The sequence below is a fragment of the Variovorax sp. YR216 genome (genome assembly GCF_900107745.1).
Classification (GTDB): Bacteria; Pseudomonadota; Gammaproteobacteria; order Burkholderiales; family Burkholderiaceae_C; genus Variovorax.
This window is the reverse complement of the sequence record NZ_FNRO01000015.1, coordinates 110,260-166,308: the sequence shown is the minus strand read 5'-3', so window position 1 is coordinate 166,308 and position 56,049 is coordinate 110,260. Positions and strand designations below refer to the sequence as shown.

Genomic DNA, 56,049 nt, shown 5'->3' with positions numbered 1-56,049 from the left:
CCGCGATCGCGTCGAGTTCGTACGACGCACCAAGCTGCAAGCCGTTGGCCGCATAGAGCCGCGCCGAAGCCATCACGCCGCCAAGGCCCGAGAGCAGACCCGAGGTGCAGTAGACGAAGAGCAGCACCGCCCAGACCTTGATGCCCGCGAGGCGCGCGGCTTCGGGGTTGCCGCCGACCGAGTAGATGTTGAGGCCGAGCACCGTGCGCCGCAGGATGAACCACGACAGCGCGATCACCGCGAAGGCGATGATCACCAGCCACGGCACGCCCAGCACGTCGCCATTGCCGATGAAGGCGAACGGCAGTTGCGGGTTGAAGATGGTGGCATCGTTGCCGATCAGTCGCGCGATGCCGCGCACCGCGGTGAGCGCGCCGAGCGTCACGATGAAGGGCGGCAGCTTCACGAAGGCCACGAGCACGCCGTTGATCAGCCCGAACAGCAGCCCGCAGCCCAGACCCGCAGCGATGCCGAGCATGCCCAGGCCGGGAACGTTCGACATCAGCATGGCCACCACGGCCGAGGCCGCGAGGATCGAGCCCACCGACAGGTCGATGCCGCCGGTGAGGATCACGAAGGTCATGCCCGCGGCGAGCACGATATTGATCGACGCCTGCTGGGTGATGATGGAGAAGTTCTGCCAGCTCGCGAAGTTCTCGCTCGACACCGCGAAGCCGATGCACAGCAGGATCAGCACCGGCAGCATGCCGATGGCGCGCAGGAGGTCCTTGCCGCGCGATGTCGGCGCTGCGGGCTTCACGTGCTCCATGGCGGAAGCGGCGGGTGTGCTGCTGCCGTCGGCGATCGGGGCGGCAGCCGGGAAGGGATCGGGCAGGGCTGGATCGGTCTGGTGCGAGGCGTTCATGGTGTTTGTCTCCGGGGCGTAGGGGTGAGGGTCAGTGCACGGTCGGGACGGTGCCGGTGGTGGCGCCGGTGGCCAGGGCCACGATGTTTTCCTGGGTGATTGCGGTGCCGGTGTCGCCGCCGACTTCGCCGACGAGCTGGCCTTCGCGCATCACGATCACGCGGTCGCAGACGCCGACCACTTCGGCCAGCTCGCTCGAGATCACGAGCACGGCGACGCCGCTGCGCGCGAGTTCGTCGATGAGGCGATAGATCTCGCTCTTGGCGCCGATGTCCACGCCGCGCGTCGGCTCGTCCAGGATCAAGACCTTGGGCTTGAGCTCCAGCAGGCGCGCCAGGAGCACCTTCTGCTGGTTGCCGCCCGACAGCGAGCCGACGTTGACGCGCGGCGAGGCGACGCGGATCGACAGCTGCTTGATGGCGTCGCGCGCCCGTTCGAAGGCGCGCCGGCCGTCCATCACGCCGCCGCCCCTGGCATCCAGCGGGCACACCATCACGTTGATGTTGTCGCGCACGCTCAGGTCGAGGAACAAGCCCTCGCCCTTGCGGTCTTCCGTCAGGTAGAGGATGCCCGCGCGGATGGCGTCGAGCGGCTGCTCGATCTTGAGGGTGTTGTCGCCCATCTGCACGTCGCCGCTGGTGCGGGCATCGGCGCCGAAGATCAGTCGCGCCAGTTCCGTGCGGCCGGCGCCGACCAGGCCCGCCAGGCCCAGCACCTCGCCCGCGAACAGCTCCAGGCTGCAGCCGCGCACGCGTCGGCCGTCGGCCATGTTCCTGACCGCCAGCGTGCGCGCACCGGTGTGCTGGCCCTGGTGCTCCTTGCGGTAGAAGCCCGAGAGATCGCGGCCCACCATCATCTTCACCAGCTTGTCGCGCGAGAGTTCGGCGCGTTCGAGCGTGCCGACGTAAGTGCCGTCGCGCAGCACCGTCACCTCGTCGGCCAGCTCGTCGATCTCGTCCATGCGATGGCTGATGTAGAGGATCGCCATGCCCTCGCTGCGCAGGCGCTTGATGAGCGCGAAGAGGCGATCGGTCTCGTGGGTGGACAGCGGCGTGGTCGGCTCGTCCATCACGAGGATGCGGCAGTCGAAGTGCACCGCGCGGGCGATTTCCACCAGCTGGCGCTGTGCGATGGAAAGGCTCTCGACGATGGTGGTGGGCCCGAAGTCCGCACCCAGGCGCTTCAGCGTGGCAGTGCACGATTCGGCCATGCCGGCACGGTCGACCAGCGCGCCCTTGACCATCGGGCGGCCCATGTAGATGTTCTCCGCCACCGTGAGGTTGGGCGCGAGGCTCAGCTCCTGGTAGATCACCGATACGCCGAGCGCCTTGGCCGCCAGCGGGCCGTCGATGTTCACCTGCTTGCCGTCGATGCGGATCTCGGCGCCGGCGTCGGGCATGTAGGCGCCCGAGAGGATCTTCATCAGCGTCGACTTGCCGGCGCCGTTCTCGCCCATCAGGGCATGGACCAGGCCCTTGTTGGCGTGCAGTTGCACGTTCTGCAGGGCCTTCACGCCGGGGAAGGTCTTGGAGATGTTGCGCAGTTCGAGCAGGTGAGGTGTGCCTTCAGGCATGGGAGGTCTCCTTGGCGGTGTGGGAGAAAGCGGAGGCGGGCTGGCCGCGCAGCACGTCGGCGCGCGGGGAGAAACTGAAGAACATCGGCAGGCTCGCTGCGCCGACGGCGCCGGCATTGGCGCGGAAGCTGCCGCGCAGCAGCCGCGGCGTCTGGCGCGCTTCGGGGGCGATCTGCCTGAGGCCCGCATCGACGCGGCGGATGAGTTCGTCGATCAGGCCGCTGTCGATGTCGCAATCGATCACCACCGCGGGAAGGTCGAGCACGGCCAGCGCGGCGCGCAGCGACGGCACCAGCGCGTCCACGCAGTCGTCCATCCATTCGCTCACCTCGCGCCTGCCGGACTCGACGCAGGCCTCGAGGTCATCGTGGTTGCGTACCTGGACGCCGTTGTGGCGAAGATGGCGCGTCAGCGAATTGAGCGAGGCGCGCGAAAGCAGGATGTCCCAGCGCCGCTCCGACGGCGGGGCCGACGCGAGGCTGCTGGGCGGGACCGGCATCAGGCCGAGGTCGGCCGCGTTGCCGGTACTGCCGCGCAGGCTCTCGCCGTCGATGACGGCGCCCGCGCCGAGCGCCGCGCCGATGAAGACATAGAGGAAGTCGTTTTCCTCGCGGCCGACGCCGAAGAAGAGCTCGGCGATCGCGGCCGCGTTGCCGTCGTTTTCCTTGAACACGGGCTGCTGCACCGCCTGCGCGAGCATGGCGCCGAAGTCGACGTCGTCCCAGATGCGGAAGTCGGCCTTCAGGTCGAGTTCGCGCAGCCAGCTGCCGAGGTTGTAGGGCTGGGCGAGGCCCACTCCCATGAGGCGGCGGCGCTGCGCGCCGTCGAGCACGCCGAGCATGCGGGCGATGCTCTTGCGCACGAGCGCGAGGGCCTCGTCGGGGTGGGGCAGCAGCTGGTCGTGCGCTTCGCGGGCGAGGATGCGGCCGCCGAGGTCGATCAGCACCGTCTCGATGCTGGTGCGGTCCAGGCGCACGCCGATGCCGTAGGCGCCCTCCGGATTGATGCGGTAGAGGCCCGCGGGCTGCCCGCGCTGGCCTTCCTGGCGGCGGCCGGCGGGCTCGATCAGCCGCGATTCCTCCAGCGACTGCACGATGCTGCCGACGGCGGTGTTGGTGAGCTGGGCCCAGCGCGAGAGATCCGCCTTCGAAGCCTCTCCTGCGCGGCGCAGGCGCTGCAGCAGGGTCCGCTCGTTGTAGAGGCGGAGGTTGATCGAATTCGTCCCCCGTCCGGGTCCGCTTTGTCTCACCACATGTCTCCTTGGGTGCCGATCCGGCATTCGTGTCGTCTCGGGCTATTAATTAATTCAAGTTGAAGAAAGTTTAGTTCGCGGATCGCAGTCCGTGATCAGGGATTTCCCGATGTTTCGTTTCCGGGGGTTCGGATCAGGACGCATGCGGCACCGGAAGGGTCAGACACAAGGAAGGCGGGCAATGGCAGGCACGAGGTTGCAGAGGTCGGGCTGGCCGGCCTTCTCATCCATCACGGATAGGGGAGAACACTAACTAAATGCAATTGATTTATTAATATGAAGTGCCGATAATTCCCTTGTCGCAAGCGCGACAGATCAAGGAAACGCAGTCGGTCCACCGACCGCCCGCACGTGGAGACAAGCTTGCTGAAGAACATCGATCCGCTCCTGAGCCCCGAACTGCTCAAGGTGCTGTGCGAAATGGGGCATGGCGACGAAATCGTCCTGGCCGATGCCAATTTCACGGCCTCTTCGCTCGGCCGCGGCAAGCCCGTCCTGCGCCTGCCCGGCGTGGGGATGCGCGAGGCCTGCGCCGCCGTCCTGTCCGTCTTCCCGCTCGACGCGGCCGTGGTCCAGCCGGTCGCGTTCATGCAGGTGAGCGACACGCCCGAGGGCCATCGCTCGGCCCTGCAGCGCGAGGTCATCGGCCAGTTGGTTTCGCGCGGCGATGCGTCGGACGCCCAGTGCGAGCCGGTGGAGCGCTTCGCGTTCTACGAGCGCGTGCGCGGCGCCTACGCCATCGTGCAGACGGGCGAGTTGCAGCCCTACGCCAACTTCCTGTTCAGGAAGGGCGTGATCGCGAAGGAGCTCGTGCCATGAATGACGCCAAGGCTGCCGACGGGTTGCGCCCGCGCGGTTCCAACCAGGTGGGCATGCGCCAGTTCAACGAGCGGGTGGTGCTGCAGGCCATCCGGCTGCACGGGCCGCTCCCGAAGGCGGAGATCGCGCGCCTGACGAATCTCACGGCGCAGACGGTGCAGATCATCATCTCGCGCCTGGAGGCCGACGCACTGGTGGTCAAGCGCGCGCCGGTGCGAGGCAAGATCGGACAGCCATCGGTGCCGATGGCGCTGAATCCCGAAGGCGCGTATTCGATCGGAATCAAGATCGGCCGCCGCAGCCTCGACGTGCTGCTGGTCGACTTCACCGCGCAGGTGCGCGAGCGGCTCACGCTGGCCTACGAGTTCCCCGATCCCGACACCCTGTTCGACGAGATCCGCGTGCGCCTGAAGACCTTGCGCCAGTCGCTCGGCCCCGACCGCGCAGAGTTGCTGTACGGCATCGGCATCGCGGCGCCGCTGTCGCTCGGCGGCTGGCAGTCGCTGCTCGGCGTGGGGCCGGAGCAGGCCGCCAAGTGGAACGACATCGATATCCAGGCGCGGGTGGCCGCCATGACGACGCTGCCGGTCGAGCTCGTCAAGGACACCGCAGCCGCCTGCGTGGCCGAACTGGTGGCCGGGCGCGGACGCAGCGTCCGCACCTTCCTGTACGTCTTCATCGACACCTTCATCGGCGGGGGGCTCGTGATCGACAGCCACCTGCGCCCCGGAGCCACCGGCAACGCCGGCGCCCTGGGGTCGATGTCGCTCGGGCTCGGCGGCGCCGATGGCGCACCGCCTCGCCAGCTGCTGAGCGTGGCATCCCTCGTCACGCTCGAGAAGATGTATGCACAGGCGGGGCTCGACGCGCGCGCCGTCGCCGACACGCGCGCGGTCGAGGCGCCATGGATGCCCGTCACGCGCGAATGGATGCAGCAGGCCAGCCCGGCGATCGCCATGGCCATCCACAGCGCGACGGCGCTGCTGGAGCTCGACGGCGTGATCGTCGACGGGTCGTTCAGCCGCGAGATGCTCGCGGCGGTGCTCGCGCAGATCGACGGCGCGCTGGACCGTTTCAGCTGGGAAGGCATCGCCCGTCCCGTACTGCTTGCCGGCGCCATCGGCGCCGATGCACGCGCGATCGGCGGCGCCATGTTGCCGCTGTACGCGAACTTCGCCCCCGATCGCGACCTGTTCCTCAAGCTCGATCGCTGATCCCCCACCCCACGGAGACCCCATGACCACCGACCGCAGCACCCAACTCGCACAGCACTTTCCCACTCTGGAGAACATCCCGGCCGAGTACCGGCTGGCCGAACAGGTCCACCAGCGTCACGCCCTGGTTGCGGGCCGGTTGATCGAATGGCACGGCCCGAGCAAGACCGTGCTGTCGCCGGTGTGCACGCGCGATCCGGCCACCGGCGAAGTGCGCCAGGTCGAGATCGGCAGCTACCCGGTGATGGGCGAGGCCGAGAGCGATGCCGCGCTCGACGCCGCGGTGGCGGCCTATGCCAACGGCCGCGGCGAATGGCCGACGATGCCGGTGGCCAGGCGCATCGCCTGCATGCAGGAGTTCGTGCGCCGCATGGCGCAGCAGCGCGAACCGATCGTGAACCTGATCATGTGGGAGATCGGCAAGAGCCTGGCCGATTCGCGCAAGGAGTTCGATCGCACCGTCGAGTACATCCAGGCCACCATCCAGGCGCTGAAGGACCTCGACAACGCCAGCTCGCGCTTCGAGATCGCCGAGGGCACCATCGGGCAGATCCGGCGAACGCCGCTCGGCGTGGTGCTGTGCATGGGCCCGTACAACTACCCGCTGAACGAGACCTTCGCGACGCTGATCCCGGCGCTGCTGATGGGCAACACCGTGGTGTTCAAGCCGCCGCAGTACGGCACGCTGCTGTTCCACCCGCTGCTGGACGCTTTCCGCTCGGCTTTTCCCGCGGGCGTGATCAACACCATCTACGCGCCCGGTGCCGTGGTGGTGCCGCGCCTGCTGGCCTCGGGCAAGGTCAACGTGCTGGCGCTGATCGGCTCGAGCAAGGTGGCCGATCACCTGAAGAAGCAGCATCCGAAGTCGCACCGCCTGCGGGCGATCCTCGGGCTCGACGCGAAGAACGCCGCGATCATCCTGCCCGACGCCGACATCGAGCTCACGGTCAAGGAATGCCTGCTCGGCGCGCTGTCGTTCAACGGCCAGCGCTGCACGGCGCTCAAGATGCTGATCGTGCACCGCTCGATCGCCGATCGCTTCGTGAAGCGCTTCGTCGAAGAACTCGACAAGCTCAAGATCGGCATGCCCTGGGAGAGCGGCGTGAGCATCACGCCGCTGCCCGGCCTGCATCGCACGGCCTATATGACCGAGGCGCTGGAAGACGCCAAGGCGAAGGGCGCGCGCATCGTCAACGAGGGCGGCGGCGAGTTCTGCCAGACGCTGTTCCACCCGGCCGTGGTGTATCCGGTCGCCGAGGGCATGAAGCTCTACCGCGAGGAGCAGTTCGGCCCGCTGGTGCCGGTGATGCCCTTCGACGACGTCGAGACCGCGCTCGACTACGTCATCACCTCGGACCACGGCCAGCAGGTCAGCATCTTCGGCGCCGATCCCGGCCAGATCGGCGCGCTGGTCGACCCACTGGTCAACCAGGTGTGCCGCGTCAACATCAACTGCCAGTGCCAGCGCGGCCCCGATGTGTTTCCCTTTGCCGGTCGCAAGGATTCGGCCGAGGGCACGCTGTCGGTGGCCGATGCGCTGCGCGCCTTCTCGATCCGCTCGATGGTGGCCGCGAAGCAGACCGAGCCGAGCAAACAGTTGCTCAACGCCATCGTGCAGGACCACAAGTCCAGCTTCATCAACACCGGCTTCATTCTTTGAGGGAGCGAACCATGCATCGCCAACGCCACGCCAAGATCGTCGCCACCCTCGGGCCGGCCAGTTCCGACGCAGAGACCATCCGGGCGCTCTTCGATGCCGGCGCGGACGTGTTCCGCTTCAACTTCAGCCACGGCAGCCATGAACAGCACCGCGCGCGCCACGAGATCGTGCGGCGCATCGAGCAGGAGACCGGGCGGCCCATCGCCATCCTGCTCGACCTGCAGGGGCCCAAGCTGCGGGTCGGCCGCTTCGCCAACGGGCCGGTCACGCTGATCGCCGGCAACGCGTTCCGCCTCGATCTCGATGACGCGCCGGGTACTTCGCGACGCGCACCGCTGCCCCATCCCGAGATCTTCGCGGCACTCGAGGCCGGCACCGACCTGCTGCTCGACGACGGCAAGATCCGCCTGCGCGTGCAGGCCTGCGGCCCGGACTTCGCGGAGACCACCGTCATCGCCGGCGGCATCCTCTCGGAGCGCAAGGGCGTCAACGTACCGGGGGTGCTTCTGCCGATCTCGGCCCTCACGGCGAAGGATCGCGCCGACCTCGACTTCGGCCTGGCGCTCGGTGTCGATTGGGTGGCGCTGTCCTTCGTGCAGCGGCCCGAGGACATGCAGGAGCTGCGCGAGATCGTGCAGGGGCGCGCGGGCGTGCTCGCCAAGCTGGAGAAGCCCGCGGCGATCGAGCGGCTCGATGCCATCGTCGCGCTGTCCGATGCGGTGATGGTGGCGCGCGGCGACCTCGGCGTGGAGATGCCGGCCGAGCAGGTGCCGCGCATCCAGAAGCGCATCGTGCGGTCCTGCCGCGATGCCGGCAAGCCGGTGATCGTCGCGACGCAGATGCTCGAGTCGATGATCAGCGCGCCGGTGCCGACACGGGCCGAGGCCTCGGATGTCGCGACGGCCATCTACGACGGCGCCGACGCGGTGATGCTGTCGGCCGAATCGGCCTCCGGCCAGTACCCGCGGGAAGCGGTCGCGATGATGGACCGCATCATTGCCGAGGTGGAGCGCGATCCGCACTACCGCACGGTGATCGACGCATCGCACAGCACGCCCCAGGCGACGGTGGCCGATGCGATCTGCTCGTCGCTGCGCCAGACCGCGAGCCTGGTGCCGGTCGCGGCCATGGTCACCTACACCCGGTCCGGCTCCACGAGCCTGCGCGCGGCGCGGGAGCGCCCCGTGGTGCCGGTCCTCAGCATCACGCCCGAAATGCCCGTCGCTCGCCGGCTCGCGCTGGCCTGGGGCGTGCACTCGGTGCATGTGGAACACGACGTCCACGACGTGCCGGGGATGGTCGAGACGGCCTGCGCCGTGGCGCGCAACGAAGGCTACGCCGAGCCCGGCGACATCGTCGTGATCGCTGCCGGCATGCCCTTCGGCAAGGCCGGAACCACCAACCTGCTGCACATCGCGCGCGCCTGAAGGCCCGCATCCACCTCTTCGTTCGAGACGACCAACATGAACCTCCATCCAGTGCTTGACGCGGTCACCGACCGCATCCGCAGCCGCAGTGCGGCATCGCGCACCACCTACCTCGCGAGGCTCGACCGTGCCCGGGCCAAGGGCCCGATCCGGCAGGCCCTTGGCTGCACGAACCTGGCCCATGCCTATGCCGCGGCGCCCGCCGGCGACAAGATCATGCTGCGCGAGATGCGACGGCCCAACGTGGCGATCGTTTCCTCGTACAACGACATGCTGTCGGCGCACCAGCCCTTCGAGCGCTTTCCGGAAATCATCAAGCGGGCAGCGCGCGAGGCCGGCGCGACGGCGCAGTTCGCGGGCGGCGTGCCCGCGATGTGCGACGGCGTCACGCAGGGCGAGCCCGGCATGGAGCTGTCGCTCTTCAGCCGCGACGTGATCGCCATGGCCACGGCCGTGGCGCTGTCGCACAACATGTTCGATGCCGCGCTGTGCCTGGGCATCTGCGACAAGATCGTCCCGGGCCTGCTGATCGGCGCGCTGCAGTTCAGCCACCTGCCGGCGATCTTCGTGCCCGGTGGGCCGATGCCCTCGGGCATCTCGAACGACGAGAAGGCGCGCGTGCGCCAGCGCTTTGCGAAGGGTGAAGTGGGCCGCGATGCGCTGCTCGAATCCGAGGAGAAGTCCTACCACGCCGCGGGCACCTGCACCTTCTACGGCACCGCCAACAGCAACCAGATGCTGATGGAGGTGATGGGGCTGCACCTGCCGGGCGCGGCCTTCGTCAACCCGAACACACCGCTGCGCGACGCGCTGACCGCAGCGGCGGCAAAGCGCGCCGCGGAGATCGGTGCCGAGGGTGCCGAGTACACGCCGATCGGCCACGTGGTCGACGAGCGTGCGATCGCCAACGCCATCGTCGGCCTGCTGGCGACGGGCGGCTCGACCAACCACACGATCCACCTCGTCGCGATCGCGCGCGCCGCCGGCATCGTCATCAACTGGGACGACTTCCGCGACCTCTCGGAAGTGGTGCCGCTCCTGGCCCGCGTCTACCCGAACGGCAAGGCCGACGTCAACCAGTTCCATGCGGCAGGCGGCATGGGCTACGTGATCGGCGAACTGCTCGATGCCGGACTGCTGCACGGCGACACGCTGACGGTGGCCGGTGCCGGCGGCCTGGCGCGCTATCGCCAGCAGCCGTACCTGGACGACAGCGGCCGGCTGGCCTGGCGCGACGCGTCACGGGCGAGCGCGGATCCCGCCATCCTCGCACCGGCGTCGGCGCCATTCAGCGCCGATGGCGGCTTGAAGCTGCTCACCGGCAACCTCGGACGCGCCGTCATCAAGACCTCGGCCGTGAAGCCGGAACACCGCATCGTGCAGGCGCCGGCGATCGTGTTCGACACGCAGGAGGCGGTGATCGCCGCCTTCGATCGCGGCGAACTGCAGCGTGATTTCGTCGCGGTGGTGCGCTTCCAGGGGCCGCGTGCCAACGGCATGCCCGAGCTGCACAAGCTCACGCCCATCCTCGGCGTGCTGCAGGACCAGGGCTTCCGCGTCGCGCTGGTCACCGACGGCCGCATGTCCGGCGCTTCCGGCAAGGTGCCGGCGGCGATCCACCTGACGCCGGAGTGCCTCGCCGGAGGGCCGCTCGCACGGGTACGCGATGGCGACCTCATCGTGCTGGACGGCGAACGCGGTGTGCTCGAGGTCCGCGTCGTCGCCGCCGAGTGGCGGGCCCGAAAGCCTGCCGAGGCGGATCTCGGCGACTCGCACCACGGCATGGGCCGCGAACTGTTCGCCGCGTTCCGTGCCAACGCCCTGGGTGCCGAGGAGGGCGCCGTCACTTTCCACGCGGCCGAGTCCGGCGCGTCCACCACCGGGGCGCACGCAGCGCCCGTTCACGACCATTTCGCATTCGCACAAGGAGCCACGGCATGAACGTCCTCACCATCATGCGCACCGGACCGGTGATCCCGGTCATCGTCATCGACCGGCTGGAAGACGCGGTGCCCTTGGCGCGCGCGCTGGTGGCGGGCGGCATCCGCGTGCTCGAAGTGACCCTGCGCACGCCGGTGGCGCTGAAAGCCATCGAGGCCATCGCGAACGAAGTCGAGGGCGCGATCACCGGCGTGGGCACCATCACGCAGCCGAAGGATTTCGACGCGGCGCTCAAGGCCGGCGCGCTGTTCGGCGTGAGCCCCGGGTTGACGCCGGAGCTGGTCGCCGCGGCCAGGGACAGCGCGCTGCCCTTGCTGCCCGGCGTGATGACGCCTTCCGACGTGATCGCGGCGCGCGCAGCGGGCTTCACCGAGCTCAAGCTCTTCCCGGCGCAACAGGCCGGTGGCATCGGCATGCTGAAGGCCCTCGGCGGCCCGTTCCCCGATGTGACCTTCTGCCCGACGGGTGGGATCGGCGCCGCCACGGCGCCGGACTTTCTCGCGTTGCCCAACGTGGCCTGTGTCGGCGGCTCGTGGCTGACGCCGGCCAGCGCCGTCGCCGATCGGGACTGGGGCCGCATCACGACGCTCGCACGCGAGACCGCGCACCTGCAGCCGGCCGCGAGCTGACGGACGCCCTCCAACCAAGGACCCATCATGAAGAAACTCGTTCTCCTTCGCCACGGCGAATCGACATGGAACCAGGAAAACCGCTTCACCGGCTGGACCGATGTGGGCCTGACCGACAAGGGCTTGACGGAAGCACGCGCGGCGGGCCGGCTGCTGAAGCAGGAGGGCTACGACTTCGACGTGGCCTACACCTCGGTGCTCAAGCGGGCCATCAAGACGCTGTGGACCGTGCTCGAGGAGATGGACCGCATGTGGATTCCGGTGCATCACTCCTGGCGCCTCAACGAGCGTCACTACGGCGCGTTGCAGGGTCTGAACAAGTCGGAGACCGCCGCGCAGTACGGTGAGGCGCAGGTCAAGATCTGGCGCCGCGCCTACGACGTCGCGCCGCCCCCCCTCGCGGACGGCGACCCCCGGATCGAGGCGTCCGATCCCCGCTATGTCGAGTTGGGTGCCGGCGGATTTCCCCGGACCGAATGCCTCAAGGACACAGTGGCGCGCTTCCTGCCCCACTGGCACTCGACCATCGCACCCGCCGTGCAGTCGGGCCAGCGCGTGATCATCGCGGCCCATGGCAACAGCCTGCGGGCGCTGATCAAGTACCTCGACAACGTGTCCGACGCCGACATCGTCGAACTGAACATCCCCACCGGCCAGCCTCTGGTGTACGAGCTCGACGACGACCTCAAGCCCTTGCGGCACTACTACCTCGGCGACGAGGAGGCGATCAAGGCGTCGCTGCAGGCGGTGGCCAATCAAGGAAAGTCGGGCGCCTGAGGACATGGCCACCACTACGAACAGTGCGAGTTCCGGCGGATCGGATTCCGCCTTGCACCGCATCGTCATCGTCGGCGGCGGGGCGGGCGGGCTCGAGCTGGCCACCCGCCTGGGCAACACGCTCGGTCGGCGCAAGCAGGCCGCGATCACGCTGATCGAGAAGACGCGCACCCACGTCTGGAAGCCCAAGCTGCACGAGATCGCAGCCGGCAGCATGGACATGAGCTCGCACGAGGTCGCCTACCTTGCACAGTCGCACTGGCACCACTTCCGCTACCGCGTCGGCGAGATGATCGGACTGGACCGAGAGCGGCGCGAAGTCCTGGTCGCGCCCTACGTGGACGACGAGGGACAGGAGGTCACGCCGCAGCGTGTCTTCGGCTATGACACCCTGGTCATCGCCGTCGGAAGCCAGAGCAACGATTTCGGCACACCCGGCGTGCGCGAGCATGCGATGCGGCTCGAATCGGCCGCCGACGCGCTGCGCTTCCGTTCGCGCATGGTCAATGCGTGCATCCGCGGGCACGCCCAGAGCGCCGCGCTGCGTCCGGAGCAGTTGCAGGTGGCCATCATCGGCGCCGGCGCGACCGGCGTCGAGCTGGCGGCGGAACTGCACCGCACCACGCGCGAGGTGGTGGCCTACGGGCTGGACCGTGTCGATGCCGACAAGGACATCCGCGTCATGCTCATCGAGGCCGCGCCGCGCGTGCTGCCGGCGCTGCCGCCGCGGCTTTCCCAGGCGACGGAGGACCTCCTCGCCAAGCTCGGTGTCAAGGTCTACACCGATGCCAAGGTGGCCGGCGTCGAGGCCACGGGCGTGCGCCTGGCGGATGGAAGCATGCTGCCGGCCGAGCTGATCGTCTGGGCGGCCGGCGTGAAGGCGCCGGATTTCCTGAAGGACATCGCGGGCCTCGAGACCAACCGGATCAACCAGCTCGTGGTGAAGCCGACGCTGCAGACCACCCGCGACGACGACATCTTCGTCATCGGCGATTGCGCGGCCTGCGCGTGGCCCGAAGCCAATCAAGGCAAGGGCGGCTTCGTTCCGCCGCGCGCCCAGGCGGCGCACCAGCAGGCCTCGCACATGTTCAAGCAGATCCGCCGACGCAGGGCTGGACAGCCGCTGCGCGACTACCGCTACCGCGACTTCGGATCGCTGGTCTCGCTGGGCGAGTACAGCACGGTGGGCAACATGATGGGCGGCCTGATCGGCGGCAGCGTGATGATCGAAGGGCTCTTCGCCCGCCTGATGTACGTGTCGCTCTACAAGATGCACGAGCTCGCGCTGCACGGCTTCCCCAAGGTCGCGCTCGAAACGCTGGCGCGGACGATCACGCGCCGCACCGAACCCCACGTCAAGTTGCATTGAGCGCCCGAAGCGACCCTCGTGCGCACCTCTCAAGCAAGAAGGAACCCAAACATGCCTAAAGTCAATTCATTCGATCTGCTCCTGTTCGGTGGCACCGGCGACCTTGCCATGCGCAAGCTGCTCCCCGCCCTGTACTTCCGTCACCGCGAGGGCGACCTGCCGCCGCATGGCCGCATCCTGGGCCTCGCGCGCGAGACCCTGAGCCGGGCCGAGTTCATCGCCAAGGTGGAAGCGAGCTTCGACAAGTTCGTGCCCGCCGCCGACATCGACAAGGCGACCTTCGCCACATTCGCCGAGCGGCTGGACTACGCCAAGGTGGAGGCGAACACGCCGCAGGACTTCGGCGCGGTGGCCGAGACGTTGAAAGGCTCGCCGGCCGAGGTGCGGGTCTTCTTCCTGTCCACCGCGCCGGACTTCTTCGCGCCCATCTGCAAGAACCTCGCGGCCGCCGGGCTGGTCGACGCGAACTCGCGCGTCGTGCTGGAGAAGCCCCTCGGGCGGGACGTGGCCTCCGCGCGGAAGATCAACGAGGACGTGGGCAGCGTCTTCACCGAGCCGCAGATCTTCCGCATCGACCACTACCTGGGCAAGGAGCCCGTCCAGAACCTGCTGGCGCTGCGGTTCGCCAACGCACTGCTGGAGCCGCTGTGGAACCGCACCTGGGTGCGCAACGTGCAGATCACCATCGCCGAGCAGGTCGGCGTCGAGACCCGGGGCGACTTCTACGACCGCACCGGCGCGCTGCGCGACATGGTGCAGAACCACCTGCTGCAGTTGCTGTGCATCGTCGCGATGGAACCGCCGACCTCCATCGACCCGGATGCGGTTCGCGACGAAAAGCTGAAAGTCCTGCGCGCGCTCGCGCCCATCACGCGCGCCAACGTGGGCGCGTGCACCGTGCGCGGCCAGTACCGCGCGGGAACAGTCAACGGCACCGCCGTGCCGGGGTATCTCGAGGAAGCCGGCATTCCGCCCGACACCGCGACGGAAACCTACGTGGCCATCCGCGCCGAACTCGAGAGCTGGCGCTGGTCGGGCGTTCCGTTCTACCTGCGCACCGGCAAGCGCATGGCCGAGCGCGTGGCCGAGATCGTCGTCAACTTCCGCAGCGTGCCGCATTCGATCTTTCCTTCGGCGGGCAAGGAGACGCTCGGCAACCAGCTGGTGATCCAGCTCCAGCCGGAAGAGGGACTCAAGCTCTTCATGATGGCCAAGGTGCCGGGCGACACGATGAACCTCCGGCCCGTCGGCCTGAACCTGGACTTCGCCGAGCAGTTCAAGCAGCGGCCGATGGAGGCCTACGAGCGCCTGCTGCTGGACGCCATCCGCGGGAACCTGACGCTCTTCATGCGCAGGGACGAGCTGGACGCCGCGTGGCAATGGTGCGAGCCGATCCTCGACGGCTGGCAGTCGTCCGGTGAGATGCCCCGGCCGTACGGCGCGGGCTCATGGGGGCCTGCCGCCTCCAGCGCACTCGTCGGGCGCGACGGCGCGGCCTGGCGCGAGGAATCCTGAGTTCCGCAACCCCGATCGGAGACACACCATGAACACCCTTCGCTGCGATCAGACCCAGGCCTGGCGCGCCCTTGGCGACCACTATGACTCGCAAGGCCGCAGCTTCGATCTGCGTGACGCCTTTGCCCGCCACCCTGGCCGCTTCCAGGCGCTCTCCTTCGAGGCGCCGGGCATCTTCGCCGACCTGTCGAAAAATCTCGTCGATGCCCAGACGCTGCGTCTGCTCTTCGAGCTGGCACGCGGGTGCGAACTCGAACAGCGGCGCGACGCGATGCTCGCCGGCGCCGCGATCAACACCACGGAGGACCGCGCCGTGCTGCACACCGCGTTGCGTGCGCCGCGAGGGGAGGGCCCTTTCAGCGACGAGGTGCATGCCGTACTCGATGCGATGCTCGCGTATGCCGAGTCGGTGCGCGACACCCGGGCCAGCGGCATCCGCCACATCGTGAACATCGGCATCGGCGGCAGCGACCTCGGGCCGCAGATGGTGGTGCCGGCGCTCGAGGCCTTCGTGCACCCGGAGCTGCGCTTTCACTTCGTCTCCAACGTCGACGGCCACGACATCACCTCGGTGCTGCGCCACCTGCATCCGGCCGAGACGCTGTTCGTCATCGCGAGCAAGACCTTCACGACGCAGGAGACCATGGCCAATGCCCATGCGGCCAAGGCCTGGTTCGTGGCCAACGGCGGCACCGACACGGCGAAGCACTTCGTGGCGACGACCACCAACGTCGAGGCGGCGGCGGCCTTCGGCATCGACACCACCTTCGGCTTCTGGGACTGGGTGGGCGGGCGCTACTCGCTGTGGTCGGCCATCGGCCTGCCGATTGCCCTGGCCATCGGCGCGGACAACTTCCGCGCGCTGCTGGCCGGCGCCCACGAGATGGACAGGCACTTCGCCACCGCACCGCTCGGGAAGAACCTGCCGGTGCTCCTGGGACTGATCGATGTCTGGTATCGCAACTTCCACGGCTTCACGACCCGCAGCGTCGCGCCTTATCACCAGGGGCTCAAGCGGCTGCCGGCGTACCTGCAGCAACTGGAGATGGAGTCGAACGGCAAGTGCGTCGACCTCGATGGCAACGCCTTGCCCTTCGCGACCAGCCCGGTGGTCTGGGGCGAGCCGGGCACCAATGGCCAGCACGCCTACTTCCAGATGCTGCACCAGGGGACCGACGTCATCCCGGTCGAATTCGTGCTGGTGAAGCACCCGACGCACGACCTGGCCGACCAGCACACCAAGCTGCTGGCCAACGGTCTCGCGCAGGCGCAGGCGCTGATGCTCGGCAAGCGAACCGATCAGGCCTTGGCGGAGCGTGCACCGACGGCCGCGAAGTCGCTCGCGCCGGAAGTCGTCGCGAGGCATCGGACCTTTCCCGGCAACCGGCCCAGCACCACGCTGCTGCTCGACAGGCTGACGCCTCGCACTCTCGGCGCGCTCGTCGCGATGTACGAGCACCGCGTCTTCACGAGCGGCGCGCTGTGGGGCATCAACAGCTTCGACCAATGGGGCGTCGAGCTCGGCAAGGCGCTGTGCAACGACCTGCTGCCCCGCATTGCAGGCGGCAATACGGACGGGCTGGATGCCTCGACCGCGGGGATGATGAAGCGGCTGTTCGGCTGACGGGGTCCGCCGCGGGGTGCGGTGGCGATCAGGACGCCTTCAACCCCGCGCCTCGAATCAACCGGCCCCACTTTTCCTTTTCCGCCGCACTGAAGGCCTTGAGCTCCTCGCCGGACTTGACCGTGGGCTCGATGCCCAGCTGGAGCAGCTTGTCCTGCGTCTCGGGTCGCGCGACGACCTTGTTCAGTGCCTCCGACAGGGCCCGGCGCACGTCGCCCGGGACGCCTTTGGGGGCGTAGAGCACGGTCCATCCGACGAGTTCATAGTCCGGCACGCCTTGCTCGGCCACCGACTTCACGCCGGGAAGGAGCTTGCTCTGGTGCGCCGATGTGACGCCCAGGGCCTTGACCTGCCCGTTCGCGATGGCCTGGCGCAGCGAGGTGATCGTGTCCACCATGAACTCGACCTGGCCGCCGATCACGGCGGTGAGCGCCTGGGCGCTCCCTTTGAAGTCGACCGGGAACATCGGCGCCTGTGCGCGCTGCTTGAACAGCTCGTGCGCCATGCGGCAGGTCGTCGTCGAGATGGCGACATTCAGCGCATCCGGCTTGGCCTGCGATGCGCGGACGAGATCCTGGATGTTGTTGACGGGACTTCCGTTCGACGCCACGTAGACCAGCGGCAGGACCCCGATCATCCCGATCGGCTCGAAGTCCTCCGTCTCGTAGCCCGGGTTCGCGTAGAGGAACGCATTCGCCGCGTGCGTGGCATTCGTTCCGATCAGCAGGGTGTAGCCATCGGCCGGCGCGTGAGCGGCGAGCTGCGCGCCCACGTTGCCGCCCGCACCGGGGCGGTTGTCCACGAACACCGCCTGCTTCAGTTCCTTGCCCAGCTCGTCGGCCACGTAGCGCGAGGCGATGTCGGTCCCCTGGCCCACGGCATAGGGCACGATCAACTTGATCGGCTTCGATGGATACGTCTGCGCGTGTGCGAACGCAGAACATGCGACCAGGAGAGCGGTCAGGATTCGTTGGATGGACATGTGCATGGAATCTCCTGCATGCAAGAAGTCTTCATGGATCAGTGCGGGCCGGTGCTCGGCTTGACGATCCGCCCGACGCGATCGCGTCGATCTCGAGCGGCGTGTAGCCGAGTTCCGCCAACACCTCGCGGGTGTGCTCGCCCAGCATGGGCGCCGGTCGCTGCATCTGCGTGCGCGATCCGTCGAAGCGCAGCGGCTGGGCCACGCCCCGGAGCGCGCCCAGAACCGGATGGACGGCGTCGTACACCATGCCGCTTTCGGTGGCTTGCGGATGCGACGACAGTTCGCCGAGCGTGTGCAACGGCGAGCAGGGGATGCCGGCCTCGTCCAGGACGGACAGCCACTCGGCCCGCTTGCGCCGGCGCATGGCCGCTGCGACACGCGCCACGGTCTCATCCCGATGCTGGACCCGCGCGGCGTTGGTGGCAAAGCGCGGATCGTCGCGAATGTCTTCGAGGTGCGCGATCGCGCAGAAGCGATGCCACAGGGAGTCGTTCGCAACGCCCAGGATCAGCGGCTTGTCCTCGGTCTCGAACACCTGGTAGGGACAAAGCGATTCGTGCCCCGAGCCTGGGCGCTCGGGCTCGGTGCCGCGTTCCCAGTAGTTCTGGAGGAAGTACCCGAGGAAGCCGACGGCCGTGTCGAACAGCGATGCCTCGACGGTGGCTCCGGCGCCGGTGCGGTCGCGCTCGTGAAGCGCCGCGAGGATCCCGATCAGGGCGTGCAGCCCCGTGCCTTGATCGACCGGGGAGAACGGGCTGCGCACCGGCGGACCATCCGGCTCGCCGGTGATGGCCAGCATGCCGCTGAATGCCTGCAGGATGACGTCATAGCCCTTGCCGGCGCGCATCGGCCCCACGCTGCCGTAGCCGGAGATCTCGCAGCAGACGAGTCTCGGGTTCAGCGCGCGCAGCGTCGGGGCGTCGACCGCGAGCTTCGCGGCGACCCCGGGCCCGAAGCTGCTGATCACGACGTCAGCCCATCTCGCGAGCCGGTAGACGACTTCTCGCCCGGACTCGCGGGTCAGGTCGATGACGATGGATCGCTTGTTGCGATTGGCGCTCAGGAAGATGGCGCCGGCCGCGTCATCGCCGGAACGGCGCAGTGGCGGCCAGCCGCGGGTTTCATCGCCGCTGCCGGGCGACTCCACCTTGATCACTTCCGCACCCATGTCTCCGAGGTACTGGGCGCACAGCGGGCCGGCGAGGACTTTCGACAGATCCAGCACGCGCAGGCCTGAAAGGGGTTGGGTGCTCATGGCGGCAGTGGAGAGTTCGAAACGAATGCGTCGCGCAACTGCCGCCGAAGCACCTTGCCGGTGGGCGTGCGCGGGAGGTGATCGACCAGGCGAATCTCATCGGGCTGCTTCAGCTTGCCCAGGCGTTCCCGGTTATGCGCGCGCAGGCGCTCCAGCAGCGCGCAAGTGTCGTGTGCGGCGTCGCGGGCAGCCACGACGAAGGCGACCGGCCGTTCACCGAATCGCTCATCCGGTACGCCGATCACGCTGCATTCCCAGACCCCCGGAGCCTCGAGCATGACGGCTTCGATCTCCTGCGGGTAGATGTTGACGCCACCGGAGATGATCATGTCGTCCACCCGATCGGTCAGGAACAACCAGCCCTCTGCATCGAGATAGCCCATGTCGCCGAAGGTCTGCCAGCCGCTCGCGTGCGTCCGTCCCTGCGTCTTCTCCGGTGACTTGTAGTACGCAAAGGGCGTCACGCCCGAGAAGTACACGACGCCGGTCTGTCCGGGCGGAAGCTCGCCGCCGTCCGCATCGACGATGTGCACGACCCCCTTGCGGGCCTGGCCGACGGAGCCGGGCTTGCGCAGTGCCTGCACGGAGTCGATCAGCGTCAGGCCGACGCCTTCGGTCCCCGAGTAGTACTCGATGAGGATCGGGCCCCACCAGTCGATCATGGCGCGCTTGATCGGGACCGGACAAGGCGCTGCGCCGTGGATGGCAATGCGATGCGACGGCGCCGAGAAAGCCGCTCGGCGCTCGATCGGCAGCGCCAGCAGTCGCTGGAACATGGCGGGCACCCACTGGCTGTGCGTGATCCTCTCGCGTTCGATCAGGCTCAGAGCCTCATCGGCGTCGAAGCGGTCCATGACGAAGACGGTTCCGCCACCCGCCGTGACGGCCAGCGCGACGCGCAGGGGCGCGGCGTGATAGAGCGGCGCGGTCGAGAGATAGCGGACGTCCTCGCCGCCGACCTGGAAGAGGTCGATCAGGTCAACCGCAAAGTGCGGCGTGCCGCGCCACTCGCGGGGCAGCAGTGGACGGATCACCCCCTTCGGCGCGCCGGTGGTGCCGGACGTGTACATCATGAGCGCGCCGGGCGGCTCGTCCGCATGCGGCTCCGGAGAAGCCGCGTCGAGCAATGGTTCGAGCGCGGCGAAGCCTTCCACGTTTCCACCGAGCGACAGCCAATGCACAGGCCGTGCGATCGCGTCGGGCAAGGCGCCGGCCAGATCGCCGAGCGACGCATCGACCAGCACCACCTTGGCATCGGAATCCTCCACCAGGTAGGCCAGCTCGGGCGGTGCAAGCGCGGTCGACATCGGCGTCAGATACAGCCCCGAGCGCCACGCGGCCCAGGCCGCGGCCAATCCTTCGGGCCGGTTGTTCAGCAATGTGGCCACGTGATCGCCACGCACCAGCCCCAGATGGCGGAACACGCCGGCAAATCGATTCACCAGCGCTTCGAGCTCCCCGTAGCTGAGCCGCACATCGCCGCAGACGATGGCTGTTCGACCCGGAGCGTTGCTGGCATGCAGGCGCAGGTCCAGCATTGACGTGGAAGGACTGGACACCCTTACTCCGTTCTCAGCAGCCCGAGTCGAGCCAGCGTCGTGCGCTCCTCGGCGACCGTGCGACGCGCGAAGGCCTCGTACTCGGATGAGCTCATGGGGATCATCGGCATCATGAAGCGCGAATAGGCCGCCTTGACGGCCGGGTCCTCCAGCGATGCCGTGAAGGCGTCGTGCAGCGTGCGAATCACGGTCGGGTCGGTGCCGCGCGGCGCGCCAATGCCGAAGGGCGACTCGTTCACGATATCAACGCCCAGTTCGCGCAGCGTCGGAACCTCTGGAAAGGCCGCCGCGCGCTTTGCACCGAGCGTGGCCAGCACACGCAGCTTGCCCGATTGCACGTGCGGCGCAAACTCGGTGGTTCCGCTCATCATGGAAACCTGACCGCCCAGCAGGGCGGCCAGGGCCTCGTTCGAGCCCTTGTACGGGACCGCGGTGAACTGCACACCCGTCTTCTGCGCGAGTTCCTCCACCGCGAGATGAGGGGTGGAGCCGACGCCGGCATGACCGTAGCTCACGTCGCCCGGATGCTTTCGAGCGTGATCGATCAGGTCATTCAACCGTGCGAAAGGTGCATCGGCCTTCACTGCCAGCCCGAACACGAAGCCACCCAGACCCGCGACGTATGCGATGTCACGCAGCGGGTCGAACGCCATCTTCTGCATCAAGGGCATGCGAAAGGTGGCGAGCGGCAGCAGCGCGACGGTATAGCCGTCCGGCCGCGCCGAGGCCAGCGCCAGGCCGCCGAGCGAGCCCCCGGCGCCCGCCTTGTTTTCCACGACAACCGGCACACCAAGCCGGCGAGCGACAGAGTCGGCCATGGCGCGGCAGATCACATCGGTCGATCCGCCCGCCACCGAAGGCGCGATGAGGGTGATCGGCCGAGCGGGAAAGCTTTGCGCGCGTGCGATCTCGAAGGGCCATGTCGATGCCAGCGCCATCGCACCTAGAAGGCTTCTTCTGCGGGTCATGCGTGCCACGTCGATCAACCAGCGCTGCGTTGCGCCTTTTCCTGTTCCGCCCGGGCGCGAACGATGCGCTTGGCTTCGGCCCAGTCTTCCGGCGTCATGGCATTCATCTCGGCGAAGGTGCTGGGCGCCGCGAGGTGGTGGCCGCCGTCGATGGCGATGTTCTGGCCGGTGATGTAGTCGCAGCCATCCGACTGGAGGAACATCAGCAGGTTGCACAGTTCGGGCATCTTGCCGAAGCGGCCCATCGGCACCTTCTCGGAGGAGGCCGCGCCGACGTTCGCCTTCGGGATCGGCGCGAGCTTCTCCCAGGCGCTTTCGGTCGGGAAGGGACCGGGCGCGACCGCATTCACGCGGATGTTGTGCCGGCCCCATTCCACGGCCAGCGACATCGTCATGGCGTGGATCGCCGACTTCGCCATCACCGAAGGCAGCACGTAGGGCGAACCGGTCCACACCCATGTCACGAGCATGCTCACGACCGAGCCGGGCAAGCCCTGGGCAATCCAGCGGCGTCCGCAGGCGAGGGTGGCGTACAGGGCACCGTCCATCACGGTCGAGCGGACCGCCTCGAAGCCGCGCGGGCTGATCTCCACGGACGGCGAGATGAAATTGGCCGCCGCGTTGTTCACGAGGCCGGTGAGGGGGCCGCCTTGCCAGATCTTCTCGACCATCGCCTCCATCTGTTCAGCGCTGCGCACGTCGCAGATGTGGTGTTCGATGCTTCCGCCGTGCGCCGCCTGCGCGCGCAGCTCGGCGACCGCTTCCTGCAGCACGCCTTCGCGCCGGCCGCAGATGTGCACCGCGGCACCGTGCGACACGAAGCTGCGGGCGAGTTCCTTGCCCAGCCCGGTGCCGCCGCCGGTTATGAGAATGCGCTTTCCCTTCAGGGCGTCGTCGCGGAGGGGGCCGTTGGCCATCATGGTCATGTGTCGTTCCTTGCGATGGAGGTCGAGCGTGCCTCAGGCGGGATTGATGCCGGCCACGCCGTTGACGGCCGGGTCCTTGGTCGGACGGAAATTGGCGAACAGCTGGCGGCCGATGATGTGCTTCATCACCTCGATCGAGCCGCCCGCGATCTTGACGATGCGCGCATCGGCGTACGCGCGGGCGATCGGATATTCCCACATGTAGCCCCAGCCGCCGAAGAGCTGCAGGCATTCGTCGACCACCTTGCAGTGCATGTTGCTCAGCCACATCTTGGCCATTGCCGCATCCACCGCATCGAGCTCGCCGGCCATGAAGCGGCGGATGCACTGGTCGGTGAACTGGCGGCCCACCACCGCCTCGGTGCGCAGCTCTGCGAGCTTGAACTGCGTGTTCTGGAAATCGCCGATCGTCTTGCCGAAGGCCTTGCGGCCGGCGGTGTACTCGATGGTCCAGTCGATCACGGTCTCGGCCACCGTGGCCGAGCGGATTGCCTGCGCGAGCCGCTCCTGCGCGAGCTTGGTCATCATCAGCTCGAAGCCGCGGCCTTCCTCGCCGAGCATCGCCGACGCGGGCACGCGCACCTCGTCGAAGAAGAGCTCCGAGGTGTCCTGCGCCTTCATGCCCAGCTTGTGCAGGTTCTTGCCACGACGGAAGCCCGGCAGGCTGGTGTCGACCAGAAAGAGCGTGACGCCCTTTGCGCCCGCGGTCGAGTCGGTCTTGGTCGCGAGCACGATCACGTCGCAGAGCTGGCCGTTGGAGATGAACACCTTCTGGCCCGAGATCACGAAGTCGTCGCCGTCGCGCACCGCGCGGGTGCGGATCGCCTTCAGGTCGGAGCCCGCGTGCGGCTCGGTCATGCCGAGCGAGCCGATCGCCTTGCCCTGGACCATCAGCGGCAGCCACTTCTTCTTCTGCGCCTCGGAGCCGAAGCTCGCGATGTAGGTCGCGACCAGGTCGCAATGGATCATGAAGCCCGGGCCGGTATAGCCCGAGCGGGCCATCTCCTCGAACACGATCACGTCGAAGAGGTAGTCCGCGCCCGCGCCGCCGTACTGCTCGGGCACGGTGCAGCACAGCATGCCTGCCTCGCCGGCCTTGAGCCACAGGTCGCGTGGCACCACGCCGTCGGCTTCCCATTGCGCGTGATGCGGTGCGATCTCGTTGTCGATGAAGCGCCGCACCATGTCGCGGAACGCTTCGTGGTCCGCGTTGAAAAGATCTCTTTTGAACACCTTGGCTCTCCCTTTTGTCAGTAGGACTTGGGCAGGTCCAGCACCTTCTCGGCGATGAACGACAGGATCAGTTGCTCGGTCACCGGCGCGATGCGCGTGACCGTGACTTCGCGCAGCAGGCGCTCGACGTGGTATTCCTTCGCGTAGCCGAAGCCGCCGTGCGTCAGCACCGCCTGCATGCACGAATCGAAGCCGGCGCGCGCACCGAGGAACTTGGCCGTATTGGCCTCGGCCCCGCAAGGCTGTTGGTTGTCGTAGAGCCAGGCACCCTTCATGACCATGGCCCAGGCCGCTTCGAGCGCCATCCAGCGCTCGGCCAGCGGATGCTGGATGCCCTGGTTCTGGCCGATCGGGCGGTCGAACACCACGCGTTCGCGGGCGTACTTGGAGGCGCGGCGCAGTGCGTCCTGCCCGATCGCGACCGCCTCGGCGGCGACCAGCAGCCGCTCGGGGTTCAGGCTGTGCAGGATGTACGAGAAGCCCTTGCCTTCCTCGCCGACGCGGTCTTCCTCGGGGATGAAGAGGCCATCAATGAAGATCGAATTCGAATCGACCGCCTTGCGGCCCATCTTCGGAATGCGGTGCACCTCGATCTTGCTGCGGTCGAGGTCGGTGTAGAAGATCGTGATGCCGTCGGTGGGCCGCTTGCAGTCCTCCAGCTTGGTGGTGCGGGTCAGCAGCATGATCTTGTTGGCGACCTGCGCCGTCGAGGTCCACACCTTCTGGCCGTGCACCACGTAGCCGCCGGGCACCTTCTGCGCGAAGGTCTTGATCGCGGTGGTGTTCAGGCCCGCGTCGGGCTCGGTGAAGCCGAAGCAGCACTGGTCCTTGCCTTCGACGAGGCGTGGCAGCCAGCGCTGGCGCTGCTCGTGCGTGCCGAACACCACGATCGGATGCGGACCGAAGAGGTTGATGTGCACCGTCGACGCCGCCGCCATGCCGCCACCGTGGCTCGCGACCTCGTGCAGCATGATCACCGCCTCGGTCACGCCCAGGCCCGCGCCGCCGTAGTCGGCGGGCATCGTGATGCCGAGCCAGCCCGCATCGGCCATCGCGGTATGGAAGGCGCGCGGGAACTCGCCGTCCTCGTCGCGTGCGAGCCAGTATTCGTCGTCGAACGAGCGCACGACCGCGCTCACGCCGTCGCGGATCGCGCGGTGGTCGTCACTGACTGAAAAGTCCATGGGTGTGTCTCTCCGTGTGTTGTCGTTTCCGGCGTTCAGTCGGCGAGGCGCAGGGTTTCGAGCGCCTGCGTGAGATGAGGCTTGTCGACCATCACGCCGTCGATGCTCAGCGTGCCCGCATCGGGCTGCGCCGCGAAGGCATCGACGATGCGCCGCGCGTGTGCGAGTTCGGCCTCGGTGGGCGAATAGGCTTCGTTGATCGTCGCGACCTGGTCGGGGTGGATCGCGATGCGGCCGCGAAAGCCGCGCCGGCGCGATGCGCGGCAGGCCGATGCAAGTCCCGCCGCATCGCGGAAGTCGGCATAGAGCGTGTCGACGGCCGGCACGCCCGCCGCCGCCGCCGCGCACAGGCACAGCGAATTCGCGAGCTGGTAGAGCGGCGAAAGGCTGCCGTCCTCCTCGCGGTTCGACACCGCGCCGATCGCCGTCGACAGATCCTCCGCGCCCCAGGTGATGCCTGCGAGCCGGGCGATCGGACCGTTCATGCTTTGCATGTTGAGCATCGCCTGCGGCGTCTCTGTCGCGACGGGCACCACCTTGACGGTGCCGGGCGCGATGCCGGCGCGCGCCTCGAGCGCATCGAGCCCATGCGCGAGCCGCACGATGTCGGCGGCGCTGCGCGTCTTCGGCAGCATGATCCCGGCGAGCCCGGGCACGGTGACGGCGGCGAGGTCGCCCATCGCGAGTGCGGTGTCCAGCGGATTGATGCGAACGAAGAGGCGCGCGGAAATCGACGAAGCCTGCGCCGCGATGAACTCGGCAGCCATCTGCCGCGCGGCTTCCTTGCGCGATTCGGCGACCGCATCTTCCAGGTCGAGGATCAGCACGTCCGCCGGGCTGCCGAGCGCCTTGGCGAGCTTGCGTTCGCTGTCGGCGGGCACGAACAGCATCGAACGCAGCTTGAGACGGCTCATGCTTCGGCTCATCCGGGCTTCCTCAGCATCAAGGCTTGCCGGGTGCAGACGCACACCTCTTCGCCGCGCTGGTTCAGCCCCTGGTGCAGGAAGGTCACGATGCCCGCGTTGGGGCGCGACTTGCTCTCGCGCACGTCCTTCACCGTGGTGCGCGAGCGGATCGTGTCGCCCGCGAACACCGGCTTGGGGAAGCGCGTGTCGGTCATGCCCAGATTCGCCACCGTGGTGCCGAGGGTGGTCTCCTGCACCGAAAGCCCGATCACCAGCCCCAGTGTGAAGATGCTGTTGACCAGCGGCTGGCCGAACTCGGTGCCCTTGCAATACTCCGCATCGATGTGGATCGCCGCCGGATTGCAGGTGGCATTGCTGAACCACATATTGTCGGACTCGGTCACCGTGCGGCGGATCTCATGGTCGAATGTCTGCCCGACTTCGAATTGCTCAAACCAGCGGCCTGCCATCGTGCAACCCTCTCGAAAAATAAGTTCGACTCAGTGTATGTATGTGCATCATACGCATGTGTACTATAGCAAGTCTGAACGCTTTGCAACTCGGGTCGAACCTTGATGCCCGTCCTGTAGGAGACAGATCGATGAACCCACGCAACAACCGCCAGGTGCGGCTCAGGAGCCGGCCTAACGGCATTCCACAGGCTGAACATTTCGAGATCGCCCAGGTGCCGGTCGAACCGCTCGCGCCGGGGCAGGTGCTGGTGCGCAACGAGTGGCTGTCGGTGGAACCGGCGATGCGCGGCTGGGTCAACGCCGTCGCCAATTACTCGGAGCCTGTCGCGATCGGCGCCGTGATGCGCGCTTTCGCGGCGGGACGCATCGTGGAATCGACCATGCCCGAATGGCCGGTGGGCACCGCGGTCACCGGCATGTTCGGCTGGCAGGACTTTGCGGCGATCGAGCCGGCGGCCATCCAGCGGCGGATCGTGGACGAGGACCTGCCGATCTCCACCGCACTCGGCGTGCTGGGCATCAACGGGATCACGGCGCACTACGGCCTGCTCGAAGTCGGCCACCCGCGCGCGGGCGAAACGGTGGTGGTGTCGACCGCGGCCGGCGCGGTCGGCTCCTGCGTGGGCCAGATCGCGAAGCTGCGCGGCTGCCGCACGGTCGGCATCACCGGCGGCGAGACCAAGCGGCGCATGTGCATCGACCGCTTCGGCTACGACGCCGCGGTCGACTACAAGGCGCCGGATTTCGAGCAGCGGCTCGCCGAGGCGCTGCCGGGTGGGGTGGATGTGTATTTCGACAACACCGCCGGCGCGATCAGCGATGCGGTGCTGGCGCGGCTCAACGTCGGCGCCCGCGTGGTGATCTGCGGCACCGCCTCGGTGGCCAACTGGGACCCGCCGCCGCTCGGCCCGCGCGTGGAGCGCCACCTGCTCACCAGGCGTGCCCGCATGCAGGGCTTCGTGATCTTCGACCACCCCGAACACACGCCCATCGCGCTGGAAGATCTCGCGGGCTGGGTACGCGCGGGCAGGCTGCACTACGTGGAAGAGGTGCTGGAGGGCATCGACAGCGCACCCGATGCGATCGCCGGCCTCTACCGGGGCGAGAACCTCGGCAAGCGGCTCATCCGCCTCGCGTGACCCGCTCCGGCATGCCGGGCAGTCGCAATGCCTGGTCGTCCGCCGATTCCGGCAGCAGCGGGCCGCGTCGGAACACGCCGCTCGCACGCATCACCGGCTCGCCGTCGGCCTCGATCAGCCCCTGGGAGAAGACGAGGTTGCGCGTCACGCGAAGGATGTCCGCCCGCCCCTGGACCCAACTGCCGAGCGGTGCGCCGGCCAGGAAGTCCACCTGCAGGCTGATCGTCGGCAGGAACTGGCGCGGAATATCGGTCTGGTACTGCGCGGCGGTCGAGATCAGGATGTCGGCGAAGGTGCAGAGCATGCCGCCGTGGCAGTTGTTGCCGGGGTTGACCTGTGCGGGCCCCACGCGAAAGCCGATCTGCAGATGTTCGTCATGCCAGCGCGCATAGAGCGGACCGTTGGCGGTGGCGAAGGCGCCGCCGAGTTCGACGCGTTGAAAGCCCGGCGCGGGTGTTTCGGAATCGCGCATCGGTCAGACGGATTGGCGCAGCGTGCGCCACGCGTCCTGCAGCGCGGCGCGGTGTTCGGGCGCGGCGATGCCGATCAGCGCCTCGGCGCGGGCATCGAGCGACAGATGGCGAAACTCCGCCACGCCATGTTCGGTGACGACCGCATCGGCCAGGTAGCGCGGCAGCGTGCACAGGCCCTGCTCGCCGATCACCGGCACGATGCGCGACACGCTGCCTTTGCGCGCCGTCGCGCCGAGGCACACCAGCAGCCGCCCGCCCGGCGACGACAGCGCGCCCTGTGCGAAGGCCGGCAGCCCGCCGGCGCCCGCCTGGATCGTGCCGCCCACGCGCTCGCCGTTGATCTGCCCGAAGAGATCGACCTCGGCCGCGGCGTTGATCGCGACGAAGCGCGGGATCGCCGCCACGCGCGCCGGGTCGTGGGTGTGGGTCACGTCCGCCATGTGCAGCGTGGGCAGTTGCGCGATGAAGTTGTGGAAGCCGACATCGCCGAGCACCACGCCGGTGGTGACCGGCGCATCGCGATCGAGCGCGCCCGATTCCCACAGCGTGCGCAAACCGCTCGCCACCAGCCCGCCATGAAAGCGCAGCCTGCGGTGCCCACCGAGTTCGCCGGCGAGCGCCAGTGGCACCGAGCCGATGCCGAACTGCAGCGTGTCGCCGTCGCGCACCAGTTGCGCGACATGCTGGCCGATGCGTCGTTCGACCTCGCCGGCCGGCGCTTCGACGAAGGGGTTGAGCGGCGCGTCGGCCTCGACATGGGCATCGAGCTCCGAGACGTGCACCCGGAAGGTCCCCTGCGTGCGTGGCATGCGCGGGTTGAGGTGAGCCACGCGCCGCTTCGCGCGTCGCCACGCGAGCGGCATGAAGTCGCTCGCGAGCCCGGGGCTGCACCAGCCCTCGGCATCGGGCGTGGTCAGATGCGCCACCGCGAGATCGGGCGGCGGGCCTTCGGCGAGATGGCGGGCGATGCCCACGTAGTCGAGCGAGAGCAGCTCGGCGCGGCCCTGGGCGAGCCCGGCGCGCACGCCGGGTGTCATGAAGAAGGCTTGCTGGCGCGCCTCGGGATGCAGCTTGAGGTAGTCCACCCGATCGATGCCCGGGAACTGCACCCCCATGAAAGTCACGCCGCTCGCGCGCTCGGGGTCGGCGCGCAGTTCGTCGACGAAGACAGAGGATTCGGTGCTCAACGTCGGCACGAAGACGCGCATCCCGGGGCGCAGGCCGTCGGTGAGGCGACTCATCCTTGGGCCTCGCCGGTGAATGGCGCGATGCGCGCGCTGCCGGTCATCAGCTCGCCGCCGCCTTCGGCATGGGCGGTGAGTGCGTAAAGGGCGCAACCGCCTTCGACACTGCTCAGCGTCGCGCTCAGTGCCACGGTGTCGCCCAGTCGCGCGACACCGGTGAATCGCGTGTCGAGATGGCGCACGCTCCCGGCGCCGAACGAGCGCGTGAAGAGGCGCGCGGTGTACGCCATCGTGAGCATGCCGTGCACCAGCGGCTTGTCGAAGCCCGCGGCGCGCGCGGCCTCCACATCCAGATGCAAGGGGTTGTGGTCGCCCGAAGCTGCCGCGAAGAGCGCAAGGTCGACGGCGGTGACCGGCCCGCAGCAGAGTTCGAGGCGCTCGGGGAAGCTCACTGCACCGCCTCCAGCGCGTTGCGCACCAGGATCGTCTGCCGGCTGTTCGCTACCTGCTTGCCGGCACGACGGTAGTCCGTATCGACCACGATGAAGGTGAACGCGCCGTTCTTCTTGTCGTGGATGTCGGTCACCTTGCGGCTGACCTCGATGCGGTCGCCGACATAGACCGGCGCGAAGTGATCGAAGCTCTGCTGCGCATGCAGCACGCCGCGCAGCGGCACCTTCAGCAGCGACATGAGCTGCGCGCTGCTGAAGTGCTCGCCCTCGATGGCCTTCAGGAAGGTCGGCGGCACCGGGCAGGCGGGATGCCCGGCGTGGCGCGCCGTTTCGGGCTGCGTGTAGACCGCGTCCTGCTCGCCAATGGCCTGGCAGAAGAGCTTGACGCGCCATGCATCGATGGCGATCTCGCTCGGCGCGGTCTCGAAGCTGATGCGGGAACGATCAATCATGCGAAGGCGCGATGCAGGGCAGGCTGGAGCCGGTTCCACGCGTCGCGCGAGCCGGCATCGAAGGCGGGGACGAGCTTCTCGCGTCCGGCCCATAGCCAGGTGAGGGGGCCGCCGGTCCACGCAGGCGTCACGCCCGCGAGGCAGGCCGCGACGTCGATAAAAGCGATGTCGCCTGCGCCGGCCATCGCCGCGCATTTCACCGCGGTGCGCGCCTGCTCTTCGAGCGACGCGCCGCGCAGCCGCTGCAGCACGCTTGCGGGGCCCGGCGTGCGCCATGGCAGCGCGCCGAGGCGCGGCGCGAGCGCGGAAAGCAGGGCGGTCGCGGAGTCGTCGCCGCCGATGATCTCCAGCACGCGGCCGTAGGGGCCGGTTGGCGCAAGCACCGCCACGACGGGCGCTTGAGGCAAGGCGCTGTCGAGCACCGCGAGCGCGACGCGATGCCCGCTGCCCTGTGCATCGACGAGTTCGATCGTGCCTTCGGGCAGGTCCGCATCGGGCGCCTGCGCCACCTTCAGCTTGGCGAGCGCATCGATCCACGGCTTGTGCGATGCGCCGAGCGGCCCGACCGCGATACGCTCAATCGCCGTGCCCTTCGGCGCGGCGAGTTCGCGCTCGGCACGCAGCCGTTCAAGGAACAGCGTGCGCACCATGTGGCCCGCGACCGGGCTGAACATCAGCCGCAGGAACTGCGTCATCTCCACATCCGTGGCCTCGGCGAGCGGCAGCCGCGCGCCCTTGAGCACGCTGTCGACGATGGCGCTGTAGGCCGGATAGAGATCGAAGTCCGCCTCGCTCACGCCATGCCGCAGAGCGATCGCGCGTGCGCCTTCCTCGGTGAAAGGCGGCACATCGGCCTGCGCGAGATTCGCGAACTTGGCCTTCTCGTCGTAGGGCTTGCCGTGCATTGCACGAGCCTCGGCGCGCGCTTCATCGAGCAACTGCGCCGCCGGCACGCTGCGCGCGAAGACGCCGAGCCGCACCGCATCGGCCGGCGCGATCGAGCGGCCGCCGAGCAGCATGTCCATCGCCGGCTCGAAGCCTGCGAGCCGCGGCAGGCGCTGCGTGCCGCCCGCGCCGGGCAAGAGGCCCCAGCGCACCTCGGGCACGCCGATCTGCGTGCGCGGCTCGTCGGTGACGATCCGCACGCGGCAGGCCAGCGCCAGCTCCAGCCCGCCGCCGAGCGCGATGCCGTTGACCGCGGCCACCCAGGGCTTGGCCGATTGCTCCAGCCGCACGAACTGCCGCCCGAGCCGGCCGCACTTCGCGAACATCTGCGCGTGCGTCGACGTCTTCGCGCTCTCGGTGTAGCCGCGCACCATCACCAGGTCGGCACCGGCCAGGAAGGTCGGCTTGCCGGAGGTGAGCACGACGCTCCTGACCTGTGCGTCGGCGTCGACGCGGTCCATCAGCGCGTCGAGCGCATCCATCAGCCCGGCCGAGAACACGTTCATGGTCCGGTCCGGCATGTCGATGGTCGCGACGAGCACGCCATCGGGTTCGAGCTGGGTGCGAATCAGCGTTTCCATGGTTTGGCGATCAACCCGCGTATTTCTTGAAATCGGGCTTGCGGCGCTCGTTGAACGCGCGCACGCCTTCTTTCGACTCTTCCGTCTGGTAGTAGTGCTTCACCGTCTGGATGCCGAGGAAGCCGATGCCCCGAATGTTCTCGCTGTCGGCGTTGAACGAGCGCTTGGCGATCGCGAGCGCGGTGGGGCTCATCTCGTTGATCTCCTTGCACCACTGCGCGACTTCGGCGTCGAGCTGTTCGTGCGGGACCACCTTGTTCACGAGGCCCATCTTCTCGGCCTCGGCGGCGCTGTACTTGCGGCAGAGGAACCAGATCTCGCGCGCCTTCTTCTCGCCGACGATGCGTGCGAGATACGCGGTGCCCCAGCCCGGATCGACCGAGCCCACCTTGGGCCCGACCTGCCCGAAGGTGGCCTTCTCGCTCGCGATGGTGAGGTCGCACAGCGTCGCGAACACGTTGCCGCCGCCGATTGCGAAACCCTGCACCTTGGCGATGGAGACCTTGCGCAGGTCGCGCAGCGCGGTCTGCATTTCCTCGATCGGCATGCCGACCGTGCCGCGCGGGCCGTACAGGCCGTCTTCGCTCAGGTGCACCTTCTGGTCGCCGCCGGTGCAGAAGGCCTTGTCGCCCGCGCCGGAAAGCACCATCACGTTGGCGCTCTTCTCCTCGTCGGCGCGGCGCAGCGCGTCGATCAGCTCTTCCAGCGTCTGGTTGCGGAAGGCGTTGTAGACGTCCGGCCGGTTGATGGTGACATGCACCACGCCGTCTTTCACTTCGTAGAGGATGTCCTTGTAGCTCTTGCTCATCGTCGTTGCTCCTTTAGCCATGCATGCTGAGGCCGCCCGAGACGCTGATCGTCTGGCCGGTGATGAAAGCGGCGTCGTCGCTGGCCAGGAAGGCCACGATGCCGGGGTAGTCGTCGGGCACGCCGATGCGGCCGAGCGGCACGCCGCGCACCATCGCGTCGCGGATCTTCTGGCCCTGTTCGCCGGTGCCGACGAAGGCATCCATCGCGGGCGTGTCGGTCGGGCCGGGGCAGACGGTGTTCACCGTGACGTTGCTGCGCGCCACTTCGCGCGCCAGCGCCTTCGCGAAGGCGATCGTCGCGCCCTTGCAGCCCGAGTACACGACCTCGCCGGTCGAGCCCACGCGGCCCGCGTCCGAGGCGATGTTGACCACGCGCCCGCTCTTGCGCTGGGCCATGCCCTTGGCGACCGCATGCGTCATGTGCAGCGGGCCGAACCAGTTGATCGCGGTGACCTTCTTCCAGAAGGCCTCCTCGGTCTTGAGGAAAGGCATCGGCGTGTCCCATCCGGCGTTGTTGACCAGGATGTCGGTGCCCGCGCCGGTCTGGCTCTCGAAGCTGGCCACGGCGTCGGTGACCGCCGCGTAGTCGGTGATGTCGCAGCCCACCGCGATCGCCTTGCCGCCGGCGGATTCGATGCTCTTCACCGTTTCGCCCGCGCCAGCAGCGTTGATGTCGAACACGCCGACGGTCACGCCCTCGGCGCCGAGCCGCAGCGCGATCGCGCGTCCGATGCCGCTGCCGCCGCCGGTCACGATGGCTGTCTTGCCTTTCAGTCCTCGCATGAAAAAGTCTCCTGTGGAAGGGTTCGATGGATCTGGGAAGTGAATGGCGCCCGAACGCTAGGCCCCGAGCCGCCCGATGATCGAGACCGCGCACACGTTCTGGTGCGGGTGCCCGCCGAGGTTTTGCGTCAAGCCGCGGTCGACCTGCCTGAGCTGCCGCTCGCCCGCGCGGCCGTGGATCTGCTGGTAGACCTCGTAGACCATGCGCAGGCCGGAGGCGCCGATCGGATGGCCGAAGCACTTCAGGCCGCCGTCGGGCTCCACCGGCAGCTTGCCGCCGAGGTCGAAGGTGCCGTCGAGCACATCGTGGATCACGCGGCCCGGGGCGCTGAAGCCGAGGTCTTCCATCAGCACCGCCTCGGTGATCGAGAAGCAGTCGTGCACCTCCGCCATGTGGATCTGCTCGCGTGGCGAATCGATGCCCGCCGCCGCGTAGGCGCGCGCACCGGCTTCGCGGGCGGTGGCGATGTGCGCGCCGTCCCAGCGGCTGAAGCCGGCTTCCTCGCCGTTGCTCACCGAGACTTCGAGCGCCTTGATGCTGATGATCTCCGCGTGGGCCTTCAGGCTGCGCGCGATCTCCGGGGTGGTGAGGATCGCGCAGGCCGCGCCGTCGCTCACGCCGCTGCAGTCATAGAGGCCCAGCGGCGCGGCGATGGTCATCGCCTTGAGCACGTCCTCCTCGGTGATCCGGTTGCGCAGGTGGGCCTTCGGGTTGAGCGCCGCATTGGCATGGCTCTTGACCGAGATGTGCGCCATCGCGCGCTTGAGTTCGCTCATCGCCACGCCGTGCTTGGCCGCGTAGGCGGAGGCGAGCTGCGCGAAGGCGCCGGGCGCGGTGGAGTTGGGCAACCACAGGTCGTTGGCCACGCCGCGCGTGCGCACCGGCAGGCCGCCGTAGCCGGTGTCCTTGAGCTTCTCGACGCCGAGCGCGAGCACGATGTCGTACGCGCCCGCCGCCACGGCGTAGGCCGCGCCGCGCAGCGCTTCGGTGCCGGTGGCGCAGGCGTTCTCCACCCGTGTCGCGGCGATGCGCGGCAGGCGCAGCGCCTGCGCGAGCGGGCCGGCGGTCTTGCCGACGTTGTTTTCTTCGAGGCAGACGCCGAACCATGCGGCGCCGATCTGCGAGGCCTCGATGCCGGCATCGGCCAGCGCCTCGTTGAAGGCCTCGACCATGAGGTCCTCGGGGCCGGCGTCCCAACGCTCGCCGAAGCGGGTGCAGCCCATGCCGATGATGGCGACCTTGTCGCGAATGCCTGTGGCCAAGTCGTTTCTCCTGATGGATCTCGTGCGCGCTGCGCGTCAGGCGGATGGGGCGCTGCCGCGCAGGGGCGTGGCCTTCCAGAAATAGCGGCGGAATCCGCGCGCCGCGTCGAGGTCCTTGATGCGGTAGACCATGCGCAGCGGCAGCCCGACTGCGAGCTCGTCGCGGTCGGTGTCGGCGAACTCCATGAGTACCCGGCCACCGCCCTCGAAGTCGATGTGGCCGAACTGGAACGGCGGCGCGGGCGTGTAGGCAAGGAAGTCGCTGGTGTGCGAGAGCACGCGCGCCGGCCGGTCGGCGAGGCTGACCGGCGCCTGCGTGTCCTGCGCCCGGCACTCGGGGTTGACGCAGACGCGCGAGCGCGGGAACTGCACCGTGCTGCAGCGCGCGCAGCACCCGCCCTCGAAGCGCTCGGTGCGCGCGTGGTCGCGCCAGGCGGCGGTGAGGGCGGTCTTGTTGTCCATCTCGGCGCGCATGCCCCAGGCCAGATCGAGCTGGCCGGTAAACGACAGGTACTTGAGATAGCTGGTCTCGGCCTTGCCCGCATCGGGCGCGGCGCCGGGGCAGGGCACGGCGGTGCGACGCAGCAGGAGCACGTCGCAGCCGCTGCCGAAAGCCACCACCATGACGAGTGCGCCGGGCACGGCGTCACGCAGCGCGATGTCCAGCATGGCGAGCGGCTGCGCGCAGCCGAGGTCGCCGACCGTGTCGGCAGCGGTCGAGACCAGTGCGTCGGGGGCGATGCCGACGCGCTTCGCGACCGCTTCGTTCACGCGCGGCAGCGGCGCGGGCAGCGCGAAGTGGCTCACATCGGCGGCGCTCACGCCCGCGTCCTTCAGGCACTGGCGGATGGTGTCGACCGCGAGCTTCATGTAACCCTCGTCGCGCACCCAGCGCTCTTCCCAGCCGTAGTCGTGGCGTTCGCCGGCCTGCCGGAAGTGATCGACCAGGTCGGCCTGCAGGCTGCGCGAAGCGACATGGGTGGCGATCGCGCGGCCGGTGCCGATCGACGCGGCGGCGGCGCCGTCGCCGAAGATCAGTTCCTGTGCGCTCGCGGGCTTGCCGAGGCGGCGCTCCGACGCGACCACGACGCGCGTGGCGTCGGCGGCGGGGCGGCGCAGCGAATCGATGAGTTCGGTCAGCGCGGCGCGGGCGCTCGATGCCACGTCGCGCGCCATCGTCGCATCGCCGAGGCCCGTCGCGGCGGCGACGATGCCGGCGTTCAGGCGATCAGCGAACGGGTGCGTGGTGGAAGCCAGCGTCAACTCGGCAGCGCCGGTGATGGGCGAAGCGGCGAGCAGCGCACGGCTGGCCTCGACCGCCATCGTGACCGCGTCCTCGTCCCAGTTGGCGATGGCGCGCTGCCCCTTGGCGAGCGACTTCAGGCCCGGCGCCATCCAGCGGTGCTGTGCCGCGACTTCGCTGCGTTCCAGCCGCAGGCGCGGTACATAACGGGCGGTGGCGAGCAGTCCGAAGACGTTCTCGGTGTCGTTCATGAGAATTCGCGGCGGCGCTCTGGCCTGCTGTACATCATCATGTGGTGCATGGTACGCTAGTGCACGATATTTTCGCAAGCCGCATATTCGGGGTTGAGCAGGGGTTTACCCTCGACGCGGCCTCCAAGGAGACTGGATTGAGCAAACTTCTCGAAGGCAAGGTGGCGCTGGTCACCGGTGGTGGGCGTGGGCTGGGGCGCGGCATCGCGCTGGCCCTGGCGGAAGCCGGCGCCAAGGTGGTGGTCAACGACCTGGGTGCCACGCTCGACGGGCAGGCCGGCACCGAGCAGCCCGCGAACGAGGTGGTGGCTACGATCCGCGCCGCCGGCGGCGAGGCGATCGTCGACGGCGGCTCGGTCGCCGAGTGGGGCGACGCCAGCCGGATGGTGCAGGCCGCGGTCGACACCTTCGGGCGCATCGACATCGTGGTCAACAACGCCGGCATCCTGCGCGACGTGATGTTCCACCGCATGAGCGAGGCCGAGTTCGACCAGGTGGTCGCGGTGCACCTCAAGGGCAGCTTCAACGTCAGCCGTGCGGCCGCGCCGCATTTCAAGGCGCAGGGGAGCGGGGTCTACGTGCACATGACCTCGACCTCGGGACTCATCGGCAACTTCGGGCAGGCCAACTACAGCGCGGCCAAGCTCGGCATCGCGGGACTGTCGAAGTCGATCGCACTGGACATGCAGAAGTTCGGCGTGCGATCGAACGCGGTGGCGCCCTTCGCGTGGACGCGGATGATCGATTCCATCCCGAGCGAGACGCCCGAGCAGAAGAAGCGCGTGGACGGCCTCAAGAAGCTGGTGCCAGAGCGCGTCGCGCCCTTCGTCGTCGGCCTGTGCGCGGACGATGCGCGCGACGTGACCGGCCAGATCTTCGGCGTGCGCAACAACGAGATCTATCTCTTCAGCCAGCCGAGGCCGATCCGCAGCGCGCACCGCGGCGAGGGATGGACGCCCGAGACCGTGCTGGAGACCGCGCTGCCGATGCTGCGCGCGAGCTTCTTCCCGCTCGACCGCTCCAGCGACGTCTTCACCTGGGACCCCGTCTGAATCCACCCCCAAGCAACGAGGAGACACGCATGTCCACGCAAGGCAAAGTCATCATCACCTGCGCCGTCACCGGCGCGATCCACACGCCGTCGATGTCGCCCTACCTGCCGGTGACGCCCGAGCAGATCGCCGACGCGGCGGTGGGCGCGGTCGAAGCGGGCGCGGCGATCATCCACCTGCACGCGCGCGACCCGGTCACCGGCAAGCCGGACCAGCGGCCCGAGGCTTTCGTGCCCTTCCTGAAGGACATCAAGGCGAGGTCGGATGCGGTCATCAACCTCACCACCGGCGGCTCGCCCTACATGACGGTGCAGGAACGCATGCGGCCCGCGAAGGAGCTCAAGCCCGAGGTGGCGTCGATGAATATGGGCACCATGAACTTCGGGCTCTTCCCGATGCTGAACCGCTTCAAGGAGTTCAAGTTCGACTGGGAGCGGCCGTATCTCGAAGGCAGCAAGGACCTGATCTTCCGCAACACCTACGGCGACCTGGAAACCGTGCTCACGGAACTCTCGGCCAACCAGACGCGCTACGAGTTCGAGTGCTACGACACCTCGCACCTCTACAACCTCGCGCACTTCGTCGACCGCGGGCTGGTGAAGGCGCCGTTCTTCGTGCAGACGGTGTTCGGCATCCTGGGCGGCATCGGCAGCCATCCGGACGACGTGATGCACATGAAGCGCACCGCGGACCGGCTCTTCGGCAAGGACTACCGCTGGTCGGTGCTGGGGGCAGGGCGCAGCCAGATGCCGATCGCGGCGATGGCGGCATCCATGGGCGGCAACGTGCGCGTGGGCCTCGAAGACAGCCTGTGGATCGGCGCCGGCAAGCTCGCCGAATCGAACGCGCAACAGGTGCGCAAGGCGCGCGAGATCATCGAGGGGCTGGGCCTCGCGGTGGCCACGCCTGCCGAGGCGCGGGAGATCCTTGCGCTGAAAGGCAAGGACGCTGTCGCGTTCTAGACGCACATCCGTACAGTGAGCCGCTAGAATGTACGCATCATTACAGTAAAAGACTCGCCGTCCAGCGGCGGGCGGCGCACCATGGCAGATGAAGCACATTCCACCGACTGGGAGCTGCGGCTCGGTTTCCTGATCCACGACGTATCGCGATTGCGCCGCAGCGCATTCGACCGATGCCTCAAGCCGCTCAACGTCACCCGTTCCCAGTGGTGGGTGCTGGCCTATCTGTCGCGCGAGGACGGCATGACGCAATCGCAGCTTGCCGAGGAGCTCGATCTCGGCAAGGTGGCGGTGGGCGGCCTCATCGACCGCCTTGAAAAATCCGGCCTCGTGCGCCGGGGCGCCGACGCCACCGACCGGCGCGTGAACCGGGTCTTCCTCGAACCCAAGAGCAAGCAGCTCATCAACCGCATGCGCAAGGTGAGCCACCAGCTCAACGAGCGGATCCTCGATGGTCTGGCCGACACCAAGCTCGAGGTGGCTGCCACCACGCTCGATGCGATGAAGCGGAATCTGCTGGCTTACCTGCAGGCTGATGAAGCGGCTTGATCTGCCATGACGAGGTGATCGCTCACGGCACCGGCGGCCGGGCTTCCGATGCTGTTCAGATCACCAGGCCCCCGTTCGGGCTGATGACCTGTCCGACAAGGTAGTGCTCGTCGGATGCGAGATAGACGGCGAGCGAAGCGTACTCTTCGGGACGACCGACGCGCCCGAGCGGCACCATCTGGAACAACGTGTTCTTCTGCGCTTCCGTCGCGCGTTCCAGGTAGTCCTGGAAGGGCGGCGTCAGCACGCCGCCGCAGGCGATCGCGTTGACGTGGATGTTGGCACCGGCGACATCGAGTGCCGTGGTCTTCGTCAGGCTGATCACGCCGGCCTTGGTGGCGGAGTATCCGGGGCTGTGGGTACTCGCCGTCCCCAGCCCGGCGACCGATGCGATGTTGACGATCTTGCCTGAGCGGCGCGGCTCCATGATTCGAAGCGCCGCACGCGTGCAGTAGAAGACCCCGTGCATGTTGACGTCCCACCACTTGAGCCAGTCGTTGTCGCTCAGCGAGGAGACGATGCCCAACGACTGGCGCGGCATGGGCGTGGTCAGGTAGGCATAGTGACGATTGCGCCGAGCTTCCTCTGCCGCAGAGGTGGGGATGCGCGCCGCATTGTTCACCAGGATGTCCAGCGTGCCGAAGCGCTCCACGGCCTGCGCGAACATCGCGTCGACGGCTGCGCTGTCGGAGACATCGCAGCGCAGCGCGAGGCATTCGCTTCCCAGGTCCGCAAGCCGCCTTGCCGTATGGGCCAGCGCTTCGGCATCGATGTCGCAGATGACGATGCTGGCGCCTTGTTGCGCCATGCCATGCGCTATGACCCCGCCGAGACCCGGACCCGCGCCGGTGATGAGCGCGACCTTCCCGGCCAGGCGCCCCAGTTTGCTGGATGTAGTCATGGAGAACTTCCCGTGATTTCAGTTGATCAATGCGCGGCGATTGGCGTCTGGGCGCCCGTTACCTTCGGCCCGCGCGCGGCAAGGATGAAGAACACGCCCGCGATGACGGAGAAGACATCCGTTGCCAGCAGGACCGTCGTCAACGGCGATGCCGATCCTGCCGCGGCGAGGCGGTCGCTCACGGCGCCAGCAGCCAGGTTGCCGAAGGCGATGGCGACGACGTTGATGAGCAGCATCGTCACTCCGGTTACCGTGGAACGCATCTGCGCCGGGGTGAGGCCCTGGATCACTGCAATCGCCGGCCCATAGAGCGCCAGCGGCAGGAAGAAGCTGGCGCACAGCCCGACGTAGAGCAGCGGCGAACCTGCCGGCACGAAGCGCGAGGCGATCATGAGCGGCGCGCACAGGACAACGAGCGTGGCCATGAAGCCAGCGTGACCGCCGGCCATCCGGCGCGCGAACCGGTCGCTGAGCACCCCGCCCACCAGCGAGCCGAGCACACCGAAGAGGATCTGCAGGCCGCCGATTTGCCGGGCGATCTGGCCCGGGTCGAATCCGCGCTCGCGCACCAGCCACAGTTGCATGAACGCGAGCCCGACGAAGGCCATGTGCGCGAGGACGAAGCCGGTGATCGCTGCCTGGATGGTGCGGCTGGATCGCAGCACTTCGAACACATTGCGCACCTGCTGGCGGAACGTCGCGCCACGTGGGGCCTCGTCCTTCGTGCCGCGGTGATCCCGCAGCAGCACCAACGGCAGCGCAACCATCACGCCCGCCACACCGAGTGCGGTGAAGGTGGACCGCCAGCCCTGACTTTCAAAGCTGCCGGCCAGCAGGAAGCTCAGCCCGATGCCCAACGGAATGCCCATGAAGAACACGCCCATGGCAGCGCCGCGCCGCTCGGCGCTGAACAGTTCCGCCAGGAGCGATACGGCGGCGGGCACCAGCGCGGCCTCGCCGCTGGCGACGAAGAAGCGCGCCAGCGCCATCTGCTCGAAGCTGTGTGCCATGCCGGAGGCGGCCGTGCATGCGCTCCAGACCAGGATGCCCGCTGCCATCACCCGGGTGCGGCTGAAGCGATCGGCCAGCGTCCCCATGAAGAGGGCCATCACGCCGAAGCTCAGCACCCATACGGCGCCCGTGAGGAATCCATATTGCGCGTTACTCAGGGCAAGGTCGCGGGTGATCTGCGGCGAGAAGCCGAGCAGCATGTTGCGATCGATGTGCGCCAGGGTGTGGATCACCAGCAAGGCGATCAGCACCGCGCGGGGGTTGCTTTTCCAGCTCATCGTTGTCTCCTGTACTTGCCCCGCGCGACGCTCAGGCGACGCGGCGCAGCGGCTCGCCGCGTTCGCCGTGTTCGCCGGCGCGGCGGTTCGGGGCGTAGCCGAGGCGAGCCAGCGTCTCGTCGGCGCTCTTGTATTGCGTGCCGATCTGGTAGATCTGCCTGGCCTGCTCGCCCGTAGCGACCTCGCGGTACAGCTCGCGCGAAATGCGCGCCATCTGCTCGACCTGCTGGACCGAGGTCATGCGCTCGCCCTTGCGGCCCCACAGGTTGTCCTCGATGCCCACGCGTACATGCAGGCCCATTGCGATGGCCATGGTGTTCAGCGGCAACACATGGCGCATCAGGCTCTCGATGGTCAGCACAGCGTTTTCCGGGCAGCGGTTGATGAACTCCATCACGTTGCGCGGGTTCGGGCCGTCGGCGCCGCCGCCGATGGCGACCCAGTTCAGCACCAGCGGGCCTGTGTAGACGCCGCGACGGATCAGCCGCTCCACCGACTCGAGCTGGCCGACATCACCGAGCATGAAGTGCGGCTGGATACCGTTGGCCTGCAAGCGCTTGAGGTGCTCGGCGACGAAGGACGGACCGGAGGGGATCGTCATTTCGCTGTAGGCGGCCTGGAATGCCGGATCGGCCAGCGAGGTTCCCGCCACGTCGTCGGCGGTCAAAAGCTCGCAGATGTTCATCTGATTGGTGTTGATGGCGATCGTCACCTGGTCGGGCTTCGGGGTCAGCTCGGCGAGCATATGGCGCGTGTCGTCGTTCAGCCACTTGGCATCAGCGCCTTCGCCTTCGGGAGCGAACGAGATCGAGCCGCCGACCTGCAGCACCATCTTCGGCACCGCGGTGCGCAGCCGATCGAGCATCTCGTTGAACATCGACAGCCGCTTGCTGCCCTTGCCGTCGGCCTCGCGGCAGTGCACGTGCAGCACGGTGGCGCCGGCGTTGTAGCAGTCGACCGCCTTTTGCACCTGCTCGGCCATGGTGACCGGGATGTCGTCGGAATCACCGGGCAGGAACTCGGGGCCGTAGGGGGCGACCTGAATGACCAGCGGTTGCTGGTTCTCGGGAAGCAGGGAGTCGTCGAGGAATTGCATGAGGGTCTCCTTTTTCAGCGTTGATGGGTGTCGGGGGTGCGGCGCTCCTGCGCCGCGAGTTCTTCGAGCAGGATCGGCGCACCGAGGCTCATGGTGTGAATGCCGAGGACCGACACGCACTGCAGCACCGCGGCGATCTCTTCCTTCGTCGCGCCCAGTTCGAGCGCCCTTCGGATGTGCCGGCGCACGCCGTGCCCGTACATGTGGGTGCACGATGCGTCCACGGCGATGGCGATGAATTCGATGGTCTTGGCATCGAGGACGCCGCTGCGCATGGGCGACAGGCCCATGTCCATGAATTTCTCGGTCCAGGCGGGGTCGAGTTCGTAGAACGGATCCCAGTTGGGATTCCATTGCTTCGCCTCTCGCAGGAGGTCGCACAGCGGTGTGGCGGTGGTTGCTTTGTCGGTCATGTCGGGGCTTTCGCGATCGGTTCGGAGTGACACGATTCTTCTTCTGAAGGCCCGGAATCACTTGACCAAACGGGGCATCGACTTACCATTTCGGGACAACCGGAATTTCCCGATGACGGCCCTTGTTCGCAGCGCCAGCCTCACCGGCTTCATCGAAGTCGCCACGTCATGTGGTCTGGATCCCCATGCGCTGGCCGCCGAGGTCGGCCTGCCGCGCCGCTGTCTGGACGAACCAGACCTGATGATTCCCACGCAGCCCGTGGGGCAGCTGCTGGAACTCGCGGCCGCGCGCGGGCGCGAGCCGGCGTTCGGGCTGCGCATGGCCGAGTCGCGCCGGCTGTCGAACCTGGGGCCGCTCGGGCTGCTGGTGCGTGACGAGCGGACCTTGCGGGATGCCCTCGAAGTGCTGGTGACCCACATCCACATGCACAACGAGGCCCTGTCGGTCCGTGTGGAGCAAGTGGGCAATCTCGTATCGATCCGCGTCGAGATGGGCGCCTCACCCGGCACGTTCCGTCAGGCGAGCGAGTTGGTCGTTGGTGTGACCTTCCGGGTCCTGAGCGTCTTCATGGGTGCCGGGTGGCAACCGCGCCTCGTGTGTTTCACGCATCGTGCGCCGGCCGACCTGCGGGTCCATCGGCGCGTGTTCGGCCGCGCGGTGGAGTTCGGGCACGAGTTCGACGGCATCGTGTGCAATGCCTCCGATCTCGACGTGCCCAATCCCGGCGCCGACCCGGTGATGGTCCGCTACGCGCGCCGCCTGCTGGAACAGTCCCCCGGAAAGCGGCCGCGCGACTCCGCCAGGGTGCGCGAGCTCGTGGTGGTGCTGCTGCCGCGCGGACATTGCCGCGTCGAGGTTGTCGCGCAGCACATGGGCATGGACCGTCGCACGCTGGCGAGGCGCCTGGCGGCCGAAGGCACGACCTTCAGCGCGGTGGTGGACAAGGTGCGCCGCGACCTCCTCGGGGGCTACCTCAAGGACGGCGCCCGGCCGCTTGCGGAGGTCTCGGACCTGCTCGGCTTCTCTGCGCCGAGTGCGTTCTCGCGCTGGCATCGCAACCAGTTCGGGATTGCGGCGCGAAGCAGGGTGAACCAGCCCTAGCCGATCTTTCTCAACTCAGCCCCGATTTCGACGATGACGCGATGCGTAGGAGACGCTCAGTCGGCGGGCCGCTGCATCCGCCTTTGTTCCCGCAACATGAACAGATACAGCCCTTCCACCTTCTCTCGCGCCCAGGGCGTCTTGCGCAGAAATTTCAGGCTGGACTTGACGCTAGGGTCATGCGAAAAGCAGCGCACCGGTATCCGCTTCGCGAGGTCGGCCCACCCATAGTGAGCTTCCAGCGCACGAACAATGGTCTCCAGCGTCACGCCGTGTAGCGGATTTCGCGGCTGGGCGACGCGGGGCGGAGTTTCGTGCATCGAGAGATTCTGCGTTCTGATTTTGCGTAGCGGGTCGCGAGCGCGAAGTCTAGTGGACATCGTGGTCGCATGGCAGCCGCGCTTCACCTGTGTAACAGTGCTCAAACTCGCCGCCTCCATGCCGTTATTCAGGTGGCATGTCCGAGTCGCAGCCGTCAGCACAACCCGAGCTCCCATACCAACCGGACCTCGGCGACCGAATCGTCCAGGACGATGGACAGTACCTGCTCGTTTCGCTGGCCGGGGTGCCTGGCAGTAAAGCCAAGGGACTCCTCCTGCGCCGAAGGCCACGCAGCTCGAAAACACCCTATGGCCTCGAATGTCTGGGGCACCACCTCCTCCTCGCAGACGGGCACTGGTACGCGTCACGGGTCGTCGGCGGCGACGGCGAGCGTGCGAACAAGACCACCACCGGAATCTTCCTGACGGAGCTCGACGCCTTGGTAAATCTCTGGGCCAGCCGGCGTTCGCCAGGCCTCGCGCTGATGGTCTGAGCTCAGACTTCGCTGCGTTCATCCAAAGCGGCGCGCTGGTTGAAGGCGAAGAACACCGCGTGGCAATATTCGCTTTCGCAAATCCGCTGCTCCGGCATGAACGACGCCCATTCCATGGCCAGTTCCTTGGTCGCCCATTGGCGACCCAAGCCGATTCTTGAAGTCCATGAAGCGCGGACGATCGAGCATGAGTTCTTCAGACTGACGTTCCCTGGCGCTTACCTGGTCGCCGTCACGTTCTACCGCGTCGAAGGGCGCCCGGACCTTATGCGCGTGCGCTCGACCAACTGGCGCGCACAGGACGAGCCGAACGGAATCTTTCGGATTGAGGATTGCCGGGAGTTCTACCGGCGCCTGAGAAGGGCAGGATTCGGATGAGCCGAATTCCGCGCTGGCCGAACTGTGTCACCGCCACTGCCTGGACGGCGCATGCGGTGGCGGCCGACGGCAGAAGTCTATGCCGCATCACGCATTCCACCCCCATCTTTCTCACAGGACGCTGGCATACTCCGCCCATCGCGTCGGCAACGGCGCGATCGGGTTTGGAAGCCCGAGAAAAGTTATCACGGCGGAAGCCGCAGTTGCCTTTTGGCCTGCGGCTTCCTCGTTCGCGCCCCGGTTTTCGGCGGCTCGGACGGGAGGGCGCGAGCCCTGCCGGTTTTTTCGTGAGAACTTCCCCGGTCTTCCAACCCGTTCGAGCCGCCACCCTCGTTTGGAAGCGAGTGCGACGGTTTTTGTAAACCGGAAGTTCAGGGAGGCCCAAGAATGGCCAAGTCTGCCCGCGCACCCGCGCGCACATCCAGCGATCCAAGGTCCAAGAAACGCAAGGCCCGAAGCGCCGCGCTGAACGCCATCGACGAGTGGTACAACTTGCGCGACACCCTCCTCGCCTTCGAATGCCTGCAAGGCTTTCTATCGCCGCATCGCCGGCAGGAGTTCGAAGAATTCGATGTCGAGCCCGGAGAGCTGAGGGCGCTGGTCACCTGCATCAATGCCGAGACGCAGCGGCGCATGCAGGCCGTGTGCGAGGCGATCGAATCGGTGCAGCGCGCGTTGCACTGACGCGGCGCGACCATAAAAGTCGTGCGCGCCCTCGTCGAAACCGCCACAACGTCTCCAGCCGGGGCGTGCGTGGGTGGGCGGCGGTGCGCCTGTGGGGCGCCGAGGAGCGCAGCGCGGCCGGCCGCGCGAGCACCGCAGGGAAGTCGGCGCAAAGCGCCGACCGCCCCAGTGGCGCACCGCCGCCCGCCCACGCACGCTCCGGCCGCGCGCAGCCTACTGGCTTTCCCGGATACAACCGGACTTGCAGCAGACAATTAATCCACGTATCGTACAGTAGTGAACTAAATAGGCCCGGGCTGTGCAATGGCGCAAGCCGAGCCCTTCCGACACTACTCTGGAGATGCTGGAATGACGGTCAAGGAATTCGACCCGGTCGCACACGGACAAGCGATGCGGGCGGGCGGCTGGTGGCTCGACAGGACGATCGACGACCACCTCACCGAAGCGATCCGCCGCGCGCCGGGCAAGGATGCGCTGGTGGCCTACCGCGCGGATCGCGCCGAGCCGGTGCGTATCACTTACCAGGAACTCGGCGAGAAAGTCGCGCTGGCCGCCGGCGCACTGCGCGATCTCGGCGTCGGCCACGGCGACATCGTGGCGGTGCAGGTGCCCAACTGGTGGGAATTCGTCGTCGTCTCGCTGGCCTGCGGCCGCATCGGCGCGGTGGTGAATCCGCTGATGCCGATCTTCCGCGAGCGCGAGCTGGAATTCATGCTCGGCTTCGCCGAAGCCAAGGTGTTCGTGGTGCCGGCGATGTTCCGCGGCTTCGACCACGCCGCGATGGCGGAAGACCTCAGGAAGAAGCTGCCGAAGCTCCAGCAGGTGATCGTCGTCGACGGCGACGGACCCAACGCCTTCGACCGCCTGCTGCTGCAAGGCAGCCACCGCGTCGAGGCCGCGGCGAGCCCGCACGAATCGGCGCTCGCAGCCGAAGAGATGGCGGTGATGATGTTCACCTCCGGCACCACAGGTTCGCCCAAGGGCGTCATGCACAGCTGCAACACGCTGCTGGCCTGCACCAAGGCGCTCTCCGGCCGCTTCGGCCTCAAGGCCGACGACGTGCTGCTCGCCTGCTCGCCGGTCGGCCACATGACCGGCTATGCGGCGGTGATGCTGCTCGGCGTGTACCTCGGCTCGACCGTGGTGCTGCAGGACATCTGGGAAGCACGCCGCGGCGTGACCATCATGGCGGCCGAAGGCGTGACCTACACCGCGGCCTCGTCGCCCTTTCTCTCCGACATCTGCAACGCGGTGGCCGATGGCGCGCCGAAGCCGGCCGCGCTGCGCTCCTTCCTGTGCGGCGGCGCGCCGATCCCGCCGGTGCTGATCGAACGCGCGGCGCGCGAGCTCAACCTCAAGGTGTGCTCGCTCTGGGGCATGACCGAATCGCTGTCGAGCACGCTGACCGAGCCGGCCCGCGCCGCCGACAAATCGTCGAAGACCGACGGGCGCGCGCTCGACGGGGTGGACATCCGCATCGTCGATTTCGACGGCAAGCCGCTGCCGCTCGGACAGACCGGCCGCCTGCTGGTGCGCGGCGCGCAGATGTCGCTGGGCTACTACAAGCGGCCCCACATCGTGACCTACGACGCCGAAGGCTGGTTCGATACCGGCGACCTCGCCTACATGGACGCCGAGGGCTACATCCGCATCAACGGCCGCACGAAGGACGTGCTGATCCGCGGCGGCGAGAACGTGCCGGTGGTCGAGATCGAGGCGCTGCTCTACAAGCATCCGGCGGTCGCGATGGCGGCCATCGTCGGCTACCCGGACGCGCGCCTCGGCGAGCGCGCCTGCGCCTTCGTGGAGCTGCGCCCGGGCGCGGCGCTCGACCTCGCGGCGGTGCAGGCGTACATGGCCGAATGCAAGGTCGCCAAGCAGTACTGGCCCGAGCGCGTCGAGATCCTCGACGTGGTGCCACGCACGCCGAGCGGAAAGATCCAGAAGTTCATCCTCAAGGAACGCGCCAAGGCCTTCGGCACCGAGATGCAGGCGGCCGGCGCCTGAGGCTCCGGAGCGCGCTCGCGGGTAAGCACTGATATTGCATACGGTACAGTAGCGTACGATACGCAACGTCTGAATTTTGAAGACGGACCTCGCGATGGGCGCCCGCCTCGGCAGCGCCCCGCGGCAAACCGGATCTGGTGCATGGACTTGGCGGCTTCCACCCATCTGCAGAGGGCGACCTCGGCCACGCTTTCCCCGGCAGTCGCGCGGGATTCGGCGGCGCCCGCGCAGGGCGCATCGCTCGCGGTCGAGGGCGTGGACCTGCGCTTCGGCGGCATCCACGCGCTGCGCGGCGTCTCGTTCACTGCGGCGCCGGGGCAGATCACCTCGGTGATCGGCCCCAATGGCGCCGGCAAGACCAGCGTGTTCAACACGATCTCGGGTTTCTACCGGCCCGCCGCTGGCCGCATCGTGCTCGACGGGCAGGACATCACCGCGACGCCGGTCCACCGGCGCGCCGCGCGCGGGCTGGCGCGCACCTTCCAGAACATCGCGCTCTTCCACGGACTCAGCGTGCTGGAGAACATCAAGCTCGGCGGCCACCACACGATGCGCGCCGGCCTGCTCCAGAGCCTGGCGCGCACGCCCGCCGCCCGCGACGAGGAACTCGCGCTGCGCGACGAGGTGGAGCGCCGCGTGATCGACTTCCTGGAGATCGACCACCTGCGCCACCGGCCGGTCGAGGCGCTCTCGTACGGCTTGCAGAAGCGCGTCGAGCTCGCCCGCGCGCTTGCGATGCGCCCGCGGGTGCTGATGCTCGACGAGCCGGTCGCGGGCATGAACCGCGAGGAGACCGAGGACATGGCGCGCTTCATCCTCGACGTGCAGGAGGATTGGGGCGTCACGGTGCTGCTGGTGGAGCACGACATGGGCATGGTGATGGACATCTCCAGCCACGTGGTGGTCCTCAACTTCGGCCAGGTCATCGCGAGCGGCACGCCCGCCGAGGTGCGCAGCCACCCGGACGTGATCCAGGCCTACCTGGGCGCGGACGAGGAAATAGGCGACGAAAAGGGAGCGCTGTGATGGACATGGCGCGCGTCTACGAATTCATCGAGTTCAGCACCATCGGCCTGCTGTCGGGCGGCGTGCTCGCGCTGGTGGCGCTGAGCTTCGTGCTGGTCTACAAGGGCACCGGCGTCGTCAACTTCGCGGTGGGCGAGGTGATGATGCTCGGTGCCTACCTGTACTACGCCGCGCACGTCACCTTCGGGCTCGCGCCGGTGCCGGCCTTCGTGCTGTCGCTGGCAGCGATCGCGGTGCTCGCGGTGCTGGTGGAGCGCATGGTGCTGCGGCCGCTTTCGGGGCAGCCCACGGTGTCGGTGCTGATGGCGACCATCGGCATGGCCAGCATCGTGCACGGTACGGTGGAGGCCATCTGGGGCGGCGACACCTTCACCGTGCCGCCGCTCCTGCCGCGCATGCCGCTCAACCTGGGCGAGGTGCTGATCCCCGGCACCGCCATCGGCAACTTCGCCGTCGCGGCGGTGCTTATCGGCGCGTTCATTGCCTTCTTCCGCTATTCGAAGACCGGCATCGCGCTGCGTGCCACCGCGAGCGATCCGGTGACCGCGGCGACGATGGGCATTGACATCCGCCATGCGCAGCGGCTGACCTGGATCCTCTCCAGCCTCGTGGGCACGGTGGCCGGCGTGCTCATCGCCACGTCGGCCAATCTCTCGCCGCTGCTGGCCTCGACCGCGCTGGCGGCCTTCGCGGTGATCATCCTCGGCGGACTCGACAGCATCGTGGGCGCCATCGTTGCGAGCCTCATCGTTGGCTGGCTCGACGCGGTCGCCGCGGGTTACCTCGGCGGCAAGGCGCGCGACCTCGTGCCCTACGTGGTGGTGCTCGCGATCCTCGTGATGCGCCCGCACGGCATCTTCGGCACCCGCTCCATCGAAAGGCTCTGAACTTATGCGCACCGGCGTCTTCCACGAGTCCCACCGTTCCGAGGAGCAGCTCTGGGATTCGCCCGCTGCGCGCCGGACGGTGGCGGTCTTCATCGTCGCGCTGCTCGCCTTGCCCTTCTACGGCGGCGACTACGTGCTCGCGATGGCCTGCATCGTCGGCATCCACATCATCGCGACGCTCGGGCTCAACATCACGACCGGCAGCACCGGGCAGATCTCGCTCGCGCACGCGGCCTTCCTCGGCGTTGGCTGCTACACGGTGGCGTGGTTCGCGAAACTGGGCGTGCCTTTTTATTTCGCGCTGCCGCTCGGAGGGCTGCTGGCCGCGGCCATCGGCATCCTGGTCGGCCTGCCGAGCCTCAGGGTGAAGGGCATCTACCTCGCGATCGCCACCTTGGCCGCGCACTTCATCCTGACCTTCGTCTTCCGCGAGTGGGAGCCGGTGACCGGCGGCGTGCCGGGCACCTCCATCCCGCGCGCAAACCTCTTCGGCTTCGAGTTCATCGGCGACCACCGCAACTTCTATCTGATCTACGCCTGCGTTCTGATCGCGGCGCTGGCCACGCGCAACCTCCAGCGCTGCTACATCGGCCGCGCCTTCATCGCGGTGCGCGACCGCGACATCTCGGCGGAGATCCTCGGCGTGAGCCTCCTGCACACCAAGCTGCTGGCCTTCGCGCTCGGCGCGTTCTATGCGGGCGTCGCGGGCGGGCTGCTCGGCTACTTCTACGGCAACATCACACCCGAGTACTTCACGATCACGCTCTCGATCTACTACCTGGCGGCCATCATCGTCGGCGGCGCGACGGTGCTCGGCAGCGTCCTCGGCGCGATGTTCATGACCTTCGTGCCCGAAGTGCTGCGCCTCGTCGCGCACAGCCTTGCGCAGTGGGCGCCCGGCGTCGCGGGCCTGCTGCTGCCGATGGGGCAGGTGGTGTTCGGCCTCCTCATCATCGTCTTCCTGATCTTCGAGCCGCACGGGCTGTCGGCGATGTGGACCCGCGTGCGCCGCACCTTCCATCTCTGGCCCTTCACGACCTGACCCATTCATACAACCAAGGAGACCGTCATGACCGATTTTCTGAGGCGCAAGTTGATCCAGGCCGCGGGCAGCGCGGCGGCGCTCGGGCCATTCGCGATCGGGAGCGTGTCGGCCCAGCAGAAGGGCGACATCGTGATCGCGGCCTCGCAGCCGATCACCGGCATCTTCGCGTTCGCGGGCACCGCGATGAACAACGGCCTCAACGACTTCGTGCTGTGGAAGAACGCCAACGGCGGCGTGGCCGGACGCAAGCTGCGCTACGTGTCGGAAGACAGCGGCTTCAAGCTCGACCAGGGCGTTGCGATCTTCAAGAAGCTGATGGCGTCGGAGAAGCCGAGCTTCTTCTACGGCGACAGCACCCAGTGGGCCAAGGCGGTGGCGCAAGACGCGGTCGCGGCCGGCACCATCATGACCTCGTCGACTTCGCTCGCGAGCTCGATGGCCGATCCGACCGGCATGCCGCAGCACTTCGTGCCGGGGCCGATCTACGGCTCGATGCACGAGATCCTGATGGAGTACATCGCCAAGACATGGTCGAAGAGCGACAAGCCGAAGATCGCCTACGTGTACGCCGATACCGAATTCGGCCGCGATGGCATCCCGGCCGGCAAGGCACGGGCCGAGAAGCTCGGGTTGCCGATCGTCACCGAGATCGTGACCAAGCAGGCTGGCATCGACGTCGCGCCCGAAGTCGCCAAGCTGCGCCGCGCGCGGCCGGACATCGTGATCTTCCAGGGCTACATCCTCGCGCCCATGCCCGAGTTCGTGCGCCAGATGCGCGAGGCCGGATTGCAGAGCCAGGTGATGGGCACCGCCTGGGGCCTCGACAAACCCGCCTACGACGCACTCGGCGCGATGGGCGAATCCCTCGCCGGCGTGAGTCCGTACCGATACGGCCACGAGACCGACTCGACCATGATCAACGCGATGCGCGACTTCGGCGCCAAGAACCGGCCCGACATGAAGAACATCTCGCCGTTCTACATCAGCTCGTGGCTCTCGGGCATGGTGTTCGCCGAGGTAGCCGATCGCTGCATCAAGGCCAACAAGCCGCTCACGCTGCCCAACATGAAGGCCGCGCTGGAGTCGATGAAGGAATGGGATTCGGGCGGCATCTTCGGCACGCTGGTGGACCTGAGCAAGCATCAGGCGCCGGTCGGCCGCATCTATCGCTACGAGCCCAAGACCAAGACGATGGAGCCGGCAAGCTCATGGCTGAAGGTGTGAGCGAAGCGACGCCCGCGCTGTCGATCGCCAACATCGAGGTGGTCTACAACCACTCGGTGCAGGCGCTGCGCGGGCTGTCGATCGAGGTGCCCGACGGCAAGGTGGTCGCGCTGCTGGGCTCCAACGGCGCGGGCAAGACCACCACGCTGAAGGCCGCCTCGGGCATCCTGCCGCTGGAGAACGGGCGCGTGGCCAGCGGGCGCATCCGTTTCTTCGGCGAGGACATCGACCGGTGGGCGCCCCATGTGCTGCCGCGGCGCGGCCTCGCACACGTGCGCGAAGGGCGGCATGTGTTCGCCGAGCTCACGGTGGACGAGAACCTCATCGCGGCGGCGAATGCGCTCAGCGGGCGCAGCGGCGGCCGGGGGCTCGACATCGAGGGCGTGTTCCACTATTTCCCGCGCCTCAAGGAGCGGCGCAAGCAGGTCTCGGGCTATCTCTCGGGCGGCGAGCAGCAGATGCTCGCGATCGGGCGTGCGCTGATCGGCCAGCCGCGCCTCATCCTGCTCGACGAACCTTCGCTCGGCCTCGCGCCGCTGGTGGTGAAGGACATCTTCTCGATCATCGGCCGCATCAACCGCGAGCAGGGCGTCGCGATGCTCCTCGTCGAGCAGAACGCGAAGGTGGCGCTCGGCGTGGCCGACTACGGCTACATCATGGAGAACGGGCGCATCGTGATCAACGGCCCCAAGGACAAGCTGCTCGGCGATGCCGACGTGCAGCGCTTCTACCTCGGCAGCGGTGACAGCGGGGAGGGCCAAGTGAGCTTCCGCGATGTCAAGCACTACAAGCGCCGCAAGCGCTGGTTGTCATGAGCGCGGACGAACTCAGCCAACTCACGCCGCCGCAGCAACTGCTGCACTGGGCACGCGCGCGGCCGGATGCGGTCGCCCTGCGCCAGAAGCAGTTCGGCATCTGGCAGCCGACCACCTGGCGCGGCTATGCGGAGAGATCGGGCTGGTTCGCGCTGTCACTGCTGGAGCTGGGGCTTCAGCGCGGCGACAAGGTCGCGATCCTCGGCGAGAACCGCATCGAATGGGTGCTCGCGCAGTTCGGCGTGGGGCTCGCGGGCGGCATCGTCGCCGGCGTGTATCCCACTTCGCCGGGCGTGGAGATCGAATACCTGCTTCAACTCGCGGGCGCGCCGGTCATCGTCTGCGAGGACCAGGAGCAGCTCGACAAGGTGCTGTCGGTACGCGACAACCTGCCGGAGCTTCGCCATGTGGTGGTGATCGATCCGCGCGGGCTGCGGCACTACGACCGCGCGGGTATCCACGAGTTCGACGCGCTGGTCGCGCAAGGCCAGCAGCTGGCAGCCGCCCAGCCCGGACGCATCGAGGCATTGGCCGCCGAGCAGGCGCTCGACGACATCGGGCTCATCGTCTTCACGTCCGGCTCCACCGGCCGGCCCAAGGCCGCGCAGATGAGCTGGCGCGGCCTCGGCAGCGCCGCGCGCGGGCTCAATTCGGTGCTGGGTTGCAGCGAGGGCGATGCGCTCGTCTCCTACCTGCCGCTGTGCCATGTGGCGGAACAGATGTTCTCGATCCATGTGCCGCTGGCGACCGGCGCGGTGGTCAACTTCGCCGAGAGCCTGCGCACGGTGCAGGAAGACCTGCGCGAGCTGTCGCCGCAGGTGTTCTTCGGCGTGCCGCGCATCTGGGAGAAGTTCCACGCCTCGATCCAGACCAAGCTGCGCGAGGCCGGCGGCTGGCGGCTCGTGCTGTACCAGCGCGCGATGGCGTCGGTCGGCCGCTTCGCGGATGCGCCGCGCGCGAGCCGCAGCATCGGGCAGCGCATCGCGTGGGCCTTCTGGTACGTGGTGATCCTGCGCGCATTGCTCAACTACGTGGGGCTGCGCCGCTGCCGGGTCGCGATCTCGTCGGGCGCGCCGATCGCGCCGGACATCCTGCATTTCTTCCGCGTGCTCGGCGTGCCGATCCGCGAAGCCTACGGCCTCACCGAGGCCTCCGGCGCGACCACCATGCAGCCCAGCGATGCATCGCCGGTGGGCACCGTGGGCGTGCCGTATCCGGGCGTGGAGGTTCGGCTGGCGGACGACGGCGAGATCATGATCCGGGGCGACGTGGTGTTCCGCGGCTACTACCGCAATGCCGAAGCCACCGCGGAGGCGATCGATGCCGAAGGCTGGCTGCACACCGGCGATGTCGCGCGCTGGGACGACGGCCCGGCCGGGCGCGAGCTGCGCATCATCGACCGCAAGAAGGACATCATGATCACCGCCGGGGGCAAGAACATCACGCCCTCGGAGATCGAGAACGCGCTGCGCATCTCGCCCTTCATCAAGGAGGCGATCGTGATCGCCGACCGGCGCCGCTTCGTCTCGGCGCTGTTGCAGATCGACTTCGACAACGTCGCCAACTGGGCCGAAGCGCAGGGGCTGGCCTACACCAACTACAAGAGCCTGGTCGAGCAGGACAAGGTGCGCGCGCTGATCGACAACGAAGTGGCGTCCGCCAACGCGCGGCTCGCGCAGGTGCAGCAGGTGCGCAAGTTCCATCTGCTGGTCAAGGAGCTCGACCACGACGATGGCGAAGTCACGGCGACGATGAAGGTGCGCCGCAAGTCGATCGCGGAGAAGTATGCGGACGTGATCGAGGCGATCTATGCCTGAAGCGACGTCGCCCGGCGCATCGCTGGAGCGCGCCGCCGAAGGGATTGCCTTGCTGCGCCTGTCGCGGCCCGCGAGGCTCAATGCGCTCGACGATCAGGCGGTACGCCTCATCGGTGAGCTGCTCGATCGCGTCGACGACGACGACGGCTGCCGCGTGCTGATCGTGACCGGCGAAGGCCGCGGCTTTTGCGCGGGCTTCGATCTCTCGATGGCGGGCGATGCACCGGGCAGCGAGCACGGTGAGACGCAGGCGTGGATGAAGCGCCAGGAGCTGTTCGCGGGCCTCGTCACACGGCTGCGCGGGTTGCGTCAGCCGGTGATAGCGGCGGTCAACGGGCCGGCCAACGGGGCGGGGCTCGGCATCGCGCTTGCGGCCGAGATCCGCATTGCCGCCAAGTCCGCCTCGTTCAATGCCGCGTTCGTCAAGGTCGGCATGTCGAGCTGCGACATCGGCGTGAGCTGGCTGCTGCCGCGTGCGGTCGGCAGCTCGCGCTCTTTCGAGATGATGCTGACCGGCCGGATAGTCCAGTCGGAAGAAGCCGCACGCATCGGCCTTGTCAGCGAAGTGGTGGAGGACGATGCGCTGATGCCAAGAGCCCTGGAGATGGCGCAGAGCATCGCCGCAAACAGCGCCTTCGCGGTCTGGATGACCAAGCGCGGCGGGTGGGCCAACCTCGAAAGCGCCAGCCTCGCCGCCGCGATCGAGCTGGAGAACCGCACGCAGATCCTCGCGCGCTCCACGGGTGATCTCCAGCGCGCGGCACAGGCGTTGCTCAGCCGCCGAAAAGCCGGCGCATGAACGCCGTCCGCCGCCGGTGGTCACGGGGTTCTGCCACAACAATTGCAGACGCGAAGCGATGAACATGCGCATCGGCATCGGCATCGGCATCGTCGGTCCGGGCCTGATGGGGCTGGGTCTTTGCCATGCGGCTGCCGCGGCTGGCTTGCGCGCGATGCCCTTCAGCATCGAGTTCCGCGCCGATCCGCTTCCGGTCACGCCGGTTGGCAAGGTGCGCAAGAACGTGCTGCGCGATCCGTACTGGGTCGGGCACGAGCGAAAGATCTGAGGACCCAAAAGTATATTGATGCGTATCGTACGCGAGTGTACGATATGGCTTCCAGCGGCCGAGACCACCGGCCGTGCCAGACAACACGGAAGAGACAACCACATGGTTCTGACCGAAGACCAGAAGGCCCTGCAGGAATCGGCCCGCCGGTTCGCCCGCGAGCGGCTGCTCCCCGACTACCAGAAGCGCGAGAAGCTCGGCGTGCTCGACCGCGACCTGCTGAGCGAGATGGGCCGTCTCGGCCTGATCGGCGTCGACCTGCCCGAGCGGTTCGGCGGCCTGGGCGCGGACGCAGTCACGACCGGGATCATCGCGGAGGAGCTGGCCTACGGCGACTTCAACGTCAGCGCGGTGCCGGTGGGCGTGTCGCTCAACGCCGCGATCCTGATCCGCCATGCGCAGCCCGCCGTCGTCGAAGAATGGGTGCCGCGCATGATCCGCGGCGAAGCGGTGGTCGCGATCTGCCTGACCGAGCCGCGCGGCGGTTCCGATGCGAGCAACCTGCAGCTGCGCGCGCGGCGCGACGGCGATCACTACATCATCAACGGCGAGAAGACCTCGATCACCTTCGCCGACCGCGCCGATGCCTACCTGATCTTCGCGCGCACCGGCAAGCCGGAGGAGGGCGCCAAGGGCGTCTCGGCCTTCTTCATCCCTGCGGAAACGCCCGGCATCCAGCGCACGCATTTCGACGACGTCGGCAGCGCGATCATCGGGCGCGGCTCGGTCTTCTTCGACGACGTGAAGGTGCCCGCGAGCCATCGCCTCGGCGACGAGGGCAAGGGCTTCACACAGGTGATGCAGGGCTTCGACTACAGCCGCGCGCTGATCGCGCTGCAGTGCTGCGGCGCGGCGCAGGCCTCGCTCGACGAAGCCTGGGCCTACGCGCAGGAGCGCGAAGCCTTCGGCCGGCCGATCGGGCAGTTCCAGGGCGTGAGCTTTCCGCTGGCCGAGGGCGAATCGCACATCGCGGCGGTGCGCCAGTTGTCCTTCCATGCGCTCGCGCTGCGCGATGCGGGCCAGCCGCACACCGCCGAAGCGGCGATGGTGAAGTGGATGGGCCCGAAGACCGCCTTCGACGTGATCCACCAGTGTCTGCTGACCTTCGGCCACTACGGCTGGTCGAAGGACCTCCCGCACCAGCAGCGCATGCGCGACGTGATGGGGTTGGAGATCGGCGACGGCACCGCCGG

The 56,049-nt window shown here is 67.9% G+C and carries 54 protein-coding genes (2 of these 54 cut by a window edge); 28 read left to right on the top strand and 26 right to left on the bottom strand.

The window, feature by feature from the left end:
* From BLW05_RS27605 to BLW05_RS27595, 3 genes are all read right to left on the bottom strand, one after another.
* Window positions 1–769, bottom strand: partial view of an ABC transporter permease subunit gene (locus BLW05_RS27605; protein ID WP_093166785.1) — the 5' portion only. It extends 206 nt beyond the left edge of the window; 769 of the gene's 975 nt are visible here — the first part of the coding sequence; it begins with the start codon at window positions 767–769; its stop codon lies off the left edge, out of view.
* Between the two features lie 127 nt (window positions 770–896).
* On the bottom strand, window positions 897–2,438 hold the full coding sequence (locus BLW05_RS27600; protein ID WP_093166763.1) for a sugar ABC transporter ATP-binding protein: 1,542 nt from the start codon (window positions 2,436–2,438) through the stop codon (window positions 897–899).
* Window positions 2,431–3,687, bottom strand: a complete 1,257-nt coding sequence (locus tag BLW05_RS27595; protein ID WP_256330526.1) for an ROK family protein — start codon at window positions 3,685–3,687, stop codon at window positions 2,431–2,433. The genes BLW05_RS27600 and BLW05_RS27595 overlap by 8 nt, the downstream gene beginning before the upstream one ends.
* Before the next feature lie 366 nt (window positions 3,688–4,053).
* On the opposite strand from BLW05_RS27595, the gene BLW05_RS27590 reads away from it, so the two are divergent.
* From BLW05_RS27590 to pgi, 10 genes are read left to right on the top strand one after another with little or no spacing between them, the layout of a single operon-like run.
* A complete protein-coding gene (locus BLW05_RS27590) occupies window positions 4,054–4,509 on the top strand; it encodes an RbsD/FucU family protein (protein ID WP_093166784.1) in 456 nt (151 codons plus the stop codon).
* Window positions 4,506–5,723: an ROK family transcriptional regulator gene (locus BLW05_RS27585; RefSeq protein WP_093166761.1), complete on the top strand. Its 1,218-nt coding sequence runs from the start codon at window positions 4,506–4,508 to the stop codon at window positions 5,721–5,723. Before BLW05_RS27590 ends, BLW05_RS27585 begins: the two co-directional genes overlap by 4 nt.
* A 22-nt stretch (window positions 5,724–5,745) precedes the next feature.
* Window positions 5,746–7,383, top strand: coding sequence for an NADP-dependent glyceraldehyde-3-phosphate dehydrogenase (locus BLW05_RS27580; RefSeq protein ID WP_093166760.1), 1,638 nt, complete (start codon window positions 5,746–5,748; stop codon window positions 7,381–7,383).
* A gap of 11 nt (window positions 7,384–7,394) precedes the next feature.
* Entirely contained in the window at window positions 7,395–8,810 is a 1,416-nt protein-coding gene (gene pyk, locus BLW05_RS27575) for a pyruvate kinase (protein WP_093166759.1), read from the top strand.
* A 36-nt stretch (window positions 8,811–8,846) separates the two neighbouring features.
* Window positions 8,847–10,751, top strand: a complete 1,905-nt coding sequence (gene edd, locus BLW05_RS27570; protein WP_093166758.1) for a phosphogluconate dehydratase — start codon at window positions 8,847–8,849, stop codon at window positions 10,749–10,751.
* Window positions 10,748–11,380 (top strand): bifunctional 4-hydroxy-2-oxoglutarate aldolase/2-dehydro-3-deoxy-phosphogluconate aldolase, encoded by a 633-nt coding sequence (eda, locus tag BLW05_RS27565; protein ID WP_093166757.1) that lies wholly within the window; start codon window positions 10,748–10,750, stop codon window positions 11,378–11,380. Before edd ends, eda begins: the two co-directional genes overlap by 4 nt.
* 27 nt (window positions 11,381–11,407) lie before the next feature.
* A complete protein-coding gene (gene gpmA, locus BLW05_RS27560; protein WP_093166756.1) occupies window positions 11,408–12,157 on the top strand; it encodes a 2,3-diphosphoglycerate-dependent phosphoglycerate mutase in 750 nt (249 codons plus the stop codon).
* Between the two features lie 4 nt (window positions 12,158–12,161).
* Complete coding sequence (locus BLW05_RS27555; RefSeq protein ID WP_093166755.1) at window positions 12,162–13,526, top strand: NAD(P)/FAD-dependent oxidoreductase; 1,365 nt, start codon at window positions 12,162–12,164, stop codon at window positions 13,524–13,526.
* A gap of 51 nt (window positions 13,527–13,577) precedes the next feature.
* A complete protein-coding gene (zwf, locus tag BLW05_RS27550) occupies window positions 13,578–15,041 on the top strand; it encodes a glucose-6-phosphate dehydrogenase (protein ID WP_093166754.1) in 1,464 nt (487 codons plus the stop codon).
* Between the two features lie 28 nt (window positions 15,042–15,069).
* The gene (gene pgi, locus BLW05_RS27545) at window positions 15,070–16,665 is read left to right on the top strand and encodes a glucose-6-phosphate isomerase (protein ID WP_093166753.1); all 1,596 of its coding nucleotides are present in this window, start codon (window positions 15,070–15,072) and stop codon (window positions 16,663–16,665) included.
* Between the two features lie 28 nt (window positions 16,666–16,693).
* Here the strand turns inward: pgi and BLW05_RS27540 are convergent, their stop codons facing one another.
* Genes BLW05_RS27540 through BLW05_RS27500 form a run of 9 tightly spaced genes read right to left on the bottom strand, consistent with a single transcriptional unit; the run spans window position 16,694 to window position 26,150 of the window.
* On the bottom strand, window positions 16,694–17,647 hold the full coding sequence (locus BLW05_RS27540; RefSeq protein WP_177142833.1) for a Bug family tripartite tricarboxylate transporter substrate binding protein: 954 nt from the start codon (window positions 17,645–17,647) through the stop codon (window positions 16,694–16,696).
* 31 nt (window positions 17,648–17,678) lie between these two features.
* Complete coding sequence (locus tag BLW05_RS27535; RefSeq protein WP_093166751.1) at window positions 17,679–18,905, bottom strand: CaiB/BaiF CoA transferase family protein; 1,227 nt, start codon at window positions 18,903–18,905, stop codon at window positions 17,679–17,681.
* Window positions 18,902–20,464: an AMP-binding protein gene (locus BLW05_RS27530; protein ID WP_256330525.1), complete on the bottom strand. Its 1,563-nt coding sequence runs from the start codon at window positions 20,462–20,464 to the stop codon at window positions 18,902–18,904. The genes BLW05_RS27535 and BLW05_RS27530 overlap by 4 nt, the downstream gene beginning before the upstream one ends.
* Window positions 20,465–20,466: 2 nt before the next feature.
* Complete coding sequence (locus tag BLW05_RS27525) at window positions 20,467–21,432, bottom strand: Bug family tripartite tricarboxylate transporter substrate binding protein (protein WP_256330524.1); 966 nt, start codon at window positions 21,430–21,432, stop codon at window positions 20,467–20,469.
* A 14-nt stretch (window positions 21,433–21,446) separates the two neighbouring features.
* Window positions 21,447–22,358, bottom strand: coding sequence for an SDR family oxidoreductase (locus BLW05_RS27520; RefSeq protein WP_093166748.1), 912 nt, complete (start codon window positions 22,356–22,358; stop codon window positions 21,447–21,449).
* Window positions 22,359–22,391: 33 nt separating this feature from the next.
* Window positions 22,392–23,591: an acyl-CoA dehydrogenase family protein gene (locus tag BLW05_RS27515; protein WP_093166747.1), complete on the bottom strand. Its 1,200-nt coding sequence runs from the start codon at window positions 23,589–23,591 to the stop codon at window positions 22,392–22,394.
* 17 nt (window positions 23,592–23,608) lie between these two features.
* Window positions 23,609–24,775, bottom strand: coding sequence for an acyl-CoA dehydrogenase family protein (locus BLW05_RS27510; RefSeq protein ID WP_093166746.1), 1,167 nt, complete (start codon window positions 24,773–24,775; stop codon window positions 23,609–23,611).
* A gap of 35 nt (window positions 24,776–24,810) precedes the next feature.
* Window positions 24,811–25,689, bottom strand: a complete 879-nt coding sequence (locus BLW05_RS27505) for an HpcH/HpaI aldolase/citrate lyase family protein (protein ID WP_093166783.1) — start codon at window positions 25,687–25,689, stop codon at window positions 24,811–24,813.
* Window positions 25,690–25,697: 8 nt separating this feature from the next.
* Window positions 25,698–26,150, bottom strand: coding sequence for a MaoC family dehydratase (locus BLW05_RS27500; RefSeq protein WP_093166745.1), 453 nt, complete (start codon window positions 26,148–26,150; stop codon window positions 25,698–25,700).
* A gap of 131 nt (window positions 26,151–26,281) precedes the next feature.
* On the opposite strand from BLW05_RS27500, the gene BLW05_RS27495 reads away from it, so the two are divergent.
* Window positions 26,282–27,292 (top strand): NADP-dependent oxidoreductase, encoded by a 1,011-nt coding sequence (locus BLW05_RS27495; protein WP_093166744.1) that lies wholly within the window; start codon window positions 26,282–26,284, stop codon window positions 27,290–27,292.
* Here the strand turns inward: BLW05_RS27495 and BLW05_RS27490 are convergent.
* From BLW05_RS27490 to BLW05_RS27450, 9 genes are read right to left on the bottom strand one after another with little or no spacing between them, the layout of a single operon-like run.
* On the bottom strand, window positions 27,276–27,764 hold the full coding sequence (locus BLW05_RS27490; protein ID WP_093166743.1) for a PaaI family thioesterase: 489 nt from the start codon (window positions 27,762–27,764) through the stop codon (window positions 27,276–27,278). The two genes, BLW05_RS27495 and BLW05_RS27490, sit on opposite strands and share 17 nt — an antisense overlap.
* Window positions 27,765–27,767: 3 nt before the next feature.
* A complete protein-coding gene (locus BLW05_RS27485) occupies window positions 27,768–29,006 on the bottom strand; it encodes an acetyl-CoA hydrolase/transferase family protein (protein WP_093166742.1) in 1,239 nt (412 codons plus the stop codon).
* Window positions 29,003–29,401 (bottom strand): MaoC family dehydratase, encoded by a 399-nt coding sequence (locus BLW05_RS27480; RefSeq protein ID WP_093166741.1) that lies wholly within the window; start codon window positions 29,399–29,401, stop codon window positions 29,003–29,005. The genes BLW05_RS27485 and BLW05_RS27480 overlap by 4 nt, the downstream gene beginning before the upstream one ends.
* Window positions 29,398–29,853 carry an FAS1-like dehydratase domain-containing protein gene (locus tag BLW05_RS36105; RefSeq protein WP_177142832.1) on the bottom strand — a complete coding sequence of 152 codons (456 nt, stop codon included), beginning with the start codon at window positions 29,851–29,853 and terminating at the stop codon, window positions 29,398–29,400. Before BLW05_RS36105 ends, BLW05_RS27480 begins: the two co-directional genes overlap by 4 nt.
* Complete coding sequence (locus tag BLW05_RS27470; protein ID WP_093166740.1) at window positions 29,850–31,379, bottom strand: enoyl-CoA hydratase-related protein; 1,530 nt, start codon at window positions 31,377–31,379, stop codon at window positions 29,850–29,852. The genes BLW05_RS36105 and BLW05_RS27470 overlap by 4 nt, the downstream gene beginning before the upstream one ends.
* A 10-nt stretch (window positions 31,380–31,389) precedes the next feature.
* A complete protein-coding gene (locus BLW05_RS27465; RefSeq protein ID WP_088954429.1) occupies window positions 31,390–32,187 on the bottom strand; it encodes an enoyl-CoA hydratase-related protein in 798 nt (265 codons plus the stop codon).
* 13 nt (window positions 32,188–32,200) lie between these two features.
* Window positions 32,201–32,971: a glucose 1-dehydrogenase gene (locus BLW05_RS27460; RefSeq protein ID WP_093166739.1), complete on the bottom strand. Its 771-nt coding sequence runs from the start codon at window positions 32,969–32,971 to the stop codon at window positions 32,201–32,203.
* Window positions 32,972–33,028: 57 nt separating this feature from the next.
* Window positions 33,029–34,234, bottom strand: coding sequence for an acetyl-CoA acetyltransferase (locus BLW05_RS27455; RefSeq protein ID WP_093166738.1), 1,206 nt, complete (start codon window positions 34,232–34,234; stop codon window positions 33,029–33,031).
* 36 nt (window positions 34,235–34,270) lie between these two features.
* Window positions 34,271–35,728: a 3-oxoacyl-[acyl-carrier-protein] synthase III C-terminal domain-containing protein gene (locus BLW05_RS27450; RefSeq protein WP_218135232.1), complete on the bottom strand. Its 1,458-nt coding sequence runs from the start codon at window positions 35,726–35,728 to the stop codon at window positions 34,271–34,273.
* Between the two features lie 137 nt (window positions 35,729–35,865).
* On the opposite strand from BLW05_RS27450, the gene BLW05_RS27445 reads away from it, so the two are divergent.
* The 3 genes from BLW05_RS27445 (at window position 35,866) to BLW05_RS27435 (ending at window position 38,291) form a co-directional block, all read left to right on the top strand.
* Window positions 35,866–36,780, top strand: coding sequence for an SDR family NAD(P)-dependent oxidoreductase (locus BLW05_RS27445; RefSeq protein WP_093166737.1), 915 nt, complete (start codon window positions 35,866–35,868; stop codon window positions 36,778–36,780).
* A gap of 29 nt (window positions 36,781–36,809) precedes the next feature.
* Entirely contained in the window at window positions 36,810–37,742 is a 933-nt protein-coding gene (locus BLW05_RS27440) for a 3,5-dioxohexanoate:acetyl-CoA acetone transferase (protein WP_093166736.1), read from the top strand.
* A gap of 81 nt (window positions 37,743–37,823) precedes the next feature.
* Entirely contained in the window at window positions 37,824–38,291 is a 468-nt protein-coding gene (locus BLW05_RS27435; protein WP_093166735.1) for a MarR family winged helix-turn-helix transcriptional regulator, read from the top strand.
* A 55-nt stretch (window positions 38,292–38,346) separates the two neighbouring features.
* On the opposite strand, the gene BLW05_RS27430 is transcribed toward BLW05_RS27435, so the two are convergent.
* The 4 genes from BLW05_RS27430 to BLW05_RS27415 are packed head-to-tail and all read right to left on the bottom strand — an operon-like array spanning window position 38,347 to window position 41,990.
* Window positions 38,347–39,192, bottom strand: a complete 846-nt coding sequence (locus BLW05_RS27430; RefSeq protein ID WP_093166734.1) for an SDR family NAD(P)-dependent oxidoreductase — start codon at window positions 39,190–39,192, stop codon at window positions 38,347–38,349.
* Between the two features lie 26 nt (window positions 39,193–39,218).
* The gene (locus tag BLW05_RS27425; RefSeq protein ID WP_093166733.1) at window positions 39,219–40,481 is read right to left on the bottom strand and encodes an MFS transporter; all 1,263 of its coding nucleotides are present in this window, start codon (window positions 40,479–40,481) and stop codon (window positions 39,219–39,221) included.
* A 31-nt stretch (window positions 40,482–40,512) separates the two neighbouring features.
* Complete coding sequence (locus tag BLW05_RS27420; protein ID WP_093166732.1) at window positions 40,513–41,577, bottom strand: beta-keto acid cleavage family enzyme; 1,065 nt, start codon at window positions 41,575–41,577, stop codon at window positions 40,513–40,515.
* Between the two features lie 14 nt (window positions 41,578–41,591).
* Window positions 41,592–41,990: a carboxymuconolactone decarboxylase family protein gene (locus BLW05_RS27415; RefSeq protein WP_093166731.1), complete on the bottom strand. Its 399-nt coding sequence runs from the start codon at window positions 41,988–41,990 to the stop codon at window positions 41,592–41,594.
* 112 nt (window positions 41,991–42,102) lie between these two features.
* On the opposite strand from BLW05_RS27415, the gene BLW05_RS27410 reads away from it, so the two are divergent.
* Window positions 42,103–43,092, top strand: a complete 990-nt coding sequence (locus tag BLW05_RS27410) for an AraC family transcriptional regulator (RefSeq protein ID WP_093166730.1) — start codon at window positions 42,103–42,105, stop codon at window positions 43,090–43,092.
* Between the two features lie 56 nt (window positions 43,093–43,148).
* On the opposite strand, the gene BLW05_RS27405 is transcribed toward BLW05_RS27410, so the two are convergent.
* A complete protein-coding gene (locus BLW05_RS27405; RefSeq protein ID WP_093166780.1) occupies window positions 43,149–43,412 on the bottom strand; it encodes a VF530 family protein in 264 nt (87 codons plus the stop codon).
* A gap of 137 nt (window positions 43,413–43,549) precedes the next feature.
* Between BLW05_RS27405 and BLW05_RS27400 the strand changes: the two genes are divergently transcribed.
* From BLW05_RS27400 to BLW05_RS27340, 13 genes are all read left to right on the top strand, one after another.
* Entirely contained in the window at window positions 43,550–43,906 is a 357-nt protein-coding gene (locus tag BLW05_RS27400; RefSeq protein WP_093166729.1) for a hypothetical protein, read from the top strand.
* A gap of 114 nt (window positions 43,907–44,020) precedes the next feature.
* On the top strand, window positions 44,021–44,284 hold the full coding sequence (locus BLW05_RS27395; RefSeq protein WP_093166728.1) for a hypothetical protein: 264 nt from the start codon (window positions 44,021–44,023) through the stop codon (window positions 44,282–44,284).
* 387 nt (window positions 44,285–44,671) lie between these two features.
* Window positions 44,672–44,968 (top strand): hypothetical protein, encoded by a 297-nt coding sequence (locus BLW05_RS27390; RefSeq protein WP_093166727.1) that lies wholly within the window; start codon window positions 44,672–44,674, stop codon window positions 44,966–44,968.
* 348 nt (window positions 44,969–45,316) lie between these two features.
* Entirely contained in the window at window positions 45,317–46,975 is a 1,659-nt protein-coding gene (locus BLW05_RS27385) for an AMP-binding protein (protein ID WP_093166726.1), read from the top strand.
* Between the two features lie 141 nt (window positions 46,976–47,116).
* Window positions 47,117–48,001, top strand: a complete 885-nt coding sequence (locus BLW05_RS27380) for an ABC transporter ATP-binding protein (RefSeq protein ID WP_093166725.1) — start codon at window positions 47,117–47,119, stop codon at window positions 47,999–48,001.
* Window positions 48,001–48,888, top strand: a complete 888-nt coding sequence (locus BLW05_RS27375) for a branched-chain amino acid ABC transporter permease (protein WP_093166724.1) — start codon at window positions 48,001–48,003, stop codon at window positions 48,886–48,888. Before BLW05_RS27380 ends, BLW05_RS27375 begins: the two co-directional genes overlap by 1 nt.
* A 4-nt stretch (window positions 48,889–48,892) precedes the next feature.
* Window positions 48,893–49,930, top strand: a complete 1,038-nt coding sequence (locus tag BLW05_RS27370) for a branched-chain amino acid ABC transporter permease (protein WP_093166723.1) — start codon at window positions 48,893–48,895, stop codon at window positions 49,928–49,930.
* A gap of 27 nt (window positions 49,931–49,957) precedes the next feature.
* A complete protein-coding gene (locus tag BLW05_RS27365) occupies window positions 49,958–51,157 on the top strand; it encodes an ABC transporter substrate-binding protein (protein ID WP_093166722.1) in 1,200 nt (399 codons plus the stop codon).
* Window positions 51,142–51,972, top strand: coding sequence for an ABC transporter ATP-binding protein (locus tag BLW05_RS27360; protein ID WP_093166721.1), 831 nt, complete (start codon window positions 51,142–51,144; stop codon window positions 51,970–51,972). Before BLW05_RS27365 ends, BLW05_RS27360 begins: the two co-directional genes overlap by 16 nt.
* Window positions 51,969–53,789 (top strand): AMP-dependent synthetase/ligase, encoded by a 1,821-nt coding sequence (locus tag BLW05_RS27355; protein WP_093166720.1) that lies wholly within the window; start codon window positions 51,969–51,971, stop codon window positions 53,787–53,789. The genes BLW05_RS27360 and BLW05_RS27355 overlap by 4 nt, the downstream gene beginning before the upstream one ends.
* Complete coding sequence (locus BLW05_RS27350; RefSeq protein WP_093166719.1) at window positions 53,782–54,588, top strand: enoyl-CoA hydratase/isomerase family protein; 807 nt, start codon at window positions 53,782–53,784, stop codon at window positions 54,586–54,588. The genes BLW05_RS27355 and BLW05_RS27350 overlap by 8 nt, the downstream gene beginning before the upstream one ends.
* Window positions 54,589–54,646: 58 nt before the next feature.
* A complete protein-coding gene (locus BLW05_RS27345) occupies window positions 54,647–54,856 on the top strand; it encodes a hypothetical protein (RefSeq protein WP_093166718.1) in 210 nt (69 codons plus the stop codon).
* A 102-nt stretch (window positions 54,857–54,958) separates the two neighbouring features.
* A protein-coding gene (locus BLW05_RS27340) for an acyl-CoA dehydrogenase family protein (RefSeq protein WP_093166717.1) crosses the window boundary here: on the top strand, window positions 54,959–56,049 show its 5' portion. 55 nt of this gene lie beyond the right edge of the window; only the first 1,091 of its 1,146 coding nucleotides appear in the window; its start codon is at window positions 54,959–54,961; its stop codon lies beyond the right edge, outside the window.

Coding starts and splice junctions, on each gene's coding strand:
- BLW05_RS27500 (WP_093166745.1), bottom strand. CDS start 26,150: ATGGCAGGCCGCTGGTTTGAGCAATTCGAAGTCGGGCAGACATTCGAC.
- BLW05_RS36105 (WP_177142832.1), bottom strand. CDS start 29,853: ATGATTGATCGTTCCCGCATCAGCTTCGAGACCGCGCCGAGCGAGATC.
- BLW05_RS27380 (WP_093166725.1), top strand. CDS start 47,117: ATGGACTTGGCGGCTTCCACCCATCTGCAGAGGGCGACCTCGGCCACG.
- pgi (WP_093166753.1), top strand. CDS start 15,070: ATGAACACCCTTCGCTGCGATCAGACCCAGGCCTGGCGCGCCCTTGGC.
- gpmA (WP_093166756.1), top strand. CDS start 11,408: ATGAAGAAACTCGTTCTCCTTCGCCACGGCGAATCGACATGGAACCAG.
- BLW05_RS27420 (WP_093166732.1), bottom strand. CDS start 41,577: ATGCAATTCCTCGACGACTCCCTGCTTCCCGAGAACCAGCAACCGCTG.
- BLW05_RS27450 (WP_218135232.1), bottom strand. CDS start 35,728: ATGAACGACACCGAGAACGTCTTCGGACTGCTCGCCACCGCCCGTTAT.
- BLW05_RS27485 (WP_093166742.1), bottom strand. CDS start 29,006: ATGAGTCGCCTCACCGACGGCCTGCGCCCCGGGATGCGCGTCTTCGTG.
- pyk (WP_093166759.1), top strand. CDS start 7,395: ATGCATCGCCAACGCCACGCCAAGATCGTCGCCACCCTCGGGCCGGCC.
- BLW05_RS27520 (WP_093166748.1), bottom strand. CDS start 22,358: ATGACCATGATGGCCAACGGCCCCCTCCGCGACGACGCCCTGAAGGGA.
- BLW05_RS27505 (WP_093166783.1), bottom strand. CDS start 25,689: ATGAGCCGTCTCAAGCTGCGTTCGATGCTGTTCGTGCCCGCCGACAGC.
- BLW05_RS27525 (WP_256330524.1), bottom strand. CDS start 21,432: ATGACCCGCAGAAGAAGCCTTCTAGGTGCGATGGCGCTGGCATCGACA.
- BLW05_RS27510 (WP_093166746.1), bottom strand. CDS start 24,775: ATGGACTTTTCAGTCAGTGACGACCACCGCGCGATCCGCGACGGCGTG.
- BLW05_RS27350 (WP_093166719.1), top strand. CDS start 53,782: ATGCCTGAAGCGACGTCGCCCGGCGCATCGCTGGAGCGCGCCGCCGAA.
- zwf (WP_093166754.1), top strand. CDS start 13,578: ATGCCTAAAGTCAATTCATTCGATCTGCTCCTGTTCGGTGGCACCGGC.
- BLW05_RS27390 (WP_093166727.1), top strand. CDS start 44,672: ATGGCCAAGTCTGCCCGCGCACCCGCGCGCACATCCAGCGATCCAAGG.
- BLW05_RS27540 (WP_177142833.1), bottom strand. CDS start 17,647: ATGTCCATCCAACGAATCCTGACCGCTCTCCTGGTCGCATGTTCTGCG.
- BLW05_RS27465 (WP_088954429.1), bottom strand. CDS start 32,187: ATGAGCAAGAGCTACAAGGACATCCTCTACGAAGTGAAAGACGGCGTG.
- BLW05_RS27355 (WP_093166720.1), top strand. CDS start 51,969: ATGAGCGCGGACGAACTCAGCCAACTCACGCCGCCGCAGCAACTGCTG.
- BLW05_RS27405 (WP_093166780.1), bottom strand. CDS start 43,412: ATGCACGAAACTCCGCCCCGCGTCGCCCAGCCGCGAAATCCGCTACAC.
- BLW05_RS27440 (WP_093166736.1), top strand. CDS start 36,810: ATGTCCACGCAAGGCAAAGTCATCATCACCTGCGCCGTCACCGGCGCG.
- BLW05_RS27360 (WP_093166721.1), top strand. CDS start 51,142: ATGGCTGAAGGTGTGAGCGAAGCGACGCCCGCGCTGTCGATCGCCAAC.
- BLW05_RS27435 (WP_093166735.1), top strand. CDS start 37,824: ATGGCAGATGAAGCACATTCCACCGACTGGGAGCTGCGGCTCGGTTTC.
- BLW05_RS27535 (WP_093166751.1), bottom strand. CDS start 18,905: ATGAGCACCCAACCCCTTTCAGGCCTGCGCGTGCTGGATCTGTCGAAA.
- BLW05_RS27585 (WP_093166761.1), top strand. CDS start 4,506: ATGAATGACGCCAAGGCTGCCGACGGGTTGCGCCCGCGCGGTTCCAAC.
- BLW05_RS27460 (WP_093166739.1), bottom strand. CDS start 32,971: ATGCGAGGACTGAAAGGCAAGACAGCCATCGTGACCGGCGGCGGCAGC.
- BLW05_RS27400 (WP_093166729.1), top strand. CDS start 43,550: ATGTCCGAGTCGCAGCCGTCAGCACAACCCGAGCTCCCATACCAACCG.
- edd (WP_093166758.1), top strand. CDS start 8,847: ATGAACCTCCATCCAGTGCTTGACGCGGTCACCGACCGCATCCGCAGC.
- BLW05_RS27495 (WP_093166744.1), top strand. CDS start 26,282: ATGAACCCACGCAACAACCGCCAGGTGCGGCTCAGGAGCCGGCCTAAC.
- BLW05_RS27490 (WP_093166743.1), bottom strand. CDS start 27,764: ATGCGCGATTCCGAAACACCCGCGCCGGGCTTTCAACGCGTCGAACTC.
- BLW05_RS27375 (WP_093166724.1), top strand. CDS start 48,001: ATGGACATGGCGCGCGTCTACGAATTCATCGAGTTCAGCACCATCGGC.
- BLW05_RS27385 (WP_093166726.1), top strand. CDS start 45,317: ATGACGGTCAAGGAATTCGACCCGGTCGCACACGGACAAGCGATGCGG.
- BLW05_RS27430 (WP_093166734.1), bottom strand. CDS start 39,192: ATGACTACATCCAGCAAACTGGGGCGCCTGGCCGGGAAGGTCGCGCTC.
- BLW05_RS27425 (WP_093166733.1), bottom strand. CDS start 40,481: ATGAGCTGGAAAAGCAACCCCCGCGCGGTGCTGATCGCCTTGCTGGTG.
- BLW05_RS27555 (WP_093166755.1), top strand. CDS start 12,162: ATGGCCACCACTACGAACAGTGCGAGTTCCGGCGGATCGGATTCCGCC.
- eda (WP_093166757.1), top strand. CDS start 10,748: ATGAACGTCCTCACCATCATGCGCACCGGACCGGTGATCCCGGTCATC.
- BLW05_RS27600 (WP_093166763.1), bottom strand. CDS start 2,438: ATGCCTGAAGGCACACCTCACCTGCTCGAACTGCGCAACATCTCCAAG.
- BLW05_RS27370 (WP_093166723.1), top strand. CDS start 48,893: ATGCGCACCGGCGTCTTCCACGAGTCCCACCGTTCCGAGGAGCAGCTC.
- BLW05_RS27410 (WP_093166730.1), top strand. CDS start 42,103: ATGACGGCCCTTGTTCGCAGCGCCAGCCTCACCGGCTTCATCGAAGTC.
- BLW05_RS27415 (WP_093166731.1), bottom strand. CDS start 41,990: ATGACCGACAAAGCAACCACCGCCACACCGCTGTGCGACCTCCTGCGA.
- BLW05_RS27470 (WP_093166740.1), bottom strand. CDS start 31,379: ATGGAAACGCTGATTCGCACCCAGCTCGAACCCGATGGCGTGCTCGTC.
- BLW05_RS27395 (WP_093166728.1), top strand. CDS start 44,021: ATGGCCAGTTCCTTGGTCGCCCATTGGCGACCCAAGCCGATTCTTGAA.
- BLW05_RS27580 (WP_093166760.1), top strand. CDS start 5,746: ATGACCACCGACCGCAGCACCCAACTCGCACAGCACTTTCCCACTCTG.
- BLW05_RS27345 (WP_093166718.1), top strand. CDS start 54,647: ATGAACATGCGCATCGGCATCGGCATCGGCATCGTCGGTCCGGGCCTG.
- BLW05_RS27365 (WP_093166722.1), top strand. CDS start 49,958: ATGACCGATTTTCTGAGGCGCAAGTTGATCCAGGCCGCGGGCAGCGCG.